The 50,642-nt window shown below is 41.9% G+C and carries 43 protein-coding genes and 2 pseudogenes; 16 read left to right on the forward strand and 29 right to left on the reverse strand.

Translation table 11 applies throughout. The features are described from left to right. Positions 1 to 73: 73 nt before the first annotated feature. The 4 genes from V7L07_RS04700 to V7L07_RS04715 all read right to left on the reverse strand — a co-directional run bounded on the left by V7L07_RS04700 (position 74) and on the right by V7L07_RS04715 (position 6,174). Positions 74 to 310, reverse strand: coding sequence for a hypothetical protein (locus tag V7L07_RS04700; RefSeq protein ID WP_442936007.1), 237 nt, complete (start codon positions 308 to 310; stop codon positions 74 to 76). Between the two features lie 454 nt (positions 311 to 764). Further along, positions 765 to 3,044, reverse strand: coding sequence for a hybrid sensor histidine kinase/response regulator (locus V7L07_RS04705; RefSeq protein ID WP_335055611.1), 2,280 nt, complete (start codon positions 3,042 to 3,044; stop codon positions 765 to 767). 5 nt (positions 3,045 to 3,049) lie between these two features. After that, positions 3,050 to 3,499: a response regulator gene (locus V7L07_RS04710; RefSeq protein ID WP_335055543.1), complete on the reverse strand. Its 450-nt coding sequence runs from the start codon at positions 3,497 to 3,499 to the stop codon at positions 3,050 to 3,052. Beyond that, positions 3,493 to 6,174 carry a GAF domain-containing protein gene (locus V7L07_RS04715; protein WP_335055545.1) on the reverse strand — a complete coding sequence of 894 codons (2,682 nt, stop codon included), beginning with the start codon at positions 6,172 to 6,174 and terminating at the stop codon, positions 3,493 to 3,495. The genes V7L07_RS04710 and V7L07_RS04715 overlap by 7 nt, the downstream gene beginning before the upstream one ends. Before the next feature lie 107 nt (positions 6,175 to 6,281). On the opposite strand from V7L07_RS04715, the gene V7L07_RS04720 reads away from it, so the two are divergent. Further along, positions 6,282 to 6,635: a hypothetical protein gene (locus V7L07_RS04720; protein WP_179068595.1), complete on the forward strand. Its 354-nt coding sequence runs from the start codon at positions 6,282 to 6,284 to the stop codon at positions 6,633 to 6,635. A gap of 666 nt (positions 6,636 to 7,301) precedes the next feature. Here V7L07_RS04720 and V7L07_RS04725 read toward each other — a convergent pair. From V7L07_RS04725 to V7L07_RS04735, 3 genes are all read right to left on the reverse strand, one after another. After that, positions 7,302 to 7,538, reverse strand: coding sequence for a DUF4327 family protein (locus V7L07_RS04725; RefSeq protein ID WP_094347157.1), 237 nt, complete (start codon positions 7,536 to 7,538; stop codon positions 7,302 to 7,304). Between the two features lie 795 nt (positions 7,539 to 8,333). Then, entirely contained in the window at positions 8,334 to 8,753 is a 420-nt protein-coding gene (gene rbfA / locus V7L07_RS04730; protein WP_099099512.1) for a 30S ribosome-binding factor RbfA, read from the reverse strand. Between the two features lie 123 nt (positions 8,754 to 8,876). Further along, positions 8,877 to 9,083 (reverse strand): DUF751 family protein, encoded by a 207-nt coding sequence (locus V7L07_RS04735; protein ID WP_179068593.1) that lies wholly within the window; start codon positions 9,081 to 9,083, stop codon positions 8,877 to 8,879. Positions 9,084 to 9,249: 166 nt separating this feature from the next. Here V7L07_RS04735 and V7L07_RS04740 point away from each other — a divergent pair, with 166 nt between their 5' ends. Then, on the forward strand, positions 9,250 to 10,107 hold the full coding sequence (locus V7L07_RS04740; RefSeq protein ID WP_335055547.1) for a DNA adenine methylase: 858 nt from the start codon (positions 9,250 to 9,252) through the stop codon (positions 10,105 to 10,107). On the opposite strand, the gene V7L07_RS04745 is transcribed toward V7L07_RS04740, so the two are convergent. The 5 genes and pseudogenes from V7L07_RS04745 to V7L07_RS04765 form a co-directional block, all read right to left on the reverse strand. Further along, positions 10,079 to 10,555, reverse strand: a complete 477-nt coding sequence (locus V7L07_RS04745) for a PD-(D/E)XK nuclease superfamily protein (RefSeq protein ID WP_335055549.1) — start codon at positions 10,553 to 10,555, stop codon at positions 10,079 to 10,081. The two genes, V7L07_RS04740 and V7L07_RS04745, sit on opposite strands and share 29 nt — an antisense overlap. A gap of 532 nt (positions 10,556 to 11,087) precedes the next feature. After that, positions 11,088 to 11,165 (reverse strand): annotated as a pseudogene (locus V7L07_RS04750) (addiction module protein); the annotation flags it as partial. An 11-nt stretch (positions 11,166 to 11,176) separates the two neighbouring features. Further along, positions 11,177 to 11,308: an addiction module protein gene (locus V7L07_RS04755; RefSeq protein ID WP_335055551.1), complete on the reverse strand. Its 132-nt coding sequence runs from the start codon at positions 11,306 to 11,308 to the stop codon at positions 11,177 to 11,179. 30 nt (positions 11,309 to 11,338) lie between these two features. Continuing rightward, positions 11,339 to 12,559: a HetZ-related protein gene (locus tag V7L07_RS04760; RefSeq protein ID WP_335055553.1), complete on the reverse strand. Its 1,221-nt coding sequence runs from the start codon at positions 12,557 to 12,559 to the stop codon at positions 11,339 to 11,341. Between the two features lie 514 nt (positions 12,560 to 13,073). Further along, the gene (locus V7L07_RS04765) at positions 13,074 to 13,733 is read right to left on the reverse strand and encodes an L-threonylcarbamoyladenylate synthase (RefSeq protein ID WP_335055555.1); all 660 of its coding nucleotides are present in this window, start codon (positions 13,731 to 13,733) and stop codon (positions 13,074 to 13,076) included. A 117-nt stretch (positions 13,734 to 13,850) separates the two neighbouring features. On the opposite strand from V7L07_RS04765, the gene larC reads away from it, so the two are divergent. Further along, on the forward strand, positions 13,851 to 15,137 hold the full coding sequence (gene larC, locus V7L07_RS04770) for a nickel pincer cofactor biosynthesis protein LarC (protein WP_335055558.1): 1,287 nt from the start codon (positions 13,851 to 13,853) through the stop codon (positions 15,135 to 15,137). A gap of 199 nt (positions 15,138 to 15,336) precedes the next feature. Here larC and V7L07_RS04775 read toward each other — a convergent pair whose 3' ends face one another. From V7L07_RS04775 to V7L07_RS04785, 3 genes are all read right to left on the reverse strand, one after another. After that, positions 15,337 to 15,879 (reverse strand): DUF1877 family protein, encoded by a 543-nt coding sequence (locus V7L07_RS04775; RefSeq protein ID WP_335055560.1) that lies wholly within the window; start codon positions 15,877 to 15,879, stop codon positions 15,337 to 15,339. Positions 15,880 to 15,941: 62 nt separating this feature from the next. Further along, positions 15,942 to 17,495, reverse strand: a complete 1,554-nt coding sequence (locus V7L07_RS04780) for an NAD(P)H-hydrate dehydratase (RefSeq protein ID WP_335055562.1) — start codon at positions 17,493 to 17,495, stop codon at positions 15,942 to 15,944. A 74-nt stretch (positions 17,496 to 17,569) separates the two neighbouring features. Further along, the gene (locus V7L07_RS04785) at positions 17,570 to 18,514 is read right to left on the reverse strand and encodes a hypothetical protein (protein ID WP_335055564.1); all 945 of its coding nucleotides are present in this window, start codon (positions 18,512 to 18,514) and stop codon (positions 17,570 to 17,572) included. A 574-nt stretch (positions 18,515 to 19,088) separates the two neighbouring features. On the opposite strand from V7L07_RS04785, the gene mnmA reads away from it, so the two are divergent. Both mnmA and V7L07_RS04795 read left to right on the forward strand, forming a co-directional pair. Then, positions 19,089 to 20,144: a tRNA 2-thiouridine(34) synthase MnmA gene (gene mnmA, locus V7L07_RS04790; protein ID WP_335055566.1), complete on the forward strand. Its 1,056-nt coding sequence runs from the start codon at positions 19,089 to 19,091 to the stop codon at positions 20,142 to 20,144. Positions 20,145 to 20,331: 187 nt separating this feature from the next. Then, on the forward strand, positions 20,332 to 20,562 hold the full coding sequence (locus tag V7L07_RS04795) for a hypothetical protein (protein ID WP_335055568.1): 231 nt from the start codon (positions 20,332 to 20,334) through the stop codon (positions 20,560 to 20,562). Positions 20,563 to 20,754: 192 nt separating this feature from the next. Here V7L07_RS04795 and V7L07_RS04800 read toward each other — a convergent pair whose 3' ends face one another. Both V7L07_RS04800 and V7L07_RS04805 read right to left on the reverse strand, forming a co-directional pair. Next, on the reverse strand, positions 20,755 to 21,024 hold the full coding sequence (locus tag V7L07_RS04800; RefSeq protein ID WP_190936344.1) for a type II toxin-antitoxin system ParD family antitoxin: 270 nt from the start codon (positions 21,022 to 21,024) through the stop codon (positions 20,755 to 20,757). Positions 21,025 to 21,225: 201 nt separating this feature from the next. Further along, positions 21,226 to 21,423, reverse strand: coding sequence for a hypothetical protein (locus tag V7L07_RS04805; RefSeq protein WP_292701680.1), 198 nt, complete (start codon positions 21,421 to 21,423; stop codon positions 21,226 to 21,228). 131 nt (positions 21,424 to 21,554) lie between these two features. On the opposite strand from V7L07_RS04805, the gene V7L07_RS04810 reads away from it, so the two are divergent. The 3 genes from V7L07_RS04810 to V7L07_RS04820 all read left to right on the forward strand — a co-directional run bounded on the left by V7L07_RS04810 (position 21,555) and on the right by V7L07_RS04820 (position 25,646). Continuing rightward, the gene (locus tag V7L07_RS04810; protein WP_335055570.1) at positions 21,555 to 21,935 is read left to right on the forward strand and encodes a hypothetical protein; all 381 of its coding nucleotides are present in this window, start codon (positions 21,555 to 21,557) and stop codon (positions 21,933 to 21,935) included. Positions 21,936 to 22,150: 215 nt separating this feature from the next. Beyond that, the gene (sat, locus tag V7L07_RS04815; protein ID WP_335055572.1) at positions 22,151 to 23,329 is read left to right on the forward strand and encodes a sulfate adenylyltransferase; all 1,179 of its coding nucleotides are present in this window, start codon (positions 22,151 to 22,153) and stop codon (positions 23,327 to 23,329) included. A 145-nt stretch (positions 23,330 to 23,474) separates the two neighbouring features. Continuing rightward, positions 23,475 to 25,646 (forward strand): caspase family protein, encoded by a 2,172-nt coding sequence (locus V7L07_RS04820; RefSeq protein WP_335055574.1) that lies wholly within the window; start codon positions 23,475 to 23,477, stop codon positions 25,644 to 25,646. 21 nt (positions 25,647 to 25,667) lie between these two features. Here V7L07_RS04820 and V7L07_RS04825 read toward each other — a convergent pair whose 3' ends face one another. Then, entirely contained in the window at positions 25,668 to 30,044 is a 4,377-nt protein-coding gene (locus V7L07_RS04825; protein WP_335055576.1) for a PAS domain S-box protein, read from the reverse strand. A gap of 543 nt (positions 30,045 to 30,587) precedes the next feature. On the opposite strand from V7L07_RS04825, the gene V7L07_RS04830 reads away from it, so the two are divergent. Further along, positions 30,588 to 31,415 (forward strand): DUF4114 domain-containing protein, encoded by an 828-nt coding sequence (locus V7L07_RS04830; protein ID WP_335055578.1) that lies wholly within the window; start codon positions 30,588 to 30,590, stop codon positions 31,413 to 31,415. Positions 31,416 to 31,535: 120 nt separating this feature from the next. Here V7L07_RS04830 and V7L07_RS04835 read toward each other — a convergent pair whose 3' ends face one another. The 4 genes from V7L07_RS04835 to V7L07_RS04850 form a co-directional block, all read right to left on the reverse strand. Then, entirely contained in the window at positions 31,536 to 32,804 is a 1,269-nt protein-coding gene (locus V7L07_RS04835; protein WP_335055580.1) for a tetratricopeptide repeat protein, read from the reverse strand. A 506-nt stretch (positions 32,805 to 33,310) separates the two neighbouring features. Then, on the reverse strand, positions 33,311 to 33,979 hold the full coding sequence (locus tag V7L07_RS04840) for a 2OG-Fe dioxygenase family protein (protein ID WP_335055582.1): 669 nt from the start codon (positions 33,977 to 33,979) through the stop codon (positions 33,311 to 33,313). Between the two features lie 323 nt (positions 33,980 to 34,302). Continuing rightward, entirely contained in the window at positions 34,303 to 36,093 is a 1,791-nt protein-coding gene (locus V7L07_RS04845) for a WD40 repeat domain-containing protein (protein WP_335055584.1), read from the reverse strand. A gap of 575 nt (positions 36,094 to 36,668) precedes the next feature. Beyond that, a complete protein-coding gene (locus V7L07_RS04850; RefSeq protein WP_334694690.1) occupies positions 36,669 to 37,064 on the reverse strand; it encodes a hypothetical protein in 396 nt (131 codons plus the stop codon). Between the two features lie 244 nt (positions 37,065 to 37,308). On the opposite strand from V7L07_RS04850, the gene V7L07_RS04855 reads away from it, so the two are divergent. Then, complete coding sequence (locus V7L07_RS04855) at positions 37,309 to 37,986, forward strand: SDR family oxidoreductase (RefSeq protein ID WP_335055586.1); 678 nt, start codon at positions 37,309 to 37,311, stop codon at positions 37,984 to 37,986. A 1-nt stretch (position 37,987) separates the two neighbouring features. Here V7L07_RS04855 and V7L07_RS04860 read toward each other — a convergent pair whose 3' ends face one another. From V7L07_RS04860 to V7L07_RS04875, 4 genes are all read right to left on the reverse strand, one after another. Continuing rightward, positions 37,988 to 39,037 carry an aromatic ring-hydroxylating dioxygenase subunit alpha gene (locus tag V7L07_RS04860; RefSeq protein ID WP_335055588.1) on the reverse strand — a complete coding sequence of 350 codons (1,050 nt, stop codon included), beginning with the start codon at positions 39,035 to 39,037 and terminating at the stop codon, positions 37,988 to 37,990. 284 nt (positions 39,038 to 39,321) lie between these two features. Then, on the reverse strand, positions 39,322 to 39,759 hold the full coding sequence (locus tag V7L07_RS04865) for a secondary thiamine-phosphate synthase enzyme YjbQ (protein ID WP_335055590.1): 438 nt from the start codon (positions 39,757 to 39,759) through the stop codon (positions 39,322 to 39,324). 77 nt (positions 39,760 to 39,836) lie between these two features. Further along, positions 39,837 to 41,027 (reverse strand): pyridoxal phosphate-dependent aminotransferase, encoded by a 1,191-nt coding sequence (locus V7L07_RS04870; RefSeq protein ID WP_335055592.1) that lies wholly within the window; start codon positions 41,025 to 41,027, stop codon positions 39,837 to 39,839. A 53-nt stretch (positions 41,028 to 41,080) separates the two neighbouring features. Next, a complete protein-coding gene (locus V7L07_RS04875) occupies positions 41,081 to 41,365 on the reverse strand; it encodes an RNA recognition motif domain-containing protein (RefSeq protein WP_335055594.1) in 285 nt (94 codons plus the stop codon). A gap of 578 nt (positions 41,366 to 41,943) precedes the next feature. On the opposite strand from V7L07_RS04875, the gene V7L07_RS04880 reads away from it, so the two are divergent. After that, positions 41,944 to 42,465 (forward strand): hypothetical protein, encoded by a 522-nt coding sequence (locus V7L07_RS04880; protein WP_335055596.1) that lies wholly within the window; start codon positions 41,944 to 41,946, stop codon positions 42,463 to 42,465. A gap of 110 nt (positions 42,466 to 42,575) precedes the next feature. Here V7L07_RS04880 and V7L07_RS04885 read toward each other — a convergent pair whose 3' ends face one another. The 3 genes and pseudogenes from V7L07_RS04885 to V7L07_RS04895 all read right to left on the reverse strand — a co-directional run bounded on the left by V7L07_RS04885 (position 42,576) and on the right by V7L07_RS04895 (position 46,836). Next, on the reverse strand, positions 42,576 to 42,794 hold the full coding sequence (locus V7L07_RS04885) for a hypothetical protein (protein ID WP_335055598.1): 219 nt from the start codon (positions 42,792 to 42,794) through the stop codon (positions 42,576 to 42,578). Between the two features lie 187 nt (positions 42,795 to 42,981). Then, positions 42,982 to 44,061 (reverse strand): annotated as a pseudogene (gene nrdJ, locus V7L07_RS04890) (ribonucleoside-triphosphate reductase, adenosylcobalamin-dependent); the annotation flags it as partial. Between the two features lie 321 nt (positions 44,062 to 44,382). Then, a complete protein-coding gene (locus V7L07_RS04895) occupies positions 44,383 to 46,836 on the reverse strand; it encodes an LAGLIDADG family homing endonuclease (RefSeq protein WP_442936008.1) in 2,454 nt (817 codons plus the stop codon). A gap of 379 nt (positions 46,837 to 47,215) precedes the next feature. On the opposite strand from V7L07_RS04895, the gene V7L07_RS04900 reads away from it, so the two are divergent. The 5 genes from V7L07_RS04900 (at position 47,216) to V7L07_RS04920 (ending at position 50,157) form a co-directional block, all read left to right on the forward strand. Next, positions 47,216 to 47,551, forward strand: coding sequence for a KGK domain-containing protein (locus V7L07_RS04900; RefSeq protein WP_335055602.1), 336 nt, complete (start codon positions 47,216 to 47,218; stop codon positions 47,549 to 47,551). 64 nt (positions 47,552 to 47,615) lie between these two features. Continuing rightward, a complete protein-coding gene (tilS, locus tag V7L07_RS04905) occupies positions 47,616 to 48,608 on the forward strand; it encodes a tRNA lysidine(34) synthetase TilS (protein WP_335055604.1) in 993 nt (330 codons plus the stop codon). 139 nt (positions 48,609 to 48,747) lie between these two features. Beyond that, entirely contained in the window at positions 48,748 to 49,425 is a 678-nt protein-coding gene (locus V7L07_RS04910; protein ID WP_335055606.1) for a Uma2 family endonuclease, read from the forward strand. Positions 49,426 to 49,459: 34 nt separating this feature from the next. Further along, the gene (locus V7L07_RS04915; RefSeq protein WP_335055608.1) at positions 49,460 to 49,738 is read left to right on the forward strand and encodes a DUF2281 domain-containing protein; all 279 of its coding nucleotides are present in this window, start codon (positions 49,460 to 49,462) and stop codon (positions 49,736 to 49,738) included. Next, the gene (locus V7L07_RS04920; RefSeq protein ID WP_335055609.1) at positions 49,735 to 50,157 is read left to right on the forward strand and encodes a type II toxin-antitoxin system VapC family toxin; all 423 of its coding nucleotides are present in this window, start codon (positions 49,735 to 49,737) and stop codon (positions 50,155 to 50,157) included. Before V7L07_RS04915 ends, V7L07_RS04920 begins: the two co-directional genes overlap by 4 nt. The last annotated feature ends 485 nt before the right edge of the window (positions 50,158 to 50,642 follow it).

The raw sequence follows: 50,642 nt of genomic DNA on the forward strand, positions 1-50,642 counted from the left end.
CTTATTTTATCGTAGATCCTAGCTAGCTTATGATGATTGCATTTATGTCCTACAACCGAGTCATACAAAGGTTTTAATGGTTTTCGGAGATGTCTAATGGAAAATATTCAGGTTGATTTTTACCATTGATACTAATAATTGCCATACGTCCTTGATTTGGTTTTTTGTTGTCATGGACAATCAAAAAATCTAGTGAATTGCTTTGCTGCTCTATCAAAGCCATACCACTGATACCGAAAGGGATGCCACCGCGAACCGGACGCCAATCTTGTGCCGAAACTTTATGGGATATGAGTAGGAATGCAGCCAATATTACTATGTTTATGATTAACTTGAAAAATAGAGGCATATTGATTTAGTCAAGCTGTGAGTACCAGTAAGATAAGTGTATGAACCGATGCTCAATAATCTCAAATCTAGACAATTTCCAGTCACATTGTTAAGCGAATGGAATGAGACTGTTGGTCAATTCACGGTGGGTTTGACCCCTCACCCCTAAAACATTGGTTTGGCGTTGCATTCCCGCCCTGAAATAAATTTCGGGCTAATAGTTCAAGTCTGTTGAAACGGACTGAAATGAGACTAATGAGGAATGGTGTTAGACCCCCTTAATTCGCCAACAGTCTCATAGAATTCACGGCTACACTGGCATTGTCCACCTCCGCGGACTAAAGTCAAATTAAGGATTTGAAACCCAGGATCGGTAGCTTTTGTTTGGATAGACGCGGTTTCTAAGCGCCCTTTTCCTGCTGTAATTAATTGGCTCAAGACAGTACTTTCTGTAGAGAAAGCAATAATTCGTTGATTGTATAGGGCTTCGACAAAAATGTATTGATACCAATGGCTGCTGCTACACTGAGCTTATTGTCAGACATAAGTCCACTGCTGGCGATAATTTTGACTTGGGGGTTGATTTTTTGTAGGGTACGGATGGCAGTTAAACCATCTAGCGAGGGCAGCATAATATCCATGAGGACGGCACTAATTTTGTCTCTATTTTGAGCGTATAGTGCGATCGCTTCAATACCATCACTGGCAATTAAGATTTTGTAGTTGTGAGCTTCTAATGATGTTCTGGTAATCTCTTGAATGGCAATTTCATCATCCACAACCAAAATCAATTCTTCGTGTCCTATCTGTGGTGGCAAATCTTTCGGGCTGAGTGTTTCCATTCCCTCCACGGCTGGTAAGTAAACCTGAAAGCTAGTGCCAGTTCCCGGTTTGCTATACACGTTCACGAAACCGCCGTGACTTTTAATAATTCCAAGTACAGTGGAAAGTCCCAATCCTGTGCCTTTCCCCACATCTTTTGTGGTGAAGAATGGCTCAAAAATTCGATCTAATATTTCCCCAGGAATACCAATTCCTGTATCGGAGACAGAAATAACTGTGTAAAATCCCACCTTGGCTTCCAAGTTCATGCGGGCATAATTTTCATCAATCAACAGATTCTCGGCAGAGATACTCAAAGTACCGCCATTAATCATAGCATCGCGGGCGTTAACGCAGAGGTTCATCAGCACTTGATGCAGTTGGGTGCTATCTCCAGAAACCATCCACAAATCTTGTGGTATATCAGTACTAATTTTTATGGATTTTGGGAATGTCTCTTTCAGAATCTTGCCAAGTTCCACAATTATATGTCTGAGCTGCAAAGTCATCCGCTTCCCTTCCACACCCCGCGCAAAGGACAGCACTTGTTTGACTAAATCAGCGCCGCGTCTAGCGTTTATTTCCAAAATTTCCAGTAGATGGCGAGTCCGTTCATCGGCATCGGGAAATTTCAGCGGTAGCAGTTGCGCTCCTGCCAAAATCGGTGTCAGGATATTGTTAAGGTCGTGAGCAATGCCGCTAGCTAAAGTACCAATACTTTCCAAGCGTTGGGCACGAAATAATTGGGCTTCTAAGTGTTTTTTATCGGTAATATCTGTATCAACAGTGAGAATTGATTTAGGTTTTCCTTGTTCATCGCATACTAGAGTCCAGCGACTAGCAACGAGGATTTCTTTGTCAGTTTTGGTAAGTTTTGTTAATTCACCCTGCCATTTACCTTGACTAATAACTTGCAATAGAGCCGCTTCAATTTCTGGTGAAGGTTCGTCATACAAAAGCTCACTAGCATTTTTGCCCCAAACCTCTGTAGCTTGCCAGCCATAAAGTGTTTCTGCGCCTTTGTTCCAGAAGATAATTTGATTGTTTAAATCTCGCACGCAAATGGCATCTGTGGTGACATCTAGTAATGCTGCTTGTTCGCGGATTTTTTCTTCTGCCAATTTGCGATCGCGTAGCGCAGCCTGTCGTTCGCTAATATCTATACTGGCGCATGTCACCCCGACAATTTCTTGGGTTTCATTCCGCAATGGCTCGACAGTTAAATCGTAATATCGAGTTGTCTCTTGAATGGTAATTGATACTTCCTCTCGCGTTCCTATGCCTGTAGTCAGCACCTCACGTTTAATGGTGATGAGATGTTGAGCATCTTCTACTGGAATGATATCTAAGTCTTGTTTGCCCAATATTTTCTCAACTGTCAATCCAGATGGAGGATTGTAAACCCAGGTGTACCGTAAATCTCTATCCTGGTTGTAGACAAAGATTGGAGAGTTTTTGAGAGCCACCCGAAATCGTTCCTCACTCTGCCGCAGTGCGTTATCTGCCTGTTGACGTTCGATAGCATAACGCATAGACCGCACCAGCAAGTCGCCAGTTACTTGCCCTTTGACTAAATAATCCTGCGCTCCTTGCTGCATTGCTCTTGTTGCCAGGGTTTCATCATTTATACCCGTCAGTACAATGATTGGAGTTGCTTTTGCTTGATTGTGAGCGATGACAAAGGTTTGCAATCCCTGGCTATCTGGCAGCGAGAGGTCTAACAAAATCACATCAAAAATTTCGTTTGTTAGGTAGTTGACTGCTTCATAAAGCCGCTCAACGGGCATCAACTCAACTACAACTGTGGTAACTTCCTTGAATAACTCTTTTAACAATAAGACATCACTAGGGTTGTCTTCTACTAACAAAACTTTTATATTTTCACCTGCCATTTCCACTACTCCGGTGGCAGTTTTACGATCGCAAACCAAAAATTTTCTATTGATTGGACAATTTTAACGAATTGGTCGAAATCTACAGGCTTAGTTATATAACAGTTGACAAAAAGGTTATAGGCTTTGAGAATATCTTCTTCAGCTTGAGAAGTTGTCAAAACTACTACAGGAATTCGTTTAAGGTTTTCATCTCCTTTAATTTCTGCTAATACTTCCCGTCCATCTTTTCTTGGCAGGTTTAAATCGAGCAGGATAATATCTGGATGGATTACCTTAGCATATTTTTCTTGTTTTCGCAAGAAAGCCATTGCCTCAACACCATCTTCGACCACATTCAAGTGAATCGAGATTTTGCTATTTTCTAGGGCGATGCGTGTAAGTTGGACATCGCCAGGATTATCCTCTACTAACAAAACCTCAATAGGCATAATCGCTGTTATGGTGCTTACCATTGCTTACCTGCTCTATCTGGAATTGTGAAGTAGAAAGTCGAGCCTTGACCCGGTTTCGACTCAACCCAGATTCGGCCGCTGTGGCGTTCTATAATTTTCTTACAAATTGCCAGACCAATTCCAGTACCAGGATACTTGTCTCTACCGTGCAAACGCTGAAAAATTATAAAAATACGCTCATTATATTGGGATTCCAAACCAATTCCATTATCACGCACCCAGAATAAATATTCGTTTTGAGTGGGGATTGAGGATTGGGGACTGGGGATTGGGGGGGATGAAGAGGCAAGAGAGGGGGGTGCGGGGTGCAAGGGGGATGAAGAAAAATCTCCTCTTTCTCCTTTCTTCCCAATTTCCTCTTCTCCCTGCTCCCTGCTCCCTGCCCTCTGCCCCCCTGCTCCCTTATCCCCCAGTCCCCAGTCCCCAGTCCCCAATCCAATATGAATTCGTGGCTGTTGACGATCGCAAAATTTAATCGCGTTGGCAATCAGGTTTTGAAATACTTGTGTCAATTGGGTAGCATCAGCCATCACTTCAGGTAGGGTATCATAGGTGACAACTGCTCTACTATGTGCGATCGCAACTTGAAGATTAACAAGCACCTGCTTCAAGACTACATTACAATCAACTGGCATAAAGGGTTGTCCACGAGTGCTGACGCGGGAATAGTTCAACAAATCATTGATCAAGGTCTGCATCCGCCGCGCCCCATCTACTGCGTAGCTAATAAACTGGTCGGCATTGGTATCTAGTTGATTTTTGTATCTTCGCTCTAGTAGTTGTAAATAACTAGTTACCATCCGCAACGGCTCTTGCAAGTCATGAGAAGCGATATATGCAAACTGTTCCAATTCAGCATTAGAACGAGCAAGTTCCTGACTTTGCTGGGTTTCTTTTTCTAATAGTTGCGCTTGAGATAAAGCAATGCCAATTTGGTTTCCTAGTTGCTGTAACAACTCCGTCTCAAAGTTATTCCACTGTCGAGGTGCGGCACACTGATGAGCTAGTAACAAGCCCCAAATGCCATCTCTGATCAGAATCGGCACTACCAGATTCGCTCTGACAGCAAACTGCTGAAGAAATTTTCGATGGCATGGTTGGATATGAGTGGCTTCAATGTCTTCAATAGCACTGACTCTTCCCTGACGATATCTTTCTAGATATTGTTCTTTAAAGCAGGGATCAAAAATATTTTCTCCCAAAATTACCGGCCAACCAGGCAGCACGGCTTCTTGTACCACTGTTCCTGAATCGTCAGTCTCCAGTTGAAAAATTAACACACGGTCAGCTTGTAGTAATTTTTGTACCTCTGTCACCGATGTTTGAAGAATTTCATCTATTTGTAAAGATTCTCGAATTTTCAGGGTGATTTCAGCGAATAATTGCGATCGCATATTTTGCCGTTTTAATTCTTCATCTGCCTGCTTGCGATCTGTGATATCAGTATAAGAACCCACCATCCGCACCACATCACCCAATGCGTCCCAAAGTGCCTGTCCTCGATCTAGAATCCATTTATAGCTGCCGTCTTGGCACTGGACTCGATATTCACAGACGTAAAACGGTGTTTTGTTGGCAAAGTGGTCTTGGAAGGCTTGAAGTACCGAATCTCGCTCATCGAGATGGATTCGTTTTATCCATTCATCCCAACAGTTGGAAACTTCGTGGTCTTTATAGCCGAGCATTTCCTTCCATTGAGTTGAGAAGAACACTTCATTAGTCTTGAGATTCCAATCCCAAATACCATCATTATTGCCATGTAATGCTAATTGCCAACGTTCTTCATTTTCCCGTAGTGCTTCCGCTGTTCGCCGTCGTTCAGTAACGTCTTGAAAATAAATAGACAAGCCCTCTTTTGCAGGATAAGCGTGGACTTGAAGCCAGCATTGCTGTGGCAGATAGAACTCCTCAAATTCGACACTCACCTGCTCTAAAATTGCCTTTTGATACTCGCAATAGAATGTTGTGCCAATAATTTCTGGAAACATTTCCCAGATATTTTTACCCAAAAGCTCATTCTGGGTTTTTTGCAATAACCGTTCTGCTTGACCATTAATGTAGGTGAATCGCCACTGTTTATCCAAGGCAAAAAAACCATCAGTGATGCTTTCAAGCAAATTAGTAATGCGGGTTCTGGCAGCTTGCTCGTGCGCCATTAGTTTCTCGGTAATTTGAGATACCTCAACTACATGACGCCTGAGTTCTAATTGGTCTATTACCAGACGACTTAGAGCTACAAGCGCCTCTATTTGTTTTTGGCTTATTTGTCGAGGAACTTGGTCAATCACGCATAGGGTTCCTAGCATATCTCCCATTGGAGTAATTAAAGGTACACCTGCATAAAACCGTATATAAGGATAGCCAGTTACTACTGGATTACTTGCCAATTTTTCATCAGCTAGGGTATCAGGAACCACTACAACATTACGTTGCTCTTGACAAAGATCAGATAACCCAAAACTCCGGGGCATTTCTGATACATCTAAACCTACTTTTGCCTTAAACCATTGACGGTTTTCATCAATGAAATTTACCAAGGATATAGGAGTACTGCAAATAAATGCCGCTAACTGAGCAAGATTGTCGTATGCTTCTTCAGGTTCAGTGTCAAGAATTTGATACTGGCGGAGAGCTTCTAACCTCACCGTTTCTGTATCAAGATGTCTAGCTTTCATTAACTTTTTTTAATAAATCTAGAAAATACGGAGAACTATGAAAATGGGATTTAGACCCCTTCTTCCGGTAATATTAGTACTTATCAAGAAGTTTTAATAAAAAAGATATGTCTTCAACTCCTCTAACATTGAACTTAATTGAAGGTTCAGTCTCCTTTAGTTTTTCACCCCAAGCAGCACGAGAATTAAAGACAGCAACAGATCAACTAATGGAGCGCTTGAAAGCTGTCGCCGCCAAACCCACTCCTGGCGGTGGTAGAGTCACTCCCCAGCCTCCCTTAGAGTATCGTTACACAGGTGAAGTATTTTTAGAAGTTTTTTGTAATCCTAATATCTGGCCAACGCCTTTCGCAGCCAAAGTTTTGCTAACTGTCCGCAACATTAACATCCGCTTGACTACTGAAGCTGAACTTACTCGCATCATCGAAGACATTAATCAATATTTAGAGCAAGTAGGATAATAGTCAAGTAAAGGAAGCAGAAGGCACGATACCCTTACAGGGAAGCAAGCTACGCTTTTAGTGTCTCGTATAAAGCATCGGCAGAAGGCATGAGGGGGAGCCACCTATGAGAAATGGGACTTGAACCTTCCCCCAAAAATGTCAAGGTGATTTTTTTATGCTTGCCGAGATTTTTTCAGAAAAATACTATACAAACAAATTTTGAATTTCGCGAAAATTGAGCCAGTTGCTTGCGGAGGTTCCCTGTTTTGTCGCAACTGGTGACGGTTCGCCTAACATTAGCAAACTTTTCAAGGCTGATTTTGGCTTTTAACAGCAAGCAGACTATCGCTTCCCTCAAGTAAGGGATGCAATAAACTGCGAGTCAAAATTGGAGTTCCTACACTTCTATCGGAGCAATGTAGGAACTTCGCAGAATCTACATACTAAATTCAAGCAAAGACACCAGATGTACACAACAAATGGTTCTGATGCCTTCTTTAACTTGAAAAACTGTATAAATTAAAACTCCAATGCTTCTGTATTAATCAAAAACTCAAGATTCTGTATAGGGCAATGCTCATCAAAAACCAGAGATTATCCCCCAGATTGGGCATCGAATCGTTAATGGTGACATCCACACATCGAAAATAAGCTCCCAATCCGAAATCCGAAATCAAAAATTGATTAGTCGTTGTCCCATTGTTCACGACCAATTAGGTCGCCAATGCGATCGCGCAACAAAAAGTCACATTTCTCTAATTCACATTCAACGCAAACCCACTCTCTAGCTGGAATGTATTGGCAGAGGCTATATATTGGCTGCTGCCGGCTAACCATTCCCTTTTGCACCAGTCGGCGTGCTTCGTCTTGAATCACATCTAGAGAGTAGTAATTGATAGAAGGCACCGTATTCACACTCATGTTTTTTACTCACAAATTAACACTTACGATAGTGTTCCCGTTAATAATTAGGAACAAACATTACAGAAATTAGACTTGTGGCTAGGATTTTGTAGTTTGCTATACGGAACTATTTTTATTTTGACGCTACATCTCCTGAAATTATCTCAAGAAATGTTAAGAAAGTCAACGAATCCTGACATTTCCCTCAAATCCGCTTTACAAAAAAAATTCCGAGTAGTTAACTTAACCTGCTTATGTAGCTGTATGACTTTGATGCCACAAGTCTGAAAATCTTGCCATTACTGTATTTAGGCAAGTTTGGTGGGTGGAAAGAGTTTATATCGCGATTCACTTACATATCAAATAGTCACCTTAAAGCTTGATCTATAACTGCGGGTATTCATCTAAGGGTAAACAACACAATAATATTTGTCAGTTACTAGGGTATAAATTGTTGCAAAACATAACGCCTAAAGTATACTACGAAGGCTTTTACCCTAGCATCAGTTAAGAATTTCTTAAGTAAAACCGTAATTATTTTAGGTTAATTTCAGCACTCACATTAAACAGTTTTCCTTAAATAAACATCTGCAAGAGGCTAGAGTCAGGCAATTCCAAATCAAACAATATCTAATCGCTGTGGGAGTGGGAGAAGGGAGAATACTAGAGTAGAGACGAAAGCCAAGACAAGTACTGAATCCCCGAATTAACTTATGGTTACATTAAAACAGACGCGATCTCGTCACGTCTGTAAAGTGTTTGGCGGATTTGCTGAGGTTAATTGTTCTGAAGTTACATTGTTGTTTTAGTTACTTATTCGGAGAATTCCTCATCATTTTGAACAGTGCTGTCTTCTACTGCTACGAGATTTTCTGGCGGGCGATCGTGATTAAGTTGATTTAGCAGTGCCAATACTTTATTACCGCGTTCTATAGAGCGATCTTCGAGAAATATCACTTCTGGTGTCCGACGTAGCCGTACCCGCGCCCCAAGTTCGCTGCGGACATAACCTGTGGCCGACTTTAAGCCTGCCATTGTTTCTACCTTAGCTTCATCTGTACCATAGATGCTGACGTAGATTTTGGCGTGTTGGAGATCGCCAGAAACATCAACATCAGTAACACTAACCATTCCAGTACCCACACGGTCATCCTTAATGCCGTTGAGTAGCATTTGGCTAACTTCCCGTTTGATCAGTTCAGCAACGCGGGAAACCCGACGATTTGTAGCCATAAAAATTTCGCCTCATCACAGAGGTTATACGACAAAAATAGATGCAGGTTGGGTAGACAGTACTTAGCGCGAGCAACGCCAAGAGCAACCGTCTGTGGGGCATAGCCCCGATATAACGTTAGTCTAGATTGCACTCAAGCCCAGCATTGCCCGTAGAGTGAAAGTCAGGAAGACTAGACTGCTCACCAATAAACCCAAGATAGCGATCGAGGTGACAGGACGTTTCAATAGTGGCACTAATGGCGCAAAGGTGTTTAAAAACAGTCCTAAGACGATAGAAATTAAGTACCGGGGGTAGCGAAAGACGTTATCCCAAAATCCGTCAAACATCTGAATGTAAACTGCCTTGTTATATACTTACGTTTGTTTTGATATGCTTTATCTACTCAATTGTAATATATGTGGCTAGAAATTTAGCCAGTTAATCTAAAATTTGGCTCTTCGGTTATATTGGCTTTATTTAGTTGTGATTATTTTTAGTTAAAGTCAGAAGTAAATGGTAATTCAAGTCTCGAAGGAAACTAGCCCGCGTCCATTTTTGAAGTGGGCAGGGGGTAAAAGTAGGTTGATACAGCAATATATTCCTTATTTTCCCAAGAATTATAAAAATTACTATGAGCCATTTTTAGGTGGTGGAGCAGTTTTTTTCTATCTCCAACCAAGTGCAGCAATTTTAACTGATATTAATGCCGAATTAATTAACACTTATTGTTGTGTTAGAGATCATGTTGAGGAATTAATTTCTCTGTTGAAGGAGCATAAAAAACGACATAATAAAGATTATTATTATAGTGTTAGAAATAACTCTGGCGGTACTGATATAGAAAAGGCTGCTCGTCTAATTTATCTTAATAAGACTTGTTTTAATGGTCTTTATCGAGTTAATTCACAGGGTAAATTCAATGTGCCTTTAGGTAGATATGAAAATCCTAATATTTGTCATGAAAATTTGTTGAGAGTAGCTTCCGAAGCACTTTATTATACAGAAATTAAACAAGCAGATTTTACAGAAGTCTTAAACTATGCTACTAGCAGTGATGACTTTGTATTTTTTGATCCGCCCTACCATCCTATCAGTGACACTAGCTATTTCACTGCTTATAGTCAAAATTGTTTTAGTAAAAAAGACCAAGAGATTTTAAGAGATACTTGTGCAGAGTTAGCAAGTCGTGGTGTCAAAGTTATGGTATGTAATTCTGATAGCGAATTTATTAAAAAAATTTATACTGATATCAATTTTGAAACCTATAGAATTAAAGCAGCGCGTTCAATTAACTCAAATACAAAAAATAGAGGCATGATTGACGAACTACTAATTACATCTTTTAAAGATTTTTATTTGCCCAAGCAATGAATCTGTCTAAACTATAAACTGCTAATAAATTCTGGTTATCATTAACTCTTGCCTTCAGCCATTTGCTTGCGCCCTCTCGCATACCTTCACCGCCTAAAATTACAATAGTTGGTGCAGGGTAATAGTTCTCGATGTTCATATTCAAGTAAGGAAACTTTTCATCAACGGAACCGGGGCTTTCTTGCCATTTGCACTCTAAAATTAAACCAGATGGCATTGCAGATGAGCCGACAACATAAAAATCAACCTTCAGATAGGTATGATAAATTCCAGTTCCAATATAAACTTCCTTGCCATAACGTTTTGGCAATAAAGTAGCATTTAGTATAAATTCTTTTTGGACATAGTTCCCTACTTGGAAATAATTATGCCCATGCAAGATTGCTTCTACATTTGCTTCTAAAATATTCCCAGACTTATTTGCCCGTCCGCCTTGAGTCAGAGCCATCTTCAATCCCTCTGCCAAAAGTCCTGCTTATTATAGGATTTCACAGAAGTAGTAAAAAAAGGTCAGTTACTTAATATGAATTTTTGATTTTGACTAAACAAGGTTGGATTCATAGGTAAAAAATCCGATTTTATTGGTATTTTTGTACTAAACAAATACAAATGTATTAATAATTTGGGTAAGGAACGAGTTACTAATTCAGGTAATAGTTAAAATAATGGATTTATCTTTAGTCTCAAAGACCAACTTATTGCAAGCGACTACGCCATTTTTCTGGGTCTTGGGAACAGTGGAAAACAGCGTAGATAATAATCTCCTGTTCATTAAACTCGAAAAAGACGAGGTAGGGAAAACGCCTAATTGTAGCGCGGCGATAGGTTTCATGAACAATCTGGTATGTGCTGGGGTGACGCTAAATTAAATTCAAGTATTGATTACAGCGTAGGAACTCAGCGCTTAACCCTAATTCGTGCCCCTCGTACCAGTAGCTTTTATAATGTCTAGTTCTGCGGCTGTAAGGATAGTTAAGTTTCTAGCCATGTCGTTGAGAGATTCTGGCTTTTACATCTTCCCAACTACTGCCGATGGCTGGATTTTTCAGATATTCGGCTTTGCGACGAGCTAGCTCTTGTTTCTGCCATCTAACACTGGGAGCGCTGCTGGTGTAGCGGCAATCTCATCCCATAAATCTTCTACCAGTTGGAGTTTTTCCGCTCTCGAAAGACTAGAGAGTTCGGGAAATACTGGGTTCATGGTCTTCTCTATATTTTATTCACCTCTATTTTAGCCTGTCTGGGCTTCAGTATGACCGTTGCGGATAGACCATGCTAGTTCTAAGAGTTGAGTCCAGCGCTTTTGTAGCTGTTTGGGGGTGCATTTGATGGCTTTGGCGATCGCTTGGTCGTTTTGCCTTGCAGTTTTTAACTGTAATATTTGCTGTTGCTGTTCTGTGAGTTGATTCACAAAGATTTCCCACTGCTGGGAAGATAAACCCAATTTTTGCTCTAAACCTGCGCCTAACCATTGATGTACTAATTGCCAGTGGTGTTGTTTGGCAAACTTTTCGACGTGGTATTTAAAGCGTTGTTGGAGATAATCGCGCTGACGGCTGGTTAAACCGAGAATTTGGTCAATTTCTGGGGCTGAGAGGTCTTGAAGTTTCAAGCTGAGGTAGTTCATACAATCAGATTGACCTTGAGACTCCAGGTATTTCATCAATTCACTGATGACGCGATCGCGTTCTGATTCTTCTGATGGATCGAAATTAGTTTGAGCAATCATTTGCGATCGCAGCTGTTGCACCGCCGAGTTACGCTGATAAGATTCTGCTTCTTCACCCTTAGCAGATTCTACCGCCAGTTCAATATCCACAGTCGTTTCTTGAGGCTGACGACGAGCAAAACCTTGGGCGCGCAAGATAATCAATTGCTGATTTGCACCACCAGGTAAATTGATCCGGCGTTTGGCGTACTGTTCTGTAAAAGCCATGTATTCAGCTAATTGCAGCTGAGTACGCGGCGTGTGATTTTCTGGTAGTTCGTTTTCTCTGCGGAAAGCTTTGATCGCTTCGATATAAAATGCTTGTAAAAAATCTTCAATCAGGCTGTAACGAGCCTCAAAACCCAATTCAGAGCCGGACATAGTTACATGACGGTAAACCATAGCACCCAAATTGCTATGTAATTCCACCCGCCCTTGTTTGGAACCTAGTTGGTAGTAACGTAAGCACTTTTGCATCCGATGCCTTCCCAACGTCATCTGCCAGGACTTGATTTCCCCAGATGTTTGAATACGGGAGCTTTTATCGCAAATGCGTTCTACTTCTACGGCTATGCGCTTTGCTAAAGCTTCTACGCACTTGGGTGTTGCTTTCACTTGCGCTTGCATTTCCTCACACAGCAATTCAATTAAGGTATCACTGCTGCTATCTGAAAATTCTTCAGTCGAAACGTGGTTCTCAAAAATGGGTGTAGAGTTTGGTAGATTGACGACGTTAGATTTCATGACTTTTCCAGGTAGTAGTATTGCACCGTAATTACAACGCAGACACAGCAATCAAGACCGTCCTTGACTGGAGAATCTTTGGGGATTCATCCATCAAGACTTGCCGTATATTATGCTCACATCTAAAGCTCATATATCAAAACTATAGGAAATACGAAAGAGTTACAGTTATGGCAATGTGTCGGTTTTGATCACAAGCCACTATATTGACGCAGGCACACGAGTCCCTACCATTTTCTTAAAGTTGTCAAATGCCTTACTGTGTCAAGTCTTGCCACCATCCTCTTATATCCACTACCTCACTGAACAGCCCATCCTAGACATCGCTTTTAAATATGACAATTTTAAAACTGGAGTCGTTTTGATCACAATTTCCGAAACGGAGAGGTGTGCTTGTGAAGTGGGGGCTGGCGACTAGGGACTGGGAAGATGAGTATGTGGATTCATACCCCAACCAAATCTTAAAAGAATTTTTTCCCCACTACCCAATACCCAATCCCTAGTCTCAGAATTCTTATACCCATGCTGCTGCTGCTTCCCAACCTAAACCCCTCCGTATAATCACTGCTTCGTCTCCGGTCATATCCAAGATGGTAGACACTTGATATGTAGGTTCCTCGCCAGTATCAATAATTATGTCTACCAACTTGTCCAAACGATCAAATAGCTCTACCCTTGACTGAACAATTTCTGGATCTATCCGAACTATGCCATTATCTGCTTCATCTACTGGCAGATGTGCTGAAGTTGAAATAATCGGATTACCCAAGGCTGCCAGCAACTCCAAACACACGGTATGGTTTGGGACTCTAATTCCAGTAGTTTTCCGCTTGGGGCTTTGCACCAATCGCGGTACTAACTTCGTAGCTGGGAGCAAAAACGTGTATGGCCCTGGAATCAGGCGTTTCATAGTTCGATAGGCTGTGTCACTTACGAAGGCATAAGTTGCCACATTTGAAAGCGAGGGACATAAAAATGTCAATGGTTTATCGTTTGCTAGCTGTTTAATTTGCCGCACTCGTTCTACCGCCGACTTGGCATTCAAATCGCAACCGATCGCATAAACTGTATCAGTAGAGTAAAGCATAACTGCGCCACTAGAGAGCGCCGACTTTATTTCCTCTATTCGGCGAGTTTGAGGATTATCCGGATGAACTGGGAAAATTTTTGCCATAGGACGGGGATTGGGGATTGGGGGATAAGGGAGCAGGGGAGGCAGGGGAGGCAGGGGGAGAAATAAACAATGCCCAATGACTAATGACCAATGACTAATGACTAATAACTAATAACTATGAATAAAATTGCTTATCTTCAATGTCCGACAGGAATTTCTGGTGATATGTGCCTGGGTGCTTTGGTCAGTTTGGGTGTTCCTGTGGAGTATTTAATTGAAAAACTTAATGGGTTGGGTATTGAACAGGAATATCAGTTAAGGGCAGAATTTGTCCAACGGAATGGTCAACAGGCGACGAAAGTCCATGTGGATTTAGTACACGATCGCCATCACCACCATCACCACGAACACGAACACAGTCACCACCACACACGCCACTTGCCAGAAATAGAGCAAATGATTCTCAAAGCAGGGTTGCCATCAAGGGCAGAAGCTTGGAGTTTGGCGGTATTCCGACAGCTAGCGGTTGCAGAAGGGGCGGTGCATGGCATTTCACCTGAAAAAGTTCATTTTCATGAGGTTGGTGCTATAGATGCGATCGTGGATATTGTGGGTACTTGCCTGGGGTTGGATTGGTTGGGGATTGAGAGCAATCAGGAAGGATTGCCCCTACTTTACTGCTCGGCGTTTCCGACTGGTGGCGGCACTGTTCGGGCTGCACATGGTCAGATGGCAGTACCAGTCCCAGCGGTATTAAAGCTCTGGGAAATGCGGGGTTGTCCAGTTTATAGTAATGGCATTGACAGAGAATTAGTAACACCAACAGGAGCCGCGATCGCTACTACTTTGGCAAGAGATTTTGGTTCACCACCTGCGATCGCTATCAAGCAGATAGGGCTGGGAGCAGGAACCATAAATTTACCCATTCCCAATATTTTACGCCTCTGGTTGGGTGAAAGTGCAAGTTTACAGTCAAATTTCAGTGATTCTGAAGATACTAGCTCAAATTTGGAAACCATCTCGGTATTAGAAACCCAAATTGATGATTTGAATCCACAAGCGATCGGCTATACGTTTGAGGCGTTGTTTGCGGCTGGTGCGCTGGATGTTTTTACCCAAGCGATCGGTATGAAAAAGTCCCGTCCGGGGATTTTGCTAACTGTGATTTGTCATCCAGAAAATTTACTCAGTTGTGAAGCCGTTATCTTCCGCGAAACTACAACTTTAGGCATTCGGCGAACAACTCAGCAACGCGCCATTTTACAACGGGAAATTCAACAAGTGGAAACGAAATATGGCAAAGTGCGTGTCAAAGTATCATGGAAAGGGCAATCACCAGAAAAAGTTATTGCAAATGTCCAGCCAGAATATGAAGATTGTGCAGACTTAGCCCGAAAGCATAATATTCCCTGGCGGGAAATTCAGCGATTGGCGCTACAGCGTTGGTATTTAGTCAATACCTAAATCTCCTCGTTCTACTCGTTCCCAGTCTCAGACTGGGAATGCCATCCAAAAGGCTCCGCCTTTCCTCACACATCAATCAACTCTACCTGTAATAACCCCGCCTAACTGGATGTTCTGAATTCCTGGTTTCGAGGAGAAACTGAAGATAGCTAAGATTCTCTGAGAAAATAAACAGATTTCTAGAGAAAATTAAACGAAACTACGCTGTGATATAAGCAAGGATATAGTTTTTTCTACTCGCAGCTGTTTGAAAAAAATTCACTATTTTTGAGTAGCAACTTTTAATTGAGATGACAACCTCACTCTGATTTTCTGTCCACCAAATATCTGGGGGTACTTGATGTTCTATCATTGATGCTGTATTGTATCGGGCAATTAGCACCTCTGGCGAGATTTTAACAAGAAGCTCTGAGATTTCTTGAACTTCATTTGGCTCAAGATAGCGTATTGGCCCAAAATCAAACCAAATATCACCAGTATCTAAAGGGACTCCACCAAAGATCAATTTTTTGAGTGGATTGCTTTTATTGGCTCCTGGCCCAACAAGTAAAAAGTCAATTGCTCCCCACCATATATCAATACATAAGTGATCTCCATACGGTGATTCTGTTAAATCACTGTAGATTAAATTCTTCTGAATTATACGGCTTTCTTTAATTTTCTTGAATTCGGTGAAATTCATCTGCCGATAGTAAGCTAACATCACTGCGTTTTTACCCTTATTGACAGAAATCATCCACATCACAAAATAAGTTTTTTTGTCCCATATCTTTATTGAATAAAAAGGAAATATTCACAAAATCGCTAAATTAGAACCTTCATCAAATACTGTGTCAAAGTAAACGCATCTACACCTAATTCGGTACGTTCTTGGGCGGCTATTATACCTGCTTGGGAATGCCACCAAGCGGCAGTTGCGACAATATCTTCTAGAGGAATCTGTTTAGTTCCTGCTTGCGCTAACAGTCCGCCCAGTAGCCCAGTTAACACGTCGCCGCTACCACCACGCGCCAAGGCGGGTGTGCTTTCAGGAACAATCCAAACGTCACCTTGAGGGTTGGCGATCGCAGTTCTCGCCCCTTTTAACAACACTATCGCCCCACTTTGGGCGGCTGCTTCTTGTACGGCTTTCACCCTGTCATGTTTGGCATCGGTGACATCAGGAAACAATCGTTCAAATTCGCCGGTGTGGGGTGTGAGTACGGTTACTGCAAGGCGTTTTTTTAATGTGGCGATCGCTCCCATTTGTGCCAAGATATTTAAACCATCGGCATCGAGAATTAGAGGGCGATCGCTCTTAATTACCTCTTGCACAATGGGCGTAGCATCTCGTGTTAAACCGGGGCCACAAGCGATCGCATTGAAGGAACTTAAATCGGTTTTTTCTGGTAATTGGAGGTGGGCGATCGCTCCGGTTTCCGTCTCTGGACAACCGACAATTAGCGCCTCTGGCAAGTGTGACACCAAAAGAGGTTTTAGGGATTCGGGTACGGCAATGGAAAGCATACCGACACCACTCGCCCGCGCCCCCAAACCAGTTAAAATTGCTCCACCTGCATAGCGCCGCGAACCGCAAATCAGCAGTAAATGTCCTTCCTTGTATTTGTGAGTAACTGCTGGACGCGGTAAAGGTAAAGTAGCAAGTGCTGTTACCGGTGTAATACGTTTAATTCTGGGTGCATCTTGTAAAACAGCTTCTACATCAGCTAAAGGAATATCAAAATCGATTAACTCAGCTTTACCGAGATATTCCAACGCCTGATCTTGGAAAAAAGCTAGTTTCCATAAACCTAAGCAAAATGTGTGAGTGGCGCGAATGGCAGTTCCTAATACAACGCCTGTATCGGTGTGTAAACCTGAAGGTAAATCGATACTATAAATTGGTACAGATAATTGATTTAGCTGATTAATTGCAGAAGCGATGGGATCAGTCAGGTTTCTTTCTAAACCAAGCCCAAACAAGCCATCAATCAACAAATCAGAATTTGGCAGTTGCTCAATTGTTTGATAAATCGGAATGCCTAAACTGTGAGCATATTGCAAGTGCAGCAAAGTTAATTCTTTGAGCTTAGAAAAAGGTGAATAAATCCAAACCTCACACCCACGAAAGTGTAATTCACGGGCTACTACTAAAGCATCGCCACCATTATGACCGGGGCCGACCAGAATTCCTACACGAGATCCCCTTAAAAAGAGGCTGTTTGAAAGAATCTCTGGAATGCGACGGGCAATTAATCCCGCCACCTTTTCCATCAAAGCAACTACAGGCATTCCTGCTGCAAAGATCCGCTTTTCAACATCGTGCATCTGCCCAGCAGTCACTACGACTTGCGAAATTTGTTCTTGCCTATCTTTCATGAGTGCTGAGTGCTGAGTTATGAGTGCTGAGTTATGAGTTTAATTTTACTCCCCAATCCCCAATCCCCTCTTTCTTACTTCCCATAGTAAACTCTGGCATTAGCGTATCCGATATTTCGCAGATACTTATTCCATTCTTCGGCTTGGTATCGATCGGGGAAAGGCCCTACTGCTACGTGTGGCCCTCGTGGTTGCGTCCTTTCGAGGACTCCGCCAGATCGGCCTAAACCTTGACTAAATTGGGCTATATTCTGCCTAATTTGTGCTGCGATCGCAGGTAACTGTTCTGGAGTGGTGGGAATGGCAACATAATATCTAGAGGTTGGCCGATTAGCAGCATTTATATTACTTGGATCTCTTAACAAGCCTCTATTGCCAGCATCTATTTCCTGTCCGTTAGTAAAGCTAATAATCCGAGCGTTATATATGCCTCGTGACTGTAGTTCATTTACCCGTTGTTGGGCGTTAGATACTCTGTTAAAAACTCCTGACTGAATTACACTCCGTCCTTGGTAATTGCGAATGTAAGCACTGGGTTCAATCTGACGTATTGCTTGTAGTGTCTGAAAATCACTACCATCAACGTAAACTAAGTAGCGCTCAAAATTCTGGCCATATTGACTAAACTGTGCAGGTTGAGAGGGCTGAAAGTTCGGCTGTAATTGGTTGTTCTGTAATGGTTGAGGTGGCTGAAAATTCTGCTCTAATTGATTGTTCTGTAATGGTTGAGAGGGCTGAAAGTTCAGTTCAGATTGATTGTCCTGTACTAGTTCCGTCGGTTGTAACTGCGGTGATGGCTGTTGATCAGAGGGAATTGGAGGTGGCGGTAAAGTTTCACGAGTTTGTTGAGCTAATAGCACATTGTTGTGGATTTGTGCTTGTGCTGGGGTAGAGTTAGGAATCAGCACTAACCAGCCTCCCACTAACAAGGAGAGAAGTCTAACCGTGGGCTTCCAACCCTCAGAACTTCGACGCAGCATTTGAAACGGGATAAATTGACTGGGTATTTCTCTCGACATAATAGTTTAAAAAGTAGTCAAACAATTTTGGATTTTAGATTTTGGATTTTAGATTTTAGATTTTAGATTGACTGCACCCACAAGGGATGCAGCTTGATAGCGCAGCGTTAGCGAGTCCGCGAACGTCGGATTTTGGATTGACGATAGCATAGCGTTAGCGACGCATGAGGTCTTTGAGATTTATTCCGCTCACAAGGGGGAGCCACTGCGGTGGATGGGAAACCCTGCATAAAGCAAGTGGCATCAGGGCTTGTACCAAAAACAATCCAAAATCCAAAATCCAAAATCTAAAATTCGGTGGGTCAAAGTATTTTTAGGCAATTTTCATCAGGAACTAATTAGTTCACCGTTGTAGCAACTATATAGCGTTAACGTAAAATTAGTCATCTGCGTGGCAAAAAATACATCTGTAACTAATTTTAGATAAAGGTGATGACGGAGTGAATAGCGATATTTACGAAGGGCTACGCCTACACTAATTCAATTGCTTTAAAACTGAAGTGCTTTAGTAGCAAGGCTTTGAATAGTTTGTGCTACAATTGGACAACCACGCAGCTATCGTGTCGTGCTTTGTATGAAAAAAGTCGTCGTTGGTCTTTCTGGTGGCGTTGACAGTTCCACCGCCGCAGCTATCCTGCACCATCAGGGCTATGAAGTGATTGGTTTGACTCTTTGGCTAATGAAAGGCAAAGGTCAATGTTGCTCTGAAGGTATGATCGACGCGGCTGATCTCTGTGAACAACTGGGCGTTCCCCATCAGGTTGTAGATATTCGGGATCTGTTTCAGACGCATATTGTCGATTATCTGGTGACTGGTTACAGTGCTGGGATTACGCCATTGCCTTGCTCCCAGTGCAATAAAACGGTGAAGTTTGGGCCAATGGTGCAATATGCTCGTGAAGAATTGGGATGCGATCGCATTGCCACTGGTCATTATGCCCGAATTAGCCATGACGAAGCAACTGGACGTTACCAGTTATTAAGGGCTATTGACCGCAACAAAGACCAGTCATATTTTCTCTATGATTTGTCTCAAGATTTACTTGCAGCAACCATATTTCCTCTGGGCGAACTAGAAAAAACTGATACGCGCCGCATTGCAACTGAATACGGATTGAAAACTGCTGATAAGCCAGAAAGTCAAGACTTATGCTTAGTGGAAAGTAACGGTTCCATGCGGGCATTTTTGGATAAATATTTAGCTCCCAAAACAGGCGATATTGTCGATACTACAGGCAAAATTTTGGGACAGCATGATGGTGTCCATCACTACACCATTGGCCAGCGCAAAGGCTTGGGGATTGCTGCTGCCGAACCGTTGTATGTGATTGAATTAGATGCGGAAAATAATAAAGTAGTAGTAGGCGATCGCACTAAGGTAACTCAGCCAGAATGCACTGTAAATCGGGTAAATTGGGTTTCCATTGCCCAACCATCCACCCCAATTCATGTCGAAGTGCAAATTCGCTATCGTTCAACGCCTACACCAGTGACGGTGATTCCGTTGGAAAACTCCCGTGTGCGTTTGGTGTTTGATGAACCCCAAATTAGCATCACCCCCGGACAAGCGGCGGTGTGGTACGACGGCGAGAAAGTGTTAGGTGGCGGAATTATTGAACAATTTGGTTAATAATAATTCTTACCCTGTTTTGGCATAAACTAAAACCACCCTGTCGTGACAAACGAGGAAGGGTGGTTTTAGTTTTCAATGGATATATGTCGAAAGAACCTATCTCTGATCAGTTTTTGATACAGCTAAGGCAATGAATATCTGATTGTCAAACCTGACCGATATGGTACTGAAAAGATAGTTACTTATGGAGTCAATGATGACTAAAGCAATTTTAAATCAGCAAGAATTAGTTAAGAGAAATATTAGTCAGTTATTAGTACAATTGACTAATATTTCTCAAAATACACGTGGCGAACGACAAGAAATTTCTATTCAGTTTCCACCAGAAGATGAAGAGTTTTCACTTTTAGAAGAACTTGAGCTTTTAACAGTAAATCTCAGAGGTTATGCAAGTCAAATTCAAAGCACAGGTTAAATTGTCAATCAAACCGAGGCAATTGAGCAATTACAAGCTATGCGAGTTTTCAATATACCTCAGATTGCGAGTTTTTATTTTGGCAGTAATGGCAATTATGAGCAGATAAAGAGTTATATTAGAACGTTAGATTACTTGCGGTTACTACTGTTGGAATATTTGCAGTTTCAGAGTCACTAAAATTATTATTTATTAACCTTGGTTTGACCCTTTATGCTTGGTGATTCTTTCCCGCACAGCTTGGCGTATATCTTCCCAATCGTCAGGAGTCATCTCAGTTGCATTCCCAGAATTTAAACCTTCTAAAAGCATCGTTTCCAAACGTTCAGCCGCTTGACGCTTTTGGTCTTGGCGCACTAACTCACGGAAATATTCACTGACACTGCTGTAACCACCAGTCGCCACTTTCTCTTCTATATAAGTCCGCATCGCGTCAGGGAGAGATATATTTATACTTTTCACTGGCACAACTTCTCTAATTTTTCCTTCATAATATTATCTTATGGCAGTTTATGCCATTTATTGCCATATTAGGCTCAATTAGCAAAAGTTAATTCTGAAAAGCGATACCTACGGCGGGCTACGACTACCTACTCTCTATCAAAAATTACTTCTACACTTGTTGTCGTTACTCTCGCACTGATTTATTTATAGGAACATATACTAACTAACTGATTGATCCAGCTTATCTAACGCTTCGCTCAGAGCTTGACGACAAAACTCTGGATAATTGTCAATAGCTTTAATTTTTTCAGCCATTGACTTAGTAACTCGAATAGCAATCCGTTCTGTTAAAGGCTCATCTCTATCAGTTTTAAATCCATATTTTTTAATGTCTGGGTTGCCTTCAGGGTTAGGCATTTTTTAAGTATTGTGAATGTAAAGTACGATCAATTGGGCAACACATTGTATGCTTAAATTTGGCGAGTATTTCCCCTAGAGAAGTTAATACCCGCCAATGTCCACTTTTAGCAAATAGACAATTCTATTTTATGTTCACAAGGTCAGAACTCGAAATCAAAACTACTCTTGAATTACATGATTTGTGTCATAGGTACGGGATTAAGCCTACAGGAAACCCAGGTTACAAGACGAGCTTCATCGTATCTCTAATGGCATTTCCCCAACTAGCGCTACAGCAGATGAGACAAGGAAGGGGATTGAAGACTCCTGACTTTAACACTATCCAGATCATAAGTACTGCAATTGATGAAATGGGTTCACCTACTGATCAACAGTCAGCACTCATCAAAATTACTCTTGAGGGAAGGAGAATGAACTATCCAGACAGATACGATCAAGAGAAACTGCTAGCTTTGCACATGGCTAAGATGAAACTGGAGCAAGTGATAGGACTGTTAGAAATGCAATAACTCTTCACTAACTCTCTAGACTCTCTTCATTCACTTGAGGGGAGTTTTTTGTTAGGGTATACCCTCAATCTCTTGGAGCGCTGATACCAATTTCAGAACCCAGAACCCAGTTACTAGACCCCTATATCCCTAAACTCTTTTTCTCTACGTACCAGCATTTGATAAGTTAGTACATAATCTGAAACAATAACAGTTAATACAAAGAGGGGATTACGTTGAGTCACAATCCAGATGCCATAGCCCCCCACGGTGGACAGTTGGTTAACCGTATCGCCACACCAGAACAAAGAGCAGAGTTTCTCTCAAAAGCTGACTTTTTGCCGCGAGTGCAACTTGACGATCGCGCCGTTTCGGATGTAGAAATGATTGCGATCGGTGCTTTTAGTCCACTCACGGGTTTTATGAACCAGGAAGACTACGATCGCACTGTCACAGAAATGCGATTAGCTAACGGTCTTGTGTGGTCAATCCCGATTACACTATCGGTAAGCGAAGAAGTAGCTTCCCCGTTGCTAGAAGGCAGCTTAATCCGTCTGGATAACTCCAGAGGCGAATTTATCGGAGTTTTGCAACTCACCCAAAAATATAACTACGACAAAACCCGCGAAGCAATAAAAGTCTACCGCACTGATGATGTCAATCATCCGGGTGTACAGGTACTCTATAACCAAGGTACTGTACATCTGGCGGGTGATATTTGGCTGTTGCAGCGTGAACCTCATCCCCAGTTTCCCACTTACCAAATCGATCCAGCTGCCTCACGGCAACTATTTCAAGACAAGGGTTGGAAAACCATCGTCGGCTTTCAAACTCGCAACCCTATCCACCGCGCCCATGAATATATTCAAAAGTGCGCTTTAGAAATCGTTGATGGTTTATTTTTGCACCCATTAGTCGGGGCGACAAAAGAAGATGATATTGCTGCTGACGTGCGGATGCGCTGCTATGAAATTTTGCTGGAACATTACTACCCGTTAGACCGGGTAACTTTGGCAATTAATCCAGCCGCAATGCGCTACGCTGGGCCTCGTGAAGCCATCTTCCATGCTTTAGTCCGCAAAAACTATGGCTGTACTCACTTTATCGTCGGACGGGATCATGCTGGTGTGGGTGACTATTACGGCACTTACGACGCACAGTATATCTTTGATGAGTTTGCGCCAGGTGAATTAGGTATTGTGCCGATGAAATTTGAACACGCTTTCTACTGCACGCGCACTAAGCAGATGGCAACATCTAAAACCAGTCCCAGCAAGCCAGAAGAACGCATTCACCTATCGGGGACAAAAGTTAGAGAAATGCTGCGGCGTGGTGAATTACCTCCACCAGAATTTTCCCGTCCAGAAGTGGCGGCAGAGTTAGCGCGGGCGATGCGGATAGAAGTGCCGGTTTAGGACATTGGGCAAAACAGTTCTGAGTGCTGAGTTAGGAGTTAAGAATTTTCCCCCTGCCCTTCCACTCCCCACATTTTTGTAACTTTACAATACAGAGTTCAGCCCTGTAAGCTGCTAACTGATAGCTGAGGGCTGATAGCTAACTATGGAACGGCGCACGTTTTTACAGAGAATTGGCTCAATACTCGCGGTATTGGGGATAACTGAAGCTGAGTGGTTGTCTTTGGGAAATCGCTATTATCAGGCTTTGGCACAACCCAGTCCGCGCAAGTTGGCATTACTGATAGGTATTAACCAATACCCAAAAATCCCAGCCCTCAGTGGTTGTCTGACGGATGTCGAACTACAAAAAGAGCTTTTGATTCATCGTTTTGGCTTCCAAGGATCAGATATTTTAACCTTAACTGAGGAAGAAGCCAGCAGGGAATTCATTGAGGCGGCTTTTTTGGATCACCTGGGCAAGCAAGCTAAACCTGGTGATATGGTTGTCTTTCACTTTAGCGGTTATGGTAGTAGTGTCAAATTGGAAACATCGTCAGATATAAGGCAAAATGCTCTAGTGCCAGCTAATGTGAGCTATAAATCACAAGACGAAAAAATAGTCAACTATATATTAGAAGAAACTCTGCTGCTATTATTGCGATCGCTCCCCACAGAAAGAGTCACAGCAGTATTAGATACTAGCTATTATGCTCCTACCACAGTTTTAGGATTAAAAAGTCGCACCCTTCAAGAGTTAGTAGAGGCAAAGTTAGCACCAGAAGAACTCGACTTTCTCCGACAACTCAAAACTCAGAAGTTACCCAGCACTCCGATTGTTTTAGCAGCTACCTCAGAGCCAAAGCAGCCCGCAAGGGAAGGAATTTTCGCTGGTTTTAGTGCTGGGTTATTTACCTACGCCTTGACGCAGTATTTGTGGGAATTCACCCCAGCCACCACAATTCAAGTTTCCCTTTCCCATGTAGAAAATTCTCTATCTAAATTGGGTAGCAAACAGCAACCAGCGAATCTGGAAAACCTCTCTCCAAACCTCTCTCCTCAGAGGAGAGAGGCTTTGAATTCTCCCCCTTCCCTTGTAGAGAAGGGGGGGTTAGGTTTGCCAGAGAGTATCGTTGGTGCAGAAGGCGCGGTGACAGCCATTGAAGAAGACGGCAAAACAGTCCAACTGTGGTTGGCAGGATTACCGCCACAAGTGCTGCTATACTACGGAGTGAATTCTCGATTCACCCTAGCAACAACAGAAGAATTAATATTGCGATCGCGGACTGGGTTAACAGCAAAAGCCCAAATTTCCCAAACCGAAGGTACAAATTCCCTACAAGTCGGGCAACTTGTGCAAGAAGCAGTCCGGATTTTACCCCGAAATATTAATTTAACCATAGCTCTAGATACTGGATTGGAAAGAATTGAGCGGGTAGATGCGACAAGTGCCTTCGCTGCATTTCCTCATATCTCCACTGTAGTAGTGGGCGAAAAACCTGCTGATTATGTTTTTGGTAAGTTACAGGAAATTCCTAGTCGTTATGGTCTATTTTCTCTCGGTGGCGAGCTAATTCCCAATACCACGGGGGAAGTAGGAGAAGCAGTAAAATTAGCAGCGCAAAGGTTAGCGCCAAAATTATCAACCTTGCTAGCAGCCAAGTTATGGCGACTCACAGAAAATCAAGGTTCTTCTCGCTTGGCTCTCAAAGCAAGCTTAGAAATAATTAGTAACATATCGCCTCGCGTTGTTATGCAGCGCGAAACAGTCCGAGCTTTTAAAACTGAAACTCCGATTAAAAAATCAGTACAGACGCGATTAATCACGTCTCTCCCCACACCGATTGTCCCTATCGGTAGTCGAATGCAATATCGAGTGGAAAACCAGAGCGATCGCCCAGTATATTTAATTGTGCTGGGATTAAACAATAATCATACAGCGATCGCTTTCTACTCTTGGGAAACTCCCCAAGAACCAAATACTGAAGACATTAAGCCCCTCCTCAAAGAAGTTGTCATCGCCCCAGGTGAAACCCTCACCTTACCCCAAACTAATGCTGCTTCCGAATGGGTGGTTTCAGGGCCAGCTTTCTTTTGCGAACAACAACTAATTTTTAGTACTACCCCTTTTAGCACAACTCTCGCCGCTTTGAATACTGCTAAATATTCCCCAACCGAACAACGGCTGATTGCCCCATTGTTGAATTCCTTAGACATTGCACAAGCCTTGCTCCAAGACTTACATCTTAAAACGGAGATGAACGGCACAGCAGCCGACTCATATATCTTGGATATGAATAATTGGGCAAGTTTTAGCTTTAGTTTTCAAGTGGTTTAACGAACCCACTGCACATTTTTTCTAAGTCCTTCCAACAAGGCTAGCAACTACTGTTGCTAACTCAGCGGCTTCAATCGGTTTAGGTAAATGTAGCTGATAACCTTCTTGTATAGCTCGCATCCGATCTTCTGCTTTAGCATCAGCTGTCAACGCTGCGGCGGGAATATTTCCCCCTAGTTCTGGTGGTTGCGATCGCAGTTTACGGATCAAAGAGTAACCATCTTCCTGATGCATACTGATATCGCTAACTAAAGCATCTGGTTTCCACTGTATAATTAATTGCCACGCTTCTGAAACTGATGCGACAGCTTTAACTTCAGCTTGGCACTGTTCGAGGACTGTGGTGATGAATTCACGGGTATCGGCTTGATCATCTACAACTAGTACGCGCACGCCCAGGAGTGAGAAGGGCATAGGGGCAGAGTGGCGGAGGGGCGGAGGGGCGGAGGGGCGGAGGGGGGAACTCTTTAGAAGTGGTAATTTGACTGTAAACGTTGCTCCTTGTTCTTTGCCTGGGCTATCTGCATGAATAGTACCACCATGCAGTTCTACTAAATGACGAACGATCGCTAATCCTAGTCCTAATCCACCATAAATTCTAGTGTTAGAACTATCAGCTTGACGAAAGCGATCAAAGACGTAAGGAAGAAAGTTAGTATTAATCCCAATGCCTGTATCAATTACCTGAATTTGGGCATATTTATCTGTTGTCTGTTGTTTTTCTTGGCCACTGACTACTGACAATTCCACCTCTACCCTTCCTCCGACGCGTGTGAATTTGATGGCATTGGATAGCAGATTCCAGACGATCTGTTGCAAGCGCTCAAAATCACCAGCAACTAAGAATTGAGAATTTTCGCCAAGATTACTTGGGGATTGTGCTTTTGGAGATTCGAGATTTTCATGATTGATTTCTAATTCCCCATTTGAGTTTGGCGTTTCTTTGGAGGGGATAATGGAAAATCTCAAATCGATTTCCTTGGACTGGGAGGCGAGATTAACAGTCTGAATGGCTGACTCAATTATCGGAACCAAATTACAAGTACTGACATTCAGGCGTAATTTCCCTCTAATCATCCGTGATATATCTAGCAAGTCTTCAATTAGCTGGGTTTGGGCTTTGGCATTGCGCTCAATTGTCTCCGTAGCCCTAGCCATTTGGGTTTCACTCAGCTTGCTTCGTTGCAGTAATTGTGCCCAGCCCAGGATGGCATTGAGGGGTGATCGCAACTCATGAGACAATATCCCCAGAAACTCATCCTTCATCCGGTTAGCCTCTTGCAACTGCTCAGTTTGATGTTGCAAAGAAGCAATTAAACTAGCCCGTTCCATTGCGATCGCTATTTGGTCGCAGACTGCTTGCATCATCCCCTTTTGATTGTCGGTGAAGCTTAACAGAGTGCGGCTGCCAAAGGAAAGAGTACCCAATAGTCGTCCTTGGGCAATTAATGGATAGGCATAATAAGCAGTAATATTTAAAGAGCGAATCAATTCTGTTTGCGGGTCAGTTGATTGCTGCACATTCTCTACAGCTATTGCACAACGTTCCTGGGCTACAGTACCACAAACCGATTCACCATAAGCCAACCACTCAATTTCTTTCGCCATCTCCGGGGAAATGCCGCTGTAAGCCCCTAACCGCATTCGCTGAGAGTTATCCTCAACCAAATAGTTAAAGTAAACATCTAAATCAATTTGTTCTGAGAGTTTTCGGTAGACGCTATCGATTAGTACTACTGGTTGCTGACTCGATAGTAAATCGTTAACTGTGTCGAATAGTAGCTTTAACCGTTTGTAACCTAACGAGAGTGCTTTTTGTACCTCTTTGAGATTGCTAATCTCTTGGAATACCAAGATACAGATAGATGGATGACCGTGCATTGCTGGCAAAGTATCAGCAAATACAAGTAGAGAGCGCACACCACTGGGAGTATGCCAGTCTACCTCCAATCCATTCAGACGTTCGCCAAGGGCAACCCGTACTCCTGGCATAAGTTCATTGGGGATGCGATCGCCAGCCGCATCTGTGTAGTGGTAAACTGTGTGATAATCTGCGGCTGCTACGCCTTTGGGAAATTCGCCCCCAGCTAATTCGTCAGCAGAGCGATTGGCAAAAGTTACCCGCGCTGTTCCTGGTTCGATAAACAGCAACGGTCTTGGCATCAGATTTAACACATCCTCTAGCCATTTCTGCTGATTTAACAGCACTTCTTCTGCCTGTTTGCGTTCTGTAATATCTAAAAATGCACCAACACTTCCTCTAGTTTTACCCTCTTCGTCAAACAGAGGTGCAACATACTCCAACAGGTTGACGATTTTACCATTGTCATGGACAACATCAACTTCAAAATCCACAACTTCAACACCATGAGCAGCAGAATACTGCATTGGGAGTTCTTCTGTGGAGAGTTCCCTGCCTTCTCGGTAGATTTTAAAGCTTGTCGGTTTTTCGCCCAAGGGAGGATTTGTATCTGAAGATATTCCCAACTGCTTGGCAAAAGAAGGGTTGACCTTGATATTTTGGCATTCTGGATCTTCGGCAATGCCAATTCCAATCGGAATTACCTCCAACAAAGTTTGTAACTCAGTAATGCGGCGCTGTAGATCCCTGTTTAGTTGTAATATTTGTTCCTTAGCCTGTTTTTGTTCGCTGATGTTACGAGTCACAGTTGCTAAGGCAATTGGCTGACCTGTGTTCTTGTCTGTAACAGTGAAGATGTTGTAATCAACTGGTATCGGTTGACCTGTTTGGAGGTGACAAAAGCAGAATTCTCCTTGCCAGCGCCCTTGTAATCGCACAGTTTGCAGTATATGTTCTTGAAAATAGGCTTTGTCTTTGGGCATGACGTAATCTAATACTGCTTTTTGCCCCACTTCTTCCAGGCTTGTAAGCCCTACCAGCTTTTGACCTGCATCATTGATATAGAGTAATTGACCCTCAAGGGTAGCAATACTGATAAAATCAGAGCTATTTTCTACTAACGATACTAATTTTTGTTGCTCTGCCTCTGCTTGCTTGCGATCGCGTAGCGCAGCTTGCTGTTCGCTTAAGTCGAGAATAAATGCTACCGATTCTTTCCGGTCGTCTCCTAGCAACACGTAACCAATTAACACCGGAATACGGCTACCATCCTTGCGAATATATTCTTTCTCATAAGGTGTACAAGCAGCGTTGGTGTTTTCTTGTGCTTCCGCAACACCTCGTTCATCCAAGTCTAGATACTCTGGTGGGGTGATATTGCTCCAATTTAACTTACCTGCTAACAAATCCTCTCGCGTGTAACCAATCATCCTGAGAAATTCGTCGTTTGCCTGTTGGATATTGCCATACACATCGCCAAACAGAATACCGATGACATTTGCATCGACAAAACTCGCCAGTTTAGCTTCGTAGGTTCTCAGTGCTTTTTGAGCGCAGTCGCGTTGATAGCTGAGGCGTTCAATAACCCTGGCACTTTGCCAAATCAAAATAGTAAAAATTACAATCAGGACGATGGCAAAGACTGATACCGCAAAGGCTGAATCGTATTGTCCTGCTCGTTGACCTTTAACAATTACCCACCCCAATATAAAAGGTATTGCGATCGCAGCAACTAATAAACGACGTGCAAGTAAGCCGCCGTAAGTATCACTTGTAACTACCCACATTAACCCCTGTTCTGCCCGCACCCACAAAATGCCCATACTTAGTAAGATGAACAACCCAGCCGTATGTAAGGCCATTGATGTTGTATAAGGGACAAGTCCATAGAGAACTTTCACTTTGTAGGCATAGCCCATTAGCGCCTGAAAGGAAATTAAAGTCGCAATCAGAGCCAGAATTTGGGCATACCAATAACTGCGGTGGTTTTTTGAATGAATCAAAATCTGTAGGGCTACACTCACCAGCATAAAGTTTAGTGCTGTGTTCACCCCCATTCGCCCCTGGTATGATGTCGCCATACTAGTTGGCGAATCACGAAACACCAGTTCATCAATGCCGAGATTCCAACCGAACAGATATTGACAGAGTGTGAGCGCTGCAATTGTGGTGACGGCGATTGCACATACCTGAGAAATTAGTAGAGTTATTGGGGTCAAGAGACCTTTTTTGGAATTGGAGGCAGTGGAACTGTGGGGGTAATTTTGAATTATTCTTTCTCCCACGCTTCCGTGCTGACCTGCTTTTGAAAATAACCACAGGGATAGACCACACAGGATGAAACACAGCGCTGTATTGACTTTCATTGTGGCAGGACTACCGGGAAAGCCGCGTTTGAGAACTTCAAGGCCAAGCCACCAGCCAACTAGTACTAAACTGCCAACCAAAATAGGGATTGCACTCGCGATTTTTGCCACAAGTGAATTTGTCGGAATTTTCAATATATCTTGCAGCCGCAAGCGGTTAACATTTAACATTGAGTGTTCTCTAACCGCATCTATCTAGCGTAGTAAACTTCCGTATTTCTTACGGGTTAATCATTTATATCTTTTGTATTTTAGGCTACCTCTTGACTGATTTTTCATCTACCTCTGTGCATATTTTTTCTTGCACAATTTATAGTAGGAAGTAATGGTGGCTCAAAAAACAACCTTTGAGAGGATTTTAAAATTGCAGAGTATCCTCAACGTAACCTATACAGTTTGAGATTTTGAGTTGAGGTTTTGGACTTTAAATATAAAGATATACATCTTATTTTAAGGGAAATATAAATTTCCCATAAATATATCATCATAATATTCAGTTTAAATGCTGAACGATCGTGACAGTAAATTAAGTTATCAGATCGGATATTTGTCAGTAGAAATACATTAAATAAAGAGCTATTTAAATATATAAATAAAATCTAAAATAAAGATTGACTTTACTAAAGTAAAGCTGTTAGAAAGTAACAAGCAACACAGACTGATTGCTAAAAGCATTACTGTCTTAATTATTTTCCCTACTTAATAACTCCTGACATGAAACAGATTTTTCTAACTGCTTTAATCGCCGCTACAGCTACCTTGACTGGATTAATTTCTAAAGTAGAAACTGCATCTGCTGCTGATTTTAGTTGGAATAGTTCTTGGACTCAACCAACGATATATAGTGAATCTCAAACTGGTTTTAAGGATACTCCTTTTCAAAAATTTGTCCAACAAGAAAGTGTTTACCTCACAAATAGCGGACAATTTAAACTAGATCCTAGTCAATTAAAATTAAAATCCGACTATGACGTATCTGTTTACTTTATCAATGAGGGCGCTAGTTATAGAAACCAATTAGCCTTCAATGCCACAGGAACTACTAATAAATCTGGACTAATTTTTAAGGATGCTTCTTGTGACGGAGTTGGGTGTATGATGGGCGGGGGCATTAATGCTCTAAAATTCGGTGATGGAGTCGATATTGGTAATGTTGCCGGAGGTACTCAACTCGACTTCTTTTTGAAAGCTAATGGTTTGAACAGTTCTAATGGCAATATCTTTGGTACTCAAACTGCCTCTAATGCTGACAGACTACAGCACGCAGTTGCTTATGCTTATAACAACTACATCATCCTAGCATTTGAGGATTTATACGGAGGCTTACACGCTTCAGGGATAGATTCCGCAACTGGTAAGTCTAACCAAAATTCTGACCGTGACTTTAATGATCTTGTTGTCGTTCTTGATATCGGCGAGGCAAATGTTAAAGCGTTAATTGGTGCTAGCGTTCCTGAACCATCTGTTACTTTATCAATATTTGCGGTGGGAGCAGTTGGTATGTTTGGATTGCGCCGCCGTCAAACTCGCACTTCTAACTAAGCTTTGAAACGTGCTTAAGATAGTGTGCATTTAGTTTCATTGGAAAACGACAAGTGATTGATTGGATTTTCACCCGTATTAGTGTACAGGTGAATTTACATTTGTAGTAGTATTTATATTTTATCTACCGTGATCGCGTTCTAAATCATCAATCACTTTTTGCAAATACCACTCGTCTGACATCCCAGGATGGTAATTCTGCTTTTGCTGAATCAATCGTTCGGCTATTTCCCAGTATCCTCCAACCATTCGTAAAATTCGCTGACGTAGCAGGTTATACTTTTGCTTTTTCGACTCTGGACTAAATTTTTGGATTTTTTCTAGGCTACTTAAGACTTGTTGATAATTTCCCCAATCTTCTTGTTCACAAAAGATACTCGCCGCTCGTTGATAATCTTCCACGGCTTTTTGTATTTCTTCTAAACAAGTATAGGCAATGCCGCGATTGTAGTAAGCTTGAGCATCATCGGGGTTGATTTGCAGTGCTTGGGTGTAATCTTGAATTGCACCAAGATAATTGCCTGTTGTTCGATAGGCATTACCTCTGGCAATATAGACTAAGGGATCTTCAGGCTGTATCTGGAGTGCTTGGTTAAGGTCTGCGATCGCTCCTTGATGATCTCCCAATACAGAACGTGCTTTACCCCGGTTACGATAGACAATGGCATCTTGAAAGTTTAGTCGCAATGCTTGATTAAAATCTGTGATCGCTTCTCGATAATTACCCATTTTACAACGCACAACCCCACGACAGCAGTAAGCTTGGGCATCTTGCGGATCGGCTTTTAATACCCAGTTTAAATCGGCGAGTGCCTCTTGGGTATCTCCTTTCTCAGCCTTTTCTAATAGTTGCGTGAAATAATCATTGGTGGATAAAATTGGCGCACTTATAGAATGTGATTGCTCAAGGGCTGGTAATTCTTTGGGTTGTAGCTGTTTAATTTGTTCCAGACACCGACGACAATTCTCTTTGTCTTGTTGCTCTAAATATAGCTGTGCAGCTTTTTTAAAGTTAGCGATCGCATCTTGAATATAACCCTGTTTGCGCCGCACCATCCCCCGCAGATTATAAGCAGCAGCATAATTGAGATTGAGACGAATAGCGCGTTCTACGTCCTCCAGCGCCCCCGACAAATTTTTCAGCGCCACTCTTGCTAATCCCCGACAATAATATGCCTCTACACTCTCAGGATTCAGCTTCAAGGCTTCGGTATAATCTGAAACAGCCTTCAGGATTGCTCCTGAGTCATAATGTGCCAAACCCCGTTGTAAGTAAGCTTCGGTAAAGTAAGGTGTTAATTGTAAAGCATGGTTAAACTCCTCAATTGCTCCAGCGTAGTCTTTTCGCCTAGCCTTTTCCAATCCTCTATTGTAGAATTCGTCATTCATAGCATTTATTTGGTTGATTCAGTTAGTTGAATTCCAGCAGGCTTGTTTTGTAGTCTAACTTATGCACTCACCCTTAATATTCTAAGTATCCAGCGTGGCTTTGCTGAATTTCGGATTTTTAATGAAATAAAACAAATAGGAAAGTGGAGAATAGGGAATTAGCCTTTTCTAGTTGTACGGAGTTTTTTAAAAATCAAATAGGAGTATAAGTAGCTGGACAAAAATATTTACAGTCGTTGCGTTAGCTTTTAGGGTTCCCGTAGGATATGAAGTGTTCGCGGAGCGTCTCGTAGACAACCAATCCCAAGCCTTTGCGATTGCTTCACTTCGCTTTGCTCCATTCGCAATGACGTTATGTAATTAATTCTATCTGACTACTTATATAACGATAAAAAATTACTTAATATCATCATGATTATTTCCAATTAAAAACAAAAAATAGGGTAATTGAATAGATTCAATTACCCGTATCTCGTAGATTATAAAATATTTCCAGGTTACTAAAATTATTCCGAAAGTAAGCTAGGAGAAGTTAGTACAAAAACATCCCAACTTCCTTGAGCATCAGTTTGTGGTTTTATGGGATTGGCAAAGTGGAAAAATTCATGGTCATTGACCAATAATAGTTCCCCAGGATTTAGAACTTTGCTAAACACAGGCTTTTCTTTTTTAGCTGTATATAGGTGTGTTTCTCCACCTTGAATATTCTCTCTAGTTACTGAGAATATGCCAATAAAATCAGTGCCATCTTGATGGATACCTTCAGGTGCCGGATTACCAAAATTATCTGGAGAACAAATAATTCTAATCTGATGAACTCCAATTTCAGCTTCAGGATGAAGTTTACAAGAATCACTAAATGCTAAGACAAGATTTCTAAAAATATCCAGTTCTATGAGTGCATCATCTAATTCTGCAAACTCTCTTTTTATATCACCTACTAATGGATTATATTCTTTACTTTGAAAGAAATGTCCATGAGGTAATTTGATTAACTGATTTCCAGAGACAGTAAACCGAGATAATCTTCTGGAACGATAATTGCCTTTGATATAAGAGTCAATAGGCATATTACTAAAAAATGGCTTGAAACCTTCTAGATTGATCGAATTTACTTTTCTAAGGGTAAACAAAAAAGCATATTCTAATTCCGTTGATGCCCAAATTTCTTGCATAGGATTTACCTCCTTGCACGTTACAATTCTCCCGGATTTTTTATGGGAGGCTGATAACACTTAGTATATGCTACTTTTTATTAATATGTTGTTAATTTGACTACAAAAGTTGACAATCCATGATATGTAAAATTACTCAAATTTTTTCACAGGGCAGAGTAGCTGCTGAAAGGATTAACCATACTCAGTGCTGAGTGCTGAATTCTGAGTTTTGAGTAAACATACTAGTCCCCAATCCCCAGTCCCCAGTCATTCTTTCATGCAAGGCTTTTGAAATTCGTTTCATCAGGAATGCCTCATGCCTCCTTCAACACGAATTACTATTAACTCCGTTGCCAAATTTTAATTGTCTTATCCAAACTCCCGCTAACTAACATCTCACCGGATGCTGTGAAGGCTAATGCTGTGACTATATTCCCATGACCTGTAAATGTACCCAGCAATTCTCCAGTTTGGAGATGCCACAATTTGATGGTTTTATCAGCACTACCGCTGGCGATAATTTGTCCATCGGGACTTAAAGCGATCGCATATACTCTATCTCTATGTCCTTTAAGAGTATGAAGTAATTCTCCAGTTTCCAATTGCCAAATTTTAATTGTTTGATCCCAGCTACCACTGACGAGTAGTTTACCATCTGTACTGATTGCTAAGGAACGCACGATATGAGCATGACCCATGAGGGTATGCAGCGGTTGTGCATCTTTTAAACTTTTGATTCCTGTCTGCGGTAAGGTGCGCCAAACTTTGATTTTGCGGTAGCTACCTGTAACGAGAGTTTCCCCATCTCGACTCAAAACCAGGGAATGAGCAGCTGTATCATCTAAAGAAAGTGCGATCGCTACCTGACGTTGCATCAAATCCCAAAACAGAATTTTTCTGTCATCTCCGCCTGTCGCTAACATTCTGCCATCTGGGGTAAAGGCAGCACACCGCACTACCCCATTGTGTTTGTGCAAAATATCTATCAAGTCTAAAGCGCCTACGTGCCAAAGCTTAATTGTGGAATCTGCACCGCAACTCACTAAAGTCTGTCCATCTGAACTAAAAGCTAGGGAATTTACTTCATCCACTAGCCCAGATAGTACCCAAGGATACTCTGATAATGTCTCTATTAATTCACCCTTGCTTAAATCCCAGAGTTTCGTCTCGCCACGGCTACCACTTGCCAAAATGGGTAAAGCTTTACCATTGTTACACCCAGAACTGAAAGCTAGGCAATTAATCCCTCTGGTGTGTCCTTGCAAAGTCTGCCAGCATTCCCAGTCGCCGACTATATCCTTGAGGCAATGCTCTGATGGTAGAGTCTGTATTGTATCTGCGATCGCTCTCTCATTAATTATTGGCGACGTATCTTTTTTGCCAGTAAGTGATTCTAAATACCAAGTTAATCCCCCTGCATATAACAAGTTACTCGGAGTTACATACAGTTTTGGTTCAGCAAATTCAAGTTGATTTGTCGGTAAAAAGCCTGTTATTATGCTTTGCCTCTCGTAACCTAAATTCCCTGTAGATGGATAAAACAAACATAGAAAAATTAATACTTGGTGATTTTCCAAATCTTCTTGAGTAATCGACCATTTAATTTTGTCTTTCTTAATACCATTAAAACTTTCCCCATCAGCAACGTAAACTTGAATACTTAGCTGAGGATGATCTTTAAGTATATAAGGAAATTTACTTTCGCCACACAAATTTCCTTCATCATCTAAAATCATATTTTGTAAGGTATCTTGTGACACCTTTTTGACCAATTTGCCCAACCGTTCAGTTATTACTCGGTCAACAATATACTCCCGTAAAAGATAATCTTGGGCTTGTTGTTGGAAGTATTTCGGGAAAGGTATCGTCCAGTCAGGAGGCTCAGGATATTCAGGTGGCGTTGGCGGCGGATTTTTGGCGAGAACTTCTGCTTGTTGGCGAGAAAGTTCTTGGAGTCTAGCCAATGGCTCACCCCAAAAGGCCATAACTTCAGTGTGACAACCTTTAACTTGACTTTCTAGCAAAGACAAGTCGTAAGTTTTAGGCTTTTTCACACGTTGAAGAAAGTCTGTTTGTTGAGCTTTGAGTAAGCTAATCCAATCCATCTGCATTCCTGCGGCAAACTGTTGCATACCTACGGTAAGCTATACCAATGCAATTACTCAAGTTTATAACCTTAGTTAATTAAAAATTCAGTAATCTTAGCAGTCTAATAAAACACAGCCATTGGCAGATGTTTCCGGGAAAGAGATAAATAAACAGCACTTAGACGTTTCATGAATTGATGCAGTTGAAGTGTATAGAATTTAGATGATGTCAGTCAATTCTAACGGACATGGACAAAGAGATACTGTTTTCCTAGAAACACTTCTAGCTGCAAAAGAAAGTTTAATTGGAGACGGATTTCCAAGATTACAGATACATTAAGTCAACAAATACCTACACAAAGATAACCTAGTACAGCACGGCGGAAGTAAGCTGTTGTGATTATAGTTTGCACATTGAGGCGGCAGGGGAGCAGGGTGCAGGGAGCAAGGGAGAGGATTTACAGATTTTGCCTAATCAATGCTTGTGATGCAATTTGTAGGCGCAACGGCTTAAACCACCTATTCCAAATCAATGAAACTCTTGCGGTATAGGAATTACATAGCTTAGTTTTCGCCTTCTCTACGAGATGCTACGCCAATGGCGAGTATTACGAATTATTTTAACCTTTACGTTTTGGTTGTCTGGGTGTAGTACTGACATCAGAGGAGTTGCCAAAAGTATCCCTTGCTTCGATTTGTTTAATTTTCATTTGCAAGTTCAAGTCATCACTGCTAACAATTGTTTCTAAATTCGCTAATCTCTCCTCTAGCAGTTCTATTTGCTGCTGTTGCAAATAGTTAGTTTTTGATTTTTGCTCATCAGAACGCCAAACAGCAACAGTACCAACAGCTGCACCACCAATAGCAACTAAAGGAAGAATAGCACCGCTTCTAGTGATGGCTGACAGTGGGACGCAAACTCCGAGAATTGCTACTGTAATCACCCAAATTCTAGTAGTTGCAGATAATCTGACATCATGATATTGCTCTAGATTGGGTTGAGATTTTTTAGCCATAAGTAAATCCATTGAAAAGTTATTTGCTAGATTGACACAATTACCTATTACAATACTTCCTACCATTGGGTTAGGTATAATTGCTATACTAGTATTTATGTAATTATAGTTACTCAGTTATTTGCGATCGCTAGATTGAGGGTGAGGTAAACCACGGACATAAATTGTATGTTATTTGATTCTTATTCCTAAGTGCTGCCAATCCTCTGATAAAATCCTTTGAGCGTAAGTAGTTAAATTTATTATGACAAGTGAATCTTATATTTTTCTAGCTGGAGCAAGTCGCGGTGTTGGTCGAGAAATTGCCCAATATCTGAGAGCGCAACAGCTAAAGGTTAAAGCACTCGTGAGAACAGCAGCAGTTGCAGCTGAACTAGAGAAAACAGGTATTCAAGTAGATGTGGGAGATGCCTTGAATCTTGAGGATGTAGAAGGCGCAATTCTCAAAGATGAACCTATTCACACCGTTATCAGTACAATTGGCGGTTTACCGACAGATGGAGAAAGAGCAGATTACCCTGGTAATAGAAATCTGATCGATGCAGCAGTTAAAGCTGGAGTGCAAAAGTTTATTCTTATATCTTCTATTGGTGCTGGTAATAGTGTTGTTGCTTTGTCACCGCAAGTTTTAGCAGCACTGGGAACAGTTTTAGTTGAGAAAGACAAAGCTGAACAACACTTAATCGCCAGTGGACTCATCTATACAATCATCCGTCCTGGTGGACTAAAGTCAGAACCAGCAACGGGTAATGGTGTTTTGACTGAAGATCCGCACATTATTGGTAGCATCAATCGTGCAGATGTCGCGCAGTTAGTTGTCCGTTCTTTAAATAGCCAACGTGCCAATAATAAAATCTTGTCAGCCGTAGACCGAAATATGCTGTTTGGGCCAAGAGAATTTGCAGAATTTACTTTGGAGTAATTTAAGCACGCCAGCGCAGTATTTGACCTTTAACAGGATTCACAAATTCTCGTCCTTCAGCAACAGAACGAGCATACTCCCGCTTTAACTGGTAGTACCACTGCGCCTGCATATCTGAGTCTTTAATCAGCCGTAGCACAGGATTATACTTGAGACCAATCTGCTGTTTTGCCACAACTGTTCGGTCTTGGTCGATAAAACTCCGTGCTAACAGATGTACTAGTGGCTTGAAAAACCCTACCCAAGGGAGTGTCCAGTAAAGAGCAAAAGTTACCTCTGTTTCTGTGTCTGAAATCGGTGTAACAGCCGTTAAATTAACGACTCGATGATTGGCAATTGTGGTTTCTTCGATTCTGACTCCAGGTAAACGAAAAGAAATCTCCGTTTCTGGCACACCACCGCCAATCAGCCAGTATAATCGACCCCCATTTACTGGTAATCGGTGTCGTCGCATCGTGAAGCCGTAGGGTGAAGCATCAAACTGCTTTACTTCTTCATGTAATTGCTCATTTCGCCACCACCAAGCGCGATGAACATAAGGTGAATGAGCCGGGTCCATCAAACCTACCACTGCATGATCCACAAAACAGGGAAATTTCACAACTTTTACGAACTGGGGCGGCTCATCAAACCCAGGAATCACCGGAATTTCCTTTTCAGATGCAGGTTGAGGGTTATCTGGATCGGCGATATATATCCAAATATTTCCTTGAGCTTCGCGAATTGTGTATGACTGCACGTCGAAGCGACTCAAATCCATCTGCTGTTCTTCTACAAGAGATGGTATTGTAATGCAGCGTCCACCCTCGTTAAACCGCCAACCGTGGTAACAGCATTCCACTTCCTGCCCATTGAATCTACCGCAACTCAAGGGTACACCACGATGAGGGCAAATATCCCGCATCGCTGAGACTTTGCCATCCTGACTACGGATTAGCAATACTGGTTCTCCCAAAAAAATGCGGCTGATCATCATACCTGGTTTGATTTGGTTGCTAGGCAAAGCATAGTACCAAGTATTACGTAATACAAAATTATCGTTATTTTTCATAACTAATACCAAATTAAGATAGATAGGATGTTGGACATTACTGGAACAGACTTTAGGTAAAGACGTTTAATCTAAAATCCAAAATCTAAAATCCAAAATTGGTATAATTGCGTCTACCTTTGACACAACAAAAGTCCTGGTTTGTGGAAAGGAAGGTTATGTTTGAAAACATTCTTTCAGATTTTTAATTGCTGTAAGTAAATTCAACTGATACATTTGTTGGTCATGTTCGTGATTCTCTTAGTTTTGGGTTTATCTGGAATCCTTGCAGGTGTGAAGTTGCATTATTCACCAGAAATTTGCACAAATATAGTTCTTTGACGCGGGCCGTCTAACTCAAAAAATAAAATAGATTGCCAAGTTCCTAATACTAATTTACCATCCACAATGGGAATTATCTCACTTGTGGTCAGCATCATTGCCATTAAATGAGAGTGAGCATTTATCGGCTCATTTTCTGGGACATCTCTTAAATGCAAATCATTATGCAAATAACTGTCTGACTCAGGTGCTAGTTTTTGCAAGAACACTTTGATATCTTCTAACAATCTGACTTCATTTTCGTTGATAGCTAGTGCTGTTGTTGTGTGTTGAGAAAATACTAAAACTTGTCCATTTTTAATTGATGTTGAGGCAATAAAATCTTGAATTTGTGGCGTGATATTATGAATATTAATTTTTGGCTCAGTTTCAATTTCAATTAACTTATTAATAATCGGCATCTGTTGAATTTGATATTTGCAATTGCGGACAATATATGCTAAAGCAGCCTTGAAGAAGGCAGAAATATGGATGACTTCTAATTCCTAACTATAGTTTCCAAACCCTGCACTAATCTTTCTATTCCTTCTTTTGCCGTCTCTTTTTGCAGCGCCCCATAAGCGACGCGTAGGTAGCATCCGTCATCTATGCCAAAGATTGTACCTGGAATAACTGCTACTTTATGTTCCTGGATTAGTCTTTTAACTAACTCAAAAGCATCCATTTGGGTATGAACTTTGAGGAAAAAGTAGAACGCACCATTGGCGGGGATAATGCTACACAAGCCCTGTAGGCGATTAAGGGAGTCTAATACTAGTTGGCGTACTTGAGCGATGCCTACGGCGGGCTGCGCCAACGCTCCTATATGACTCTGCAAATACTCCTCTTTTGCTTTCAATGCCCCTAAAGCTGCATATTGAGAAATGACTGGCGGACAAATCAAAATTGTATCCTGGACTTTTTTAATAGCGACAAGTAAGTGTTTGGGAATCACCATATACCCAATGCGCCAACTAGCAAAACCGTATGCTTTGGAAAGGCTATAGAGAGAAATGGTGTATTCGCTATTATTAGCAAATGCGCCAGGTGAAATGTGTTTTATTCCGTTATAGGTAAAATATTCATAAGCTTCATCGCTGATGTGGTAAATACCGCGAGTACCACAAATTTGATTTACTTCGCGCAAAACTGCTTCTGAATAGACAACTCCAGTCGGGTTATTTGGTGAAATCGTCACCACAGCCCGTGTTTTGGGAGTAATTGCTTGAGCGATCGCATCTGGGCGCAGTTGGTAATTTTCATCTGTCGCCACTAACACCGGATGACAACCAGCGATTGCGATCGCCATTTCGTGGTTGAAATAATAGGGCGTATTCAAAATAATTTCATCGCCTGGGTTAGTGATCGCAAGAATGGCATTCATAAATCCCATATTGCTCCCTGCTGTCACGACGATACAGTTTTCCTGGTTGATTTCAATGCCGTTGAAGTCTTGCAATTTTTCTGCAAGCGCTGTCAGCAATGGGGGAATTCCCTCAACTGATTTGTATAAATTATTGGCTGGTTCGGCTAAGAATTTGGCTAAAAATTCTATGGCTTCCGGTGGTGGGTTGTAAGAAACTACACCTTGTCCTAGAGATATTGTTCCGGGAGAATTTTTAATCAGTTCCCCAACCACAGGAATAATCGGTGACTGTACCGCTTGCATACGAGAGGTTAGGGATTCCATATTTTCTTGCTTATGTACCTGACTTTTGTATCTAGTACGCCAAAACAGAAGTGTTAAAAATCTTGTTTTTTCGACCAACTACCACGAGGATTATCCTCTCGCGGCTTGGCTTTATTAACTTTGAGTTGACGACCCATCCATTCTGCACCATCTAATTCTGTGATGGCTGCGTCTTCTTGAGCATCTTCAGTCATTTCAACAAATGCAAAGCCCCGTAATCGTCCTGTGTCGCGATCGGTAGGCAAGACAACTCTTTTGACTTCACCGTAGTCTGCAAACACTGCTTTTAAGTCTGCTTCAGTAGCGCGGTAGGAGAGATTTCCAACGTAAATAGTCATCTGGGATCAAGTAATTTTCAACAAAGAGCGATTCGATTAGTTCAGCTAAAAAAAACAGACCTAACAAAATTGCAAATATTGCATAATCTCCTCTGATTCACCAATGGTAAATGTTTTAGAGTAGCAGTCAATCAGGTGACATTGGCTGAATTTACTATACATACGCTCATATAATAACCGATTGTGACATTTTTCAAAGTCTGAGATTTCACAAGAACTTGTTTGGTTAATTGAGATAGTACTTAGATTTACGTATTTACTTAGATTTAAGTGGTAATGCGCTAGTATTTTCCCTGATCAATATGATAAGATTCTACAATAAGCTACGCGAATATACTCTTTTGGCAGGTGGAAAATAAATTCTTACCTTCTGCCCTTTAACGTCTGCTCTTGTTTGGTAAAGGTTCTATCCGTGATCCGGAGTCGCTGATATCGTTTCTCTGTGAAGTTGTATATATTTACCCCCCGGCTACGCCGTTCCCCTTACTAAGGCGGGACTATATGGGGGTTTTGTTATATACATCTTCACCCAGGATTGGTATGAGTCAAGAACAATACAAAACCAAAGGAGTAAGAGAATGCGTCTGAGAAAGCTAGTCAGCTATGGAATTTTTGTGCTGATGCTCGTCATTGGCATCAGTTTCACGGGAATTGCCCATGCTTTTGACTATCCACCCCCACCAGGGAAGGTTGCGATCGCTCAAGAGACTAGCGATCTCATGCTCAACACGTTGTTCGCGGCGCTGACGCAGGAGTTTAACGAAACCACGCCGGCAAATGTGGAGCAAGGTAAGCACTCCATTTCGCTGATATTTAACGATAAGAACAAGGATATGCGATTAGTTGGCACCGTTGGGCCGCTTCGGGAAAGCGATCGCCCCAGTGACAGCTTTGAACGTCAAGCAAACGCGCTAGCAATGGCGAGCCAACCGCAGCCATACGTGTCCGTTCAGCGTGTGGATAATAAATGGTACTATCGACGCTCGATCCCCCTCAGCAACTTCAGGGCGGAATGTGCGCTCTGCCACGTGAATTTCCCGGCTGGCCCTACATCAGACCCGGTGGGTGCGCTTATGCTCAGAGTGCCAATTAACTACTAAGTGACTTCCAAAAAGTAAAATAATCATTTTAGAAAGTAGGGTTCAGTGCTGCGAAGGGCAGAACTGACTCCCTATTTTTTAGTAAATTCAACTATGTATGGTTGGAGTTTTTAGTCAATGGAAATCTGCTGAGGGCCATTGGCTTTACCATTATGAGCATCAGTTGTGGTGCGGCTGTAACTATTTGAGCGGATCTGTTTATCTAGCCAGCCTTTAACGGGATCGTCTGCGAGATTGAGCCGAAGCACACCAGAGAAGAACCCACCCACAAATGAGACTGGATGCTGAGTAAGTTCCCTGAATATAGGTGACAATTCATCAATGAACATTAAGAGACTCCTGGCACTGCCGTAAAAAATTATTACTTCTTAATTGATCGTAACGTGTTTGGACATGGGGCATTGAAAAGAGGCAGAGGGGCGGGGTGCGGGGGGCGGAGGGGAAAACTTTGCTCCCTTGCTTCTTCTTGTCTCCCCCTGCTCCCTGCTCCCTGCCCCCTTGCTTCTTCCCCAGTCCCTAATCCCCAGTCATTGGTTGCTGATCGGGAAACATACACTTATCAGAATCACAACCACTAGGGCCGGCCTCTGACATTTCGCCTAAATCGTAGCGGCTTAAGACTGCACAGAAGTCATCTGTTTTGCGCCGTGCTTTCACCTCTTGAGTTAAGCGATCGTAGGTGGATTTGTCTATTGGTTCAAACGGCAAACGCGGGAATGATTGCAAATCGTCAAAACGGGCTAAAAGAGCTGCTGAAATATATCCCTCATCATTCTGGATGGTTTCGTAAATGCGCTGCCCCAAAGGCTCGATTTCATCAGAGCGGAGTTCCAAAGTTGCTGATGTATTGTGAGTCACGTACCAACGTTGAACTTGAAGGACAAAATCAAATTGGGCTAAGGCTGAAAATTTAGAAACATCAATTTCATCAGCCCCCGGTAAATCAGCCCAAGTTACAGAAACAGGGATTTCCACTAGCCATTCACTCACCCGTGGATCAAAGGGATCGTTGAGCAAATTGCCCTGTTCATCTTTGTCTGATTGAGAGGGAATGACGTTGTAACCATAGTCAATACAAGCTAAGGCTACTGGGTCATTTTTGCCGAAGGTGATGCGGCGAATAAATCTTTGGGCTTTTGGGGGATGCCAGCCGGAACTAGCATTAGTTAATAAAGCCTTAGTACCACTGGGTTGCACTGTGGTACAACGATTTGGACGCTTGAAATTGTGGCGATCGCAATAATCCCAAACTACCCGATGTACAATATCTCTCCAAGAACTTAGATATTTTTCTTCCTCACGCTTGAAAGCTAATCCTTGTGGAGTTGCAGGCCTTCCTGCTTCCCACCAGCGCAGCCAATCAACACCAAAAGCATGGACAAAGAAATCAAATAAACCTGTAAAAGAAACTCCCACAATTGGGTCTAATTCACGGCTGTATTGATAGCGTGGTTCCAGGAATTTGTGATTTAAAAGTGCTGCTACAGATAACGCCCCAGCGGTGAAAGCCTCCTCTTGTTCTTTGTAGTTACGTGGATCGATTTGATTAAGGTGAACCTCTGACAAATTGCAGTGAAAGTTACTACCGATGATTTCCAAATTTGTTACCCTAGAGGCTTTTTATCCCCTAGTTCTACTGCTTGATTATTCGCAGTAGTTCCGCATACATTTTGCATATATGACCTCAACTAATAGAGGAATTTCTTTTTGCCAGATGCTTTATCTGCAACTAGAAACTATTTATCACATACGCCCCCGCACTCTTGGAGAGATTATATTCTAGATACCAATTTTTAGGATAATCTAGTTTCACTCTCTACGCTGTACGGTGTCAAAGGCTTTTTAGTTCCTTTGATTACCACGGGATTAGCATCTCAGCTTTCCCCGTTTTTGCGAGGTTTTTAACGTGAGGCAAAATCACTTACCACACGGATTTAGCCCATAGCGAGCTAAACGATGTTCTAACTCATTAGCATCAAGATTTGAATAACGTTCTTCTAACCACTGTTTTGCTGTTCCTTGTTCATAAGCTTGCAAAAACTCAACTTTCAAAGCTTGTGTTGGTAGCAAATCAATGTTTGATCGCGCTACGGCTTCACCAGCCCATTGAATTGCTCCCTCGCCACTGTAATATTGTTTGCGGACAGCACCAACACATTCTTCTAAGGTTGGCTTGCGGTGAAAAACTCTGGTATGGTTTGCCATCCTGAGTGCATCACGCTCTGGATCGATTCGCCAGTTGCCATTTTCATCTTGCTGCCATAAGTTATCTTTGGCATCGGCAAATAAACTATCTTCGCTAGAACCTTGCCTCATGCCAGCACTATTGTGTGTTAGATAGCCATCACAATAGAAACAATGAGCTTCTTCGACTTCAATATCGTAAGTGTGGACATGATCATAACTTCCCAGTCCTTTAACTGTGACTGGAATATCTAGCGAAATATCAGCTTCAACGATATAGCGTTCATAATTGGCATCAACGGTGCGAGAACCTTGGAAGCCCATATCTCGCATCTCGCTATAGGTGTAAGCTTCCCGCATAATTGCACCAGGCACGGTGAAACCATACATTTTCAGCCCTTGGCGGAGTTCTCGTTTAACTGAATGAGGTGCAATAAGGGCGTTATAACGTTCTTTTAAGGCTGGAATTGTGAGGTTGTACTTAACTTGCCATCCCGACTGCTGTGGATGGGTAATGCTAATTCTGCCAGCGATCGCCAAACTGGATAAAACTGCACTAACTTGTCTAATAAATGACCGATAGACTGAGGTAACTAAGTGAGGGGGTCGGTTATTGACAGCACCATCACTATCCATCAATCCAGCAAGGTAAGCCGCCCTGATATCTACTGAACCCTGCAAAATAAAACTAGGAACTGCTAGGGGAATATTAGGTTGCTTGATATAGCGATGGAAGTACTCAGCTAGTCGAATAGATGAGCAGATTGATTTGGCAGTGTTTTCGCCCTTGATGATCCCATGAGTAGCGGTCAATCCAAATAAAGCTAAAGCAGCATCTATTTTGGCTTGAATTCTAGTTGTGAGTTCCGTATCTAAACTGTTCATTGCCCATTCAACCCGGCCATAAGGTTTATCATACTTATTGCGACCGAGAGCAATATAGCCGTCACCGTGGGTTAACCCAATTAGCCAAGCAACCTCAGATGTCAATTCGGGAATTACAAACGATTTAGCTGTGCGACTGTTTGAGGGACGAGATTCAGTAAAATCAGGGGGGAGATGGGTAACTGTACCAGGTAGAACTTGTGTGTTGTGCAGTAGGCGATCGCCCTCAACTAGATTTGCAATTGACTTCCAGGTAATTCCCCCTTGAGCATCTGCAAGAACTGCTTGTCTGTGGTTTAAAGTTGCTCTAGGGTAAGTTGCATTAGTTTCAATTTCATAGACATCCTGAAATCCTTGGTCGAATTTATCAACAACTCGCCGAAATCCTAAAGGAGTTTGTACTAGATCGCCCACTTGGACATCGCAAATGGGAACAAGACCTTTGGAAGTATGAACCAAGGCATCTTCAGGTAGGCAGCGCCGAATGTTACCAGCAACAATTGTGACAGCAGCTTGATCGATTAATAGACAGGATTCAACTGAATTTAATTGTCGTCCTAAAGCTTTATTGAGGATGGAAGCACAACGCTGATAGAGTCCGGGCAATTTCACCGGATTTGCAACTCCTCCAAAGCCGTTGAGAGTTTCTCCTGCTTTGCGGACATCGCTGATATCAACTAATACTTCAACTTCTGCGGAAAATTGTTCATCAGTGGAGAGTTCTAATAAGGCTTGATATGATTCAACCCAACCTTCACGACTATCTCCAACGTGAATAGTGACGTTATTTCCTTCTATATGAGTTTCAGTATATTCACGTCGCTGTTGGACAGGAGTGCTGCCAATTTCACCTTTTACAGTCACATTCAGTTGATTACGGATGGGGGGCAACTGGTTAATAAATTGTGGTTCTAGGACGGCTCCAGTGCCACAGCCCATCATTGCCAAATCCATCATTAAACCGAAGGCACTCCAGTCTTCAAGATTGGTAGAGGTGCAATTATATGCCCCGGAAAAGTTCTTTGGCTTGGTTATCCAGTCTGTGCCACCAACCCATAGCCAGCGCCCACTGGGCATAGCTTTCAAGTTGCGCTGCATCTTATCCAGTGTGGCAGCTTCTTCTTGAGTGAGCTTTCCCAACTCGACTAAGCCGAGGAGAGTGCGATCGCACACCTCATCCCATGTTTCCCTTAGTCCCGCCTTTGTACGACGGCTATAGGTTCTAAAAAATACGGGATTTGCAGCCGGTGCTGTTTCTGGAAACCTTGCACTCTGGCGTGTTCTTTCGAGATTCTGAACCATATATTAAGTGTCTTGCGTTCTTCTTGCGTGCGGACAGATTATGACTATACGCCAAGTAGTTTTAGTATTAAAGATTGTCAAATTGTCCACTTTACGCTAGCTCTACCCTGCACTAATTACAACAGAAATTTATAATGTATAATGTCCTTCACCCTTGGATGGAAGATATATACCCTGTTCTAATTTACACCAATTGTTTTATAAGTAAATTATCTCTATCGCCTGATCTTCAAGCTGATTATCACTACTCGGTACTCAGTAATTTTCATTACTTTCCTACAACTAGGGTGACGGTTAAACAAGTTGTGGTTGTAAGTCAAATCCCAACAATTAATTCCCATCTCTTGGGAACTATAAATTTAGTTACAGGAGATTGACTATGAATGATCAATGGGAGCCTCTAAATACTGATGATGATGTTGTGCATTTTCACCAAGAAGCATTTGAAAATTTACCCCGCACTCAAATGGTGTTTCAGTTATTAAAGGAAATCAAGAAAATTTGGGCAGAACACTGTACATCGTCAGGATCAAGAATATTTGGGGAAGGATTTGAATGTTGTGTTTTAATACCTGGTCAACAATGGCGAACAGGTAAAATTAGAGTGAGCCTAGAATTTTGCCCTGATGAAATCGAAGATTATCGATTAGACATCAAACAGGAAAACTCTCCCCTTGACGATCTTCGGCAGCAACTAAAGGAAGGTAAAAACTAATACCAAAGTTTATCTACACAGATATAATAGAAAATTATCTTTGTCTGTGTGCGCTGAAAAAAAAATGGTATGGACTCCCCTACATGCAAAAATACATCGCACAATCCGATCGCGTCACTTATTTGAGCGCAACCAACGGCTATTAGTCGCTGTCTCCGGCGGACAAGATTCTTTGTGTTTAATCAAATTAATTTTAGATTTACAATCCAAATGGGGATGGTATTTAGGGATTGCTCACTGCGATCATCGCTGGCGTTCTGACTCTGAAGCTAATGCTCATCACGTCGAAAATTTAGCGAAAACTTGGGGTATATCCTTTTATTTAGAAACAGCGAACAAACCGATAAATAGTGAAGCTGCTGCACGCGATTGGCGCTATCAAGCTTTAAGTGCGATCGCCCAAGCAAATAATTATCAATATATAGTTACAGGACACACCGCCAGCGATCGCGCCGAAACTCTCCTCTACAACTTAATTCGCGGTACTGGTGCTGATGGCTTACAAGCCCTGACTTGGCAACGTCCCTTAACTACAGGCATTATGTTAGTGCGTCCACTTTTAGAAATCACTCGTTCGCAAACAGAGCAATTTTGTCAAGAATTTAAATTACCAATATGGGAAGATTCCACCAATCAAGATTTGCAATATGCCCGCAACCGCATTCGCCAAGAACTGATACCATATTTGCAAGTAAATTTCAACCCTCAAGTAGAATCAGCCTTAGCCCAAACAGCAGAACTTTTACAAGCAGAAGTGGAATATTTAGAAAAAGCTGCCCAGGAGTTGCGGGATGGGGCATTGGGCGTGAGACATGAAGAAGATTCCCTTACTCTTCTTCCTTTACGGTTAAATCGTCGGGTATTACAAAAAGCACCACTGGCGTTGCAACGTCGGGTGATGCGTCAGGTATTGCAGCAAATACTGACTGATGCGCCCAGTTTTGAACACATCGAAAAATTAACGGCTTTAATTATAGCGCCCAACCGATCGCAAACCGATCCATTTCCTGGTGGTGCGATCGCTCAAGTAGAAGGCGACTGGATTTGTTTGAAATAGTTTTGAGTATTGCTATTGCAAAGCAAGGAGAGGTTTGTCGAATTCACGTTAAATCACACTCTCGCGTTCTTCTAAATTGCTATCAAAATTTATTAATAAAATAAAGACGTACTAACCACCGAAAAACAGCAAGCCCATCATGCTAAATTACGATCCATTAGCTTGTTTGCCCTCATCAGAGGAACTGCCCGACTCTGACGATACCCCAGTGGATAACGAATTACAAGATTTAATTCCCGGTTTACTCAAAGCAATACTCGCAATGGCTTGGTCAGAACGCATGGATTGGTATTTTGGCGTTGATATGGGTATTTATTATGACCCAGATTTACCAGCGATAGTCCCAGATGGGTTTTTGAGTTTGGGCGTTGAGCGATTTTATGATGAAAACCTCCGTCCCAGTTATGTGCTTTGGGAAGAGAAGAAACTACCGATATTAGTGCTGGAGGTGGTATCTCAGACATATCGCGGTGAGTACTCAACCAAGAAAGCAGAGTATGCAAGATTGGGAATTTTGTATTATGTAGTTTACAATCCATTTCGTCGCCGTAAGCCACGTTTAGAAGTTTACAAATTAGTTAATAATGTTTATGAATTTCAAGATGGTAATCCTGTTTGGCTACCAGAAATAGGTTTAGGAATTGGCATCGAACGAGGAACTTATCTAGGTATACCACGGGAATGGATGTATTGGTATAACCAACAAGGACAACGGTTGTTAACATCAGAAGAAAAAGCTCAACAAGCGCAGCAAGAAGTTCAAGTCTTACGAGAACGGTTGCGAGCGCTCGGCATAGATCCTGATTCTCTATCCTAATTTGCTGTAGAAGCTCATTCACGAAGGTAAAACTATGACTATTGAACAAACAGTTCTACAAACATTCCGAGAATTACCACCAGATAAACAGCAAGAAGTTTTAGATTTTATTCAATTTCTCAAAGAGAAATTATCAGTTAAAAAACCATTTTCTATATCTGAACATCAAAAAAGTTTAAGAGAAAGTAAAGACATTACTGATTTTTGGTCAGCTTTACAAGACTTTAGACAAAGGGTTGACTTAGAAAGTATTGATGATGACACTTTTGAAAATATACGGGATGAGTCACCAGGAAGAGAAGTTAATTTATGAGTGTAAATTATTTACTAGATACTAATATTTTGTCGGAGGCTAAACGACCTCATCCCAACGAGAAAGTAATGGAAAGGCTAAGATTATATAGACAAGAAACAGCCACAGCTATCCTAGTTATCCATGAAATGTTATATGGTTGTTTACGTCTTCCTATTTCTAAAAAACATCAAGATATAGAGGATTATATCAACAACGTGATTTTAGCAGAAATCCCTTTATTTGATTACGAGCTAAAATCTGCACAATATCATGCTCAGGAAAGAGCTAGATTATCAAAAATTGGTAAAAATCCTGGATTTATTGATGGGCAAATTGCGAGTATTGCAGTTACAAATAACTTGATTTTAGTAACGAATAATGTAGCAGATTTTCAAGATTTTGATGGTATAAATATAGAAAATTGGTTCATTAATTAAGATGCCGCATTGTTTCTTTCCAAAGACTGCTTGAAAAGTGCGTAGGCGTAGCCTGTCGTAGACATCGCTCGGCATAGATCCTGATTCTCTCACCTGAATTGCTATCAAAATCTATTAATGAAATAAATCCCATAATCACGAAGACGCGATTTATCGCGTCTTTTGCCTTAACCGAACAACATTGCGAGGTTCACAAATGAAGCTCCGAGGTTCATCAACGAAGCTCTGAGGTTCACGAACGAAGCTCCGAGGCTCATCAACGGAGTTCAAAGACTCATTCACGAGTATCAAAGACTCGTCTACGAATATCAAAGACTCATTCACGAGTATCAAAGACTCGTCCACGAGTATCAAAGACTCGTCCACGAATATCAAAGACTCGTCCACGAGTAAGCTGTTCCACATTTCAATTGCATAAATGGTAAACTAGATATATCCGTGCATTCAGCATTATTATGCCTGCCAAAGGGTTTCTAGCTCAATCT

The organism is Nostoc sp. (assembly GCF_036916985.1).
Taxonomy (GTDB): Bacteria; Cyanobacteriota; Cyanobacteriia; order Cyanobacteriales; family Nostocaceae; genus Nostoc.

Coding starts and splice junctions, on each gene's coding strand:
- V7L07_RS04705 (WP_335055611.1), bottom strand. CDS start 3,044: ATGGCAGGTGAAAATATAAAAGTTTTGTTAGTAGAAGACAACCCTAGT.
- V7L07_RS04710 (WP_335055543.1), bottom strand. CDS start 3,499: ATGGTAAGCACCATAACAGCGATTATGCCTATTGAGGTTTTGTTAGTA.
- V7L07_RS04715 (WP_335055545.1), bottom strand. CDS start 6,174: ATGAAAGCTAGACATCTTGATACAGAAACGGTGAGGTTAGAAGCTCTC.
- V7L07_RS04720 (WP_179068595.1), top strand. CDS start 6,282: ATGTCTTCAACTCCTCTAACATTGAACTTAATTGAAGGTTCAGTCTCC.
- V7L07_RS04725 (WP_094347157.1), bottom strand. CDS start 7,538: ATGAGTGTGAATACGGTGCCTTCTATCAATTACTACTCTCTAGATGTG.
- rbfA (WP_099099512.1), bottom strand. CDS start 8,753: ATGGCTACAAATCGTCGGGTTTCCCGCGTTGCTGAACTGATCAAACGG.
- V7L07_RS04735 (WP_179068593.1), bottom strand. CDS start 9,083: ATGTTTGACGGATTTTGGGATAACGTCTTTCGCTACCCCCGGTACTTA.
- V7L07_RS04740 (WP_335055547.1), top strand. CDS start 9,250: ATGGTAATTCAAGTCTCGAAGGAAACTAGCCCGCGTCCATTTTTGAAG.
- V7L07_RS04745 (WP_335055549.1), bottom strand. CDS start 10,555: ATGGCTCTGACTCAAGGCGGACGGGCAAATAAGTCTGGGAATATTTTA.
- V7L07_RS04755 (WP_335055551.1), bottom strand. CDS start 11,308: ATGAACCCAGTATTTCCCGAACTCTCTAGTCTTTCGAGAGCGGAAAAA.
- V7L07_RS04760 (WP_335055553.1), bottom strand. CDS start 12,559: ATGAAATCTAACGTCGTCAATCTACCAAACTCTACACCCATTTTTGAG.
- V7L07_RS04765 (WP_335055555.1), bottom strand. CDS start 13,733: ATGGCAAAAATTTTCCCAGTTCATCCGGATAATCCTCAAACTCGCCGA.
- larC (WP_335055558.1), top strand. CDS start 13,851: ATGAATAAAATTGCTTATCTTCAATGTCCGACAGGAATTTCTGGTGAT.
- V7L07_RS04775 (WP_335055560.1), bottom strand. CDS start 15,879: ATGTGGATGATTTCTGTCAATAAGGGTAAAAACGCAGTGATGTTAGCT.
- V7L07_RS04780 (WP_335055562.1), bottom strand. CDS start 17,495: ATGAAAGATAGGCAAGAACAAATTTCGCAAGTCGTAGTGACTGCTGGG.
- V7L07_RS04785 (WP_335055564.1), bottom strand. CDS start 18,514: ATGTCGAGAGAAATACCCAGTCAATTTATCCCGTTTCAAATGCTGCGT.
- mnmA (WP_335055566.1), top strand. CDS start 19,089: ATGAAAAAAGTCGTCGTTGGTCTTTCTGGTGGCGTTGACAGTTCCACC.
- V7L07_RS04795 (WP_335055568.1), top strand. CDS start 20,332: ATGGAGTCAATGATGACTAAAGCAATTTTAAATCAGCAAGAATTAGTT.
- V7L07_RS04805 (WP_292701680.1), bottom strand. CDS start 21,423: ATGCCTAACCCTGAAGGCAACCCAGACATTAAAAAATATGGATTTAAA.
- V7L07_RS04810 (WP_335055570.1), top strand. CDS start 21,555: ATGTTCACAAGGTCAGAACTCGAAATCAAAACTACTCTTGAATTACAT.
- V7L07_RS04820 (WP_335055574.1), top strand. CDS start 23,475: ATGGAACGGCGCACGTTTTTACAGAGAATTGGCTCAATACTCGCGGTA.
- V7L07_RS04825 (WP_335055576.1), bottom strand. CDS start 30,044: ATGTTAAATGTTAACCGCTTGCGGCTGCAAGATATATTGAAAATTCCG.
- V7L07_RS04830 (WP_335055578.1), top strand. CDS start 30,588: ATGAAACAGATTTTTCTAACTGCTTTAATCGCCGCTACAGCTACCTTG.
- V7L07_RS04835 (WP_335055580.1), bottom strand. CDS start 32,804: ATGAATGACGAATTCTACAATAGAGGATTGGAAAAGGCTAGGCGAAAA.
- V7L07_RS04840 (WP_335055582.1), bottom strand. CDS start 33,979: ATGCAAGAAATTTGGGCATCAACGGAATTAGAATATGCTTTTTTGTTT.
- V7L07_RS04845 (WP_335055584.1), bottom strand. CDS start 36,093: ATGCAACAGTTTGCCGCAGGAATGCAGATGGATTGGATTAGCTTACTC.
- V7L07_RS04850 (WP_334694690.1), bottom strand. CDS start 37,064: ATGGCTAAAAAATCTCAACCCAATCTAGAGCAATATCATGATGTCAGA.
- V7L07_RS04855 (WP_335055586.1), top strand. CDS start 37,309: ATGACAAGTGAATCTTATATTTTTCTAGCTGGAGCAAGTCGCGGTGTT.
- V7L07_RS04860 (WP_335055588.1), bottom strand. CDS start 39,037: ATGAAAAATAACGATAATTTTGTATTACGTAATACTTGGTACTATGCT.
- V7L07_RS04865 (WP_335055590.1), bottom strand. CDS start 39,759: ATGCCGATTATTAATAAGTTAATTGAAATTGAAACTGAGCCAAAAATT.
- V7L07_RS04870 (WP_335055592.1), bottom strand. CDS start 41,027: ATGGAATCCCTAACCTCTCGTATGCAAGCGGTACAGTCACCGATTATT.
- V7L07_RS04875 (WP_335055594.1), bottom strand. CDS start 41,365: ATGACTATTTACGTTGGAAATCTCTCCTACCGCGCTACTGAAGCAGAC.
- V7L07_RS04880 (WP_335055596.1), top strand. CDS start 41,944: ATGCGTCTGAGAAAGCTAGTCAGCTATGGAATTTTTGTGCTGATGCTC.
- V7L07_RS04885 (WP_335055598.1), bottom strand. CDS start 42,794: ATGTTCATTGATGAATTGTCACCTATATTCAGGGAACTTACTCAGCAT.
- V7L07_RS04895 (WP_442936008.1), bottom strand. CDS start 46,836: ATGGTTCAGAATCTCGAAAGAACACGCCAGAGTGCAAGGTTTCCAGAA.
- V7L07_RS04900 (WP_335055602.1), top strand. CDS start 47,216: ATGAATGATCAATGGGAGCCTCTAAATACTGATGATGATGTTGTGCAT.
- tilS (WP_335055604.1), top strand. CDS start 47,616: ATGGTATGGACTCCCCTACATGCAAAAATACATCGCACAATCCGATCG.
- V7L07_RS04910 (WP_335055606.1), top strand. CDS start 48,748: ATGCTAAATTACGATCCATTAGCTTGTTTGCCCTCATCAGAGGAACTG.
- V7L07_RS04915 (WP_335055608.1), top strand. CDS start 49,460: ATGACTATTGAACAAACAGTTCTACAAACATTCCGAGAATTACCACCA.
- V7L07_RS04920 (WP_335055609.1), top strand. CDS start 49,735: ATGAGTGTAAATTATTTACTAGATACTAATATTTTGTCGGAGGCTAAA.